Source organism: Paraglaciecola sp. MB-3u-78, from assembly GCF_002835935.1.
Classification (GTDB): domain Bacteria; phylum Pseudomonadota; class Gammaproteobacteria; order Enterobacterales; family Alteromonadaceae; genus Paraglaciecola.
On sequence record NZ_PJCF01000006.1, the window covers coordinates 865071 to 921633 of the forward strand.

General features: G+C 40.9%; 61 protein-coding genes and 5 pseudogenes (2 of these 66 only partly in view). 23 read left to right on the plus strand and 43 right to left on the minus strand.

Going from position 1 to position 56563, the window contains the following annotated elements; all coding sequences use genetic code 11:
* A protein-coding gene (gene pdsO / locus CXF95_RS18335; protein ID WP_101200009.1) for a sortase-associated OmpA-like protein PdsO crosses the window boundary here: on the minus strand, positions 1-369 show its 5' portion. 366 nt of this gene lie to the left of the window's left edge; the window shows 369 of its 735 coding nt (coding positions 1-369); it begins with the start codon at positions 367-369; the stop codon falls past the left edge of the window.
* Between the two features lie 210 nt (positions 370-579).
* Here pdsO and pdsR point away from each other — a divergent pair, with 210 nt between their 5' ends.
* Together pdsR and pdsS are read left to right on the plus strand one after the other, a co-directional pair.
* Positions 580-1272: a proteobacterial dedicated sortase system response regulator gene (gene pdsR, locus CXF95_RS18340; protein ID WP_101200010.1), complete on the plus strand. Its 693-nt coding sequence runs from the start codon at positions 580-582 to the stop codon at positions 1270-1272.
* A 43-nt stretch (positions 1273-1315) separates the two neighbouring features.
* Positions 1316-3493 carry a proteobacterial dedicated sortase system histidine kinase gene (gene pdsS, locus CXF95_RS18345; protein WP_101200117.1) on the plus strand — a complete coding sequence of 726 codons (2178 nt, stop codon included), beginning with the start codon at positions 1316-1318 and terminating at the stop codon, positions 3491-3493.
* Between the two features lie 39 nt (positions 3494-3532).
* Here pdsS and CXF95_RS18350 read toward each other — a convergent pair whose 3' ends face one another.
* Both CXF95_RS18350 and yjjX read right to left on the minus strand, forming a co-directional pair.
* Complete coding sequence (locus tag CXF95_RS18350) at positions 3533-3745, minus strand: hypothetical protein (protein ID WP_101200011.1); 213 nt, start codon at positions 3743-3745, stop codon at positions 3533-3535.
* Positions 3746-3898: 153 nt separating this feature from the next.
* The gene (yjjX, locus tag CXF95_RS18355) at positions 3899-4426 is read right to left on the minus strand and encodes an inosine/xanthosine triphosphatase (RefSeq protein ID WP_101200012.1); all 528 of its coding nucleotides are present in this window, start codon (positions 4424-4426) and stop codon (positions 3899-3901) included.
* A 172-nt stretch (positions 4427-4598) separates the two neighbouring features.
* Here yjjX and CXF95_RS30035 point away from each other — a divergent pair, with 172 nt between their 5' ends.
* Entirely contained in the window at positions 4599-4772 is a 174-nt protein-coding gene (locus tag CXF95_RS30035; RefSeq protein ID WP_198556621.1) for a hypothetical protein, read from the plus strand.
* A 12-nt stretch (positions 4773-4784) separates the two neighbouring features.
* On the plus strand, positions 4785-5540 hold the full coding sequence (locus CXF95_RS18360) for an MBL fold metallo-hydrolase (RefSeq protein ID WP_101200013.1): 756 nt from the start codon (positions 4785-4787) through the stop codon (positions 5538-5540).
* A gap of 42 nt (positions 5541-5582) precedes the next feature.
* On the opposite strand, the pseudogene CXF95_RS18365 reads toward CXF95_RS18360, so the two are convergent.
* Both CXF95_RS18365 and CXF95_RS18370 read right to left on the minus strand, forming a co-directional pair.
* Positions 5583-5744, minus strand: a pseudogene (locus CXF95_RS18365) (MFS transporter); the annotation flags it as partial.
* 11 nt (positions 5745-5755) lie between these two features.
* Positions 5756-6043, minus strand: a pseudogene (locus CXF95_RS18370) (sugar phosphate isomerase/epimerase family protein); the annotation flags it as partial.
* Between the two features lie 57 nt (positions 6044-6100).
* On the opposite strand from CXF95_RS18370, the gene CXF95_RS18375 reads away from it, so the two are divergent.
* Positions 6101-7126 (plus strand): IS630 family transposase, encoded by a 1026-nt coding sequence (locus CXF95_RS18375; RefSeq protein ID WP_198556590.1) that lies wholly within the window; start codon positions 6101-6103, stop codon positions 7124-7126.
* Between the two features lie 12 nt (positions 7127-7138).
* Here the strand turns inward: CXF95_RS18375 and CXF95_RS18380 are convergent.
* Positions 7139-7426 (minus strand): annotated as a pseudogene (locus CXF95_RS18380) (sugar phosphate isomerase/epimerase family protein); the annotation flags it as partial.
* A gap of 92 nt (positions 7427-7518) precedes the next feature.
* A pseudogene (locus CXF95_RS18385) lies at positions 7519-8711 on the minus strand (Gfo/Idh/MocA family protein).
* Positions 8712-8740: 29 nt separating this feature from the next.
* Here CXF95_RS18385 and CXF95_RS18390 point away from each other — a divergent pair.
* Together CXF95_RS18390 and CXF95_RS18400 are read left to right on the plus strand one after the other, a co-directional pair.
* Positions 8741-8983 carry a hypothetical protein gene (locus CXF95_RS18390; protein ID WP_101200014.1) on the plus strand — a complete coding sequence of 81 codons (243 nt, stop codon included), beginning with the start codon at positions 8741-8743 and terminating at the stop codon, positions 8981-8983.
* Positions 8984-9852: 869 nt separating this feature from the next.
* Entirely contained in the window at positions 9853-10119 is a 267-nt protein-coding gene (locus CXF95_RS18400; RefSeq protein WP_101200015.1) for a DUF6356 family protein, read from the plus strand.
* 25 nt (positions 10120-10144) lie between these two features.
* Here CXF95_RS18400 and selD read toward each other — a convergent pair whose 3' ends face one another.
* The 4 genes from selD to CXF95_RS18420 form a co-directional block, all read right to left on the minus strand.
* Complete coding sequence (gene selD / locus CXF95_RS18405; RefSeq protein WP_101200016.1) at positions 10145-12307, minus strand: selenide, water dikinase SelD; 2163 nt, start codon at positions 12305-12307, stop codon at positions 10145-10147.
* A gap of 87 nt (positions 12308-12394) precedes the next feature.
* Positions 12395-13477: a tRNA 2-selenouridine(34) synthase MnmH gene (gene mnmH, locus CXF95_RS18410; protein ID WP_101200017.1), complete on the minus strand. Its 1083-nt coding sequence runs from the start codon at positions 13475-13477 to the stop codon at positions 12395-12397.
* 96 nt (positions 13478-13573) lie between these two features.
* On the minus strand, positions 13574-14692 hold the full coding sequence (gene fic / locus CXF95_RS18415; RefSeq protein WP_101200018.1) for a protein adenylyltransferase Fic: 1119 nt from the start codon (positions 14690-14692) through the stop codon (positions 13574-13576).
* 884 nt (positions 14693-15576) lie between these two features.
* The gene (locus CXF95_RS18420) at positions 15577-16512 is read right to left on the minus strand and encodes an AraC family transcriptional regulator (RefSeq protein ID WP_232787910.1); all 936 of its coding nucleotides are present in this window, start codon (positions 16510-16512) and stop codon (positions 15577-15579) included.
* A gap of 114 nt (positions 16513-16626) precedes the next feature.
* Between CXF95_RS18420 and CXF95_RS18425 the strand changes: the two genes are divergently transcribed.
* Positions 16627-17256, plus strand: a complete 630-nt coding sequence (locus tag CXF95_RS18425; RefSeq protein WP_101200019.1) for a cytochrome P460 family protein — start codon at positions 16627-16629, stop codon at positions 17254-17256.
* A 4-nt stretch (positions 17257-17260) separates the two neighbouring features.
* Positions 17261-17830 carry a cytochrome P460 family protein gene (locus CXF95_RS18430; protein WP_101200020.1) on the plus strand — a complete coding sequence of 190 codons (570 nt, stop codon included), beginning with the start codon at positions 17261-17263 and terminating at the stop codon, positions 17828-17830.
* A 366-nt stretch (positions 17831-18196) separates the two neighbouring features.
* Here the strand turns inward: CXF95_RS18430 and glmS are convergent, their stop codons facing one another.
* The 4 genes from glmS to glmU all read right to left on the minus strand — a co-directional run bounded on the left by glmS (position 18197) and on the right by glmU (position 22780).
* Positions 18197-20029 (minus strand): glutamine--fructose-6-phosphate transaminase (isomerizing), encoded by a 1833-nt coding sequence (gene glmS / locus CXF95_RS18435; protein ID WP_101200021.1) that lies wholly within the window; start codon positions 20027-20029, stop codon positions 18197-18199.
* A 1-nt stretch (position 20030) separates the two neighbouring features.
* Positions 20031-20810: a DeoR/GlpR family DNA-binding transcription regulator gene (locus CXF95_RS18440; protein ID WP_101200022.1), complete on the minus strand. Its 780-nt coding sequence runs from the start codon at positions 20808-20810 to the stop codon at positions 20031-20033.
* 138 nt (positions 20811-20948) lie between these two features.
* On the minus strand, positions 20949-21251 hold the full coding sequence (locus CXF95_RS18445) for a polysaccharide lyase family 7 protein (RefSeq protein ID WP_101200023.1): 303 nt from the start codon (positions 21249-21251) through the stop codon (positions 20949-20951).
* Between the two features lie 170 nt (positions 21252-21421).
* Positions 21422-22780, minus strand: a complete 1359-nt coding sequence (glmU, locus tag CXF95_RS18450) for a bifunctional UDP-N-acetylglucosamine diphosphorylase/glucosamine-1-phosphate N-acetyltransferase GlmU (protein ID WP_101200024.1) — start codon at positions 22778-22780, stop codon at positions 21422-21424.
* Positions 22781-23096: 316 nt separating this feature from the next.
* Here glmU and CXF95_RS18455 point away from each other — a divergent pair, with 316 nt between their 5' ends.
* Complete coding sequence (locus tag CXF95_RS18455) at positions 23097-24521, plus strand: diguanylate cyclase (protein WP_101200118.1); 1425 nt, start codon at positions 23097-23099, stop codon at positions 24519-24521.
* Positions 24522-24539: 18 nt separating this feature from the next.
* Here CXF95_RS18455 and CXF95_RS18460 read toward each other — a convergent pair whose 3' ends face one another.
* Together CXF95_RS18460 and CXF95_RS18465 are read right to left on the minus strand one after the other, a co-directional pair.
* Positions 24540-25049, minus strand: a complete 510-nt coding sequence (locus CXF95_RS18460; RefSeq protein WP_101200025.1) for a methylated-DNA--[protein]-cysteine S-methyltransferase — start codon at positions 25047-25049, stop codon at positions 24540-24542.
* Positions 25007-26350, minus strand: coding sequence for a DNA-3-methyladenine glycosylase 2 family protein (locus CXF95_RS18465; protein ID WP_101200026.1), 1344 nt, complete (start codon positions 26348-26350; stop codon positions 25007-25009). The genes CXF95_RS18460 and CXF95_RS18465 overlap by 43 nt, the downstream gene beginning before the upstream one ends.
* A gap of 277 nt (positions 26351-26627) precedes the next feature.
* Between CXF95_RS18465 and CXF95_RS18470 the strand changes: the two genes are divergently transcribed.
* Positions 26628-27800 carry a serine hydrolase gene (locus tag CXF95_RS18470; protein WP_101200027.1) on the plus strand — a complete coding sequence of 391 codons (1173 nt, stop codon included), beginning with the start codon at positions 26628-26630 and terminating at the stop codon, positions 27798-27800.
* A gap of 31 nt (positions 27801-27831) precedes the next feature.
* Here the strand turns inward: CXF95_RS18470 and speA are convergent, their stop codons facing one another.
* Positions 27832-29751, minus strand: a complete 1920-nt coding sequence (speA, locus tag CXF95_RS18475; protein WP_101200028.1) for a biosynthetic arginine decarboxylase — start codon at positions 29749-29751, stop codon at positions 27832-27834.
* 84 nt (positions 29752-29835) lie between these two features.
* The gene (locus CXF95_RS18480; RefSeq protein ID WP_232787911.1) at positions 29836-31176 is read right to left on the minus strand and encodes a magnesium transporter; all 1341 of its coding nucleotides are present in this window, start codon (positions 31174-31176) and stop codon (positions 29836-29838) included.
* A gap of 179 nt (positions 31177-31355) precedes the next feature.
* Here CXF95_RS18480 and CXF95_RS18485 point away from each other — a divergent pair, with 179 nt between their 5' ends.
* The gene (locus tag CXF95_RS18485) at positions 31356-32918 is read left to right on the plus strand and encodes a bifunctional GNAT family N-acetyltransferase/carbon-nitrogen hydrolase family protein (protein ID WP_101200120.1); all 1563 of its coding nucleotides are present in this window, start codon (positions 31356-31358) and stop codon (positions 32916-32918) included.
* A gap of 124 nt (positions 32919-33042) precedes the next feature.
* Here CXF95_RS18485 and CXF95_RS18490 read toward each other — a convergent pair whose 3' ends face one another.
* From CXF95_RS18490 to CXF95_RS18510, 3 genes are all read right to left on the minus strand, one after another.
* Positions 33043-33258, minus strand: a complete 216-nt coding sequence (locus tag CXF95_RS18490; protein ID WP_007619665.1) for a helix-turn-helix transcriptional regulator — start codon at positions 33256-33258, stop codon at positions 33043-33045.
* A gap of 764 nt (positions 33259-34022) precedes the next feature.
* A complete protein-coding gene (locus CXF95_RS18505; RefSeq protein WP_101200029.1) occupies positions 34023-34460 on the minus strand; it encodes a nucleoside deaminase in 438 nt (145 codons plus the stop codon).
* A 220-nt stretch (positions 34461-34680) separates the two neighbouring features.
* Positions 34681-35016: a PBPRA1643 family SWIM/SEC-C metal-binding motif protein gene (locus CXF95_RS18510; protein ID WP_101200030.1), complete on the minus strand. Its 336-nt coding sequence runs from the start codon at positions 35014-35016 to the stop codon at positions 34681-34683.
* A 169-nt stretch (positions 35017-35185) separates the two neighbouring features.
* Between CXF95_RS18510 and CXF95_RS18515 the strand changes: the two genes are divergently transcribed.
* Positions 35186-35698: a hypothetical protein gene (locus CXF95_RS18515; RefSeq protein ID WP_232787912.1), complete on the plus strand. Its 513-nt coding sequence runs from the start codon at positions 35186-35188 to the stop codon at positions 35696-35698.
* 290 nt (positions 35699-35988) lie between these two features.
* Here the strand turns inward: CXF95_RS18515 and CXF95_RS18520 are convergent, their stop codons facing one another.
* A complete protein-coding gene (locus CXF95_RS18520; RefSeq protein WP_101200031.1) occupies positions 35989-36834 on the minus strand; it encodes an ABC transporter substrate-binding protein in 846 nt (281 codons plus the stop codon).
* Between the two features lie 174 nt (positions 36835-37008).
* On the opposite strand from CXF95_RS18520, the gene zntR reads away from it, so the two are divergent.
* The 5 genes from zntR to CXF95_RS18545 all read left to right on the plus strand — a co-directional run bounded on the left by zntR (position 37009) and on the right by CXF95_RS18545 (position 40729).
* Entirely contained in the window at positions 37009-37407 is a 399-nt protein-coding gene (gene zntR, locus CXF95_RS18525) for a Zn(2+)-responsive transcriptional regulator (protein WP_101200032.1), read from the plus strand.
* A 4-nt stretch (positions 37408-37411) separates the two neighbouring features.
* Entirely contained in the window at positions 37412-38449 is a 1038-nt protein-coding gene (locus CXF95_RS18530) for an SO_0444 family Cu/Zn efflux transporter (RefSeq protein ID WP_101200033.1), read from the plus strand.
* Between the two features lie 152 nt (positions 38450-38601).
* On the plus strand, positions 38602-38964 hold the full coding sequence (locus CXF95_RS18535; protein WP_101200034.1) for a GntR family transcriptional regulator: 363 nt from the start codon (positions 38602-38604) through the stop codon (positions 38962-38964).
* Positions 38964-39824 (plus strand): ABC transporter ATP-binding protein, encoded by an 861-nt coding sequence (locus CXF95_RS18540; protein WP_101200035.1) that lies wholly within the window; start codon positions 38964-38966, stop codon positions 39822-39824. The genes CXF95_RS18535 and CXF95_RS18540 overlap by 1 nt, the downstream gene beginning before the upstream one ends.
* Positions 39821-40729: a hypothetical protein gene (locus CXF95_RS18545; protein WP_101200036.1), complete on the plus strand. Its 909-nt coding sequence runs from the start codon at positions 39821-39823 to the stop codon at positions 40727-40729. The genes CXF95_RS18540 and CXF95_RS18545 overlap by 4 nt, the downstream gene beginning before the upstream one ends.
* Before the next feature lie 422 nt (positions 40730-41151).
* On the opposite strand, the gene CXF95_RS18550 is transcribed toward CXF95_RS18545, so the two are convergent.
* The 6 genes from CXF95_RS18550 to CXF95_RS18575 form a co-directional block, all read right to left on the minus strand.
* Positions 41152-41739 carry a thioredoxin family protein gene (locus CXF95_RS18550; RefSeq protein ID WP_101200037.1) on the minus strand — a complete coding sequence of 196 codons (588 nt, stop codon included), beginning with the start codon at positions 41737-41739 and terminating at the stop codon, positions 41152-41154.
* 214 nt (positions 41740-41953) lie between these two features.
* The gene (locus CXF95_RS18555; protein ID WP_101200038.1) at positions 41954-42151 is read right to left on the minus strand and encodes a DUF4177 domain-containing protein; all 198 of its coding nucleotides are present in this window, start codon (positions 42149-42151) and stop codon (positions 41954-41956) included.
* 327 nt (positions 42152-42478) lie between these two features.
* Entirely contained in the window at positions 42479-42778 is a 300-nt protein-coding gene (locus CXF95_RS18560; RefSeq protein WP_101200039.1) for a type II toxin-antitoxin system RelE/ParE family toxin, read from the minus strand.
* Entirely contained in the window at positions 42766-43023 is a 258-nt protein-coding gene (locus CXF95_RS18565) for a type II toxin-antitoxin system Phd/YefM family antitoxin (RefSeq protein ID WP_101200040.1), read from the minus strand. The genes CXF95_RS18560 and CXF95_RS18565 overlap by 13 nt, the downstream gene beginning before the upstream one ends.
* 465 nt (positions 43024-43488) lie before the next feature.
* Positions 43489-43767 (minus strand): hypothetical protein, encoded by a 279-nt coding sequence (locus tag CXF95_RS18570; protein WP_101200041.1) that lies wholly within the window; start codon positions 43765-43767, stop codon positions 43489-43491.
* A gap of 182 nt (positions 43768-43949) precedes the next feature.
* Positions 43950-44756 carry a group II intron maturase-specific domain-containing protein gene (locus CXF95_RS18575; protein ID WP_232787913.1) on the minus strand — a complete coding sequence of 269 codons (807 nt, stop codon included), beginning with the start codon at positions 44754-44756 and terminating at the stop codon, positions 43950-43952.
* Here CXF95_RS18575 and CXF95_RS31535 point away from each other — a divergent pair.
* Positions 44688-45382 (plus strand): annotated as a pseudogene (locus CXF95_RS31535) (group II intron maturase-specific domain-containing protein); the annotation flags it as partial. The gene CXF95_RS18575 and the pseudogene CXF95_RS31535 overlap by 69 nt on opposite strands.
* Positions 45383-45473: 91 nt before the next feature.
* Here CXF95_RS31535 and CXF95_RS31540 read toward each other — a convergent pair.
* On the minus strand, positions 45474-45761 hold the full coding sequence (locus tag CXF95_RS31540) for a BrnA antitoxin family protein (RefSeq protein ID WP_369809328.1): 288 nt from the start codon (positions 45759-45761) through the stop codon (positions 45474-45476).
* Entirely contained in the window at positions 45676-45972 is a 297-nt protein-coding gene (locus CXF95_RS18590) for a BrnT family toxin (protein WP_101200043.1), read from the minus strand. The genes CXF95_RS31540 and CXF95_RS18590 overlap by 86 nt, the downstream gene beginning before the upstream one ends.
* A 163-nt stretch (positions 45973-46135) precedes the next feature.
* On the opposite strand from CXF95_RS18590, the gene CXF95_RS18595 reads away from it, so the two are divergent.
* Positions 46136-46375: a type II toxin-antitoxin system ParD family antitoxin gene (locus tag CXF95_RS18595; protein WP_101200044.1), complete on the plus strand. Its 240-nt coding sequence runs from the start codon at positions 46136-46138 to the stop codon at positions 46373-46375.
* Complete coding sequence (locus tag CXF95_RS18600) at positions 46375-46677, plus strand: type II toxin-antitoxin system RelE/ParE family toxin (protein WP_101200045.1); 303 nt, start codon at positions 46375-46377, stop codon at positions 46675-46677. The genes CXF95_RS18595 and CXF95_RS18600 overlap by 1 nt, the downstream gene beginning before the upstream one ends.
* 73 nt (positions 46678-46750) lie before the next feature.
* Here the strand turns inward: CXF95_RS18600 and CXF95_RS18605 are convergent, their stop codons facing one another.
* Positions 46751-47176, minus strand: a complete 426-nt coding sequence (locus CXF95_RS18605; RefSeq protein WP_157828177.1) for a hypothetical protein — start codon at positions 47174-47176, stop codon at positions 46751-46753.
* A gap of 779 nt (positions 47177-47955) precedes the next feature.
* Here CXF95_RS18605 and CXF95_RS18615 point away from each other — a divergent pair.
* Positions 47956-49359, plus strand: a complete 1404-nt coding sequence (locus tag CXF95_RS18615) for a Fic family protein (protein ID WP_198556624.1) — start codon at positions 47956-47958, stop codon at positions 49357-49359.
* 111 nt (positions 49360-49470) lie between these two features.
* On the opposite strand, the gene CXF95_RS18620 is transcribed toward CXF95_RS18615, so the two are convergent.
* The 8 genes from CXF95_RS18620 to CXF95_RS29650 form a co-directional block, all read right to left on the minus strand.
* Positions 49471-49962, minus strand: coding sequence for an IS1595 family transposase (locus tag CXF95_RS18620; RefSeq protein WP_255418938.1), 492 nt, complete (start codon positions 49960-49962; stop codon positions 49471-49473).
* 130 nt (positions 49963-50092) lie between these two features.
* Complete coding sequence (locus CXF95_RS18625) at positions 50093-50413, minus strand: hypothetical protein (protein WP_101200048.1); 321 nt, start codon at positions 50411-50413, stop codon at positions 50093-50095.
* Positions 50414-50538: 125 nt separating this feature from the next.
* Positions 50539-51270: a 1-acyl-sn-glycerol-3-phosphate acyltransferase gene (locus tag CXF95_RS18630; RefSeq protein WP_101200049.1), complete on the minus strand. Its 732-nt coding sequence runs from the start codon at positions 51268-51270 to the stop codon at positions 50539-50541.
* A 112-nt stretch (positions 51271-51382) separates the two neighbouring features.
* On the minus strand, positions 51383-51634 hold the full coding sequence (locus CXF95_RS18635) for a hypothetical protein (RefSeq protein ID WP_101200050.1): 252 nt from the start codon (positions 51632-51634) through the stop codon (positions 51383-51385).
* A gap of 211 nt (positions 51635-51845) precedes the next feature.
* Entirely contained in the window at positions 51846-52139 is a 294-nt protein-coding gene (locus tag CXF95_RS18640; RefSeq protein WP_101200051.1) for a HigA family addiction module antitoxin, read from the minus strand.
* Positions 52139-52417 (minus strand): type II toxin-antitoxin system RelE/ParE family toxin, encoded by a 279-nt coding sequence (locus CXF95_RS18645; RefSeq protein WP_101200052.1) that lies wholly within the window; start codon positions 52415-52417, stop codon positions 52139-52141. Before CXF95_RS18645 ends, CXF95_RS18640 begins: the two co-directional genes overlap by 1 nt.
* 267 nt (positions 52418-52684) lie before the next feature.
* Entirely contained in the window at positions 52685-53251 is a 567-nt protein-coding gene (locus tag CXF95_RS31545; protein WP_157828178.1) for a group II intron maturase-specific domain-containing protein, read from the minus strand.
* A gap of 391 nt (positions 53252-53642) precedes the next feature.
* Positions 53643-53792 (minus strand): hypothetical protein, encoded by a 150-nt coding sequence (locus CXF95_RS29650; protein ID WP_157828179.1) that lies wholly within the window; start codon positions 53790-53792, stop codon positions 53643-53645.
* Between the two features lie 458 nt (positions 53793-54250).
* On the opposite strand from CXF95_RS29650, the gene CXF95_RS18655 reads away from it, so the two are divergent.
* Positions 54251-54490 carry a phage integrase N-terminal SAM-like domain-containing protein gene (locus CXF95_RS18655; RefSeq protein ID WP_232787917.1) on the plus strand — a complete coding sequence of 80 codons (240 nt, stop codon included), beginning with the start codon at positions 54251-54253 and terminating at the stop codon, positions 54488-54490.
* A gap of 20 nt (positions 54491-54510) precedes the next feature.
* On the opposite strand, the gene CXF95_RS18660 is transcribed toward CXF95_RS18655, so the two are convergent.
* The 3 genes from CXF95_RS18660 to CXF95_RS18670 form a co-directional block, all read right to left on the minus strand.
* On the minus strand, positions 54511-55869 hold the full coding sequence (locus tag CXF95_RS18660) for an IS66 family transposase (RefSeq protein WP_157828181.1): 1359 nt from the start codon (positions 55867-55869) through the stop codon (positions 54511-54513).
* 404 nt (positions 55870-56273) lie between these two features.
* A complete protein-coding gene (locus CXF95_RS31165; protein WP_255418930.1) occupies positions 56274-56408 on the minus strand; it encodes a hypothetical protein in 135 nt (44 codons plus the stop codon).
* Positions 56409-56466: 58 nt separating this feature from the next.
* Positions 56467-56563, minus strand: partial view of a hypothetical protein gene (locus CXF95_RS18670; protein WP_101200056.1) — the 3' portion only. Its footprint extends 695 nt past the window's final position; only the last 97 of its 792 coding nucleotides appear in the window; its start codon lies beyond the right edge, outside the window; the stop codon is at positions 56467-56469.

Sequence of the window (56563 nt, forward strand, 5' to 3'; positions counted from 1 at the left end):
AGCGCTCTGTTTAAAAGCCGCCAGTTCTAGCGCGTTATCCATGGAAGCCATTTGCACCATTGCACGCTCTTTTGCCTGTTCGAAATTTTGTTGCATCACCAACAGTTGTTGGTCTTTTTGTTCGAGTGAATTGTTCGCAGTTTCTAGCCTTTTATCTGAGTTCAGATCGTCAGCTATCATCACGCCAAATATGCTTGCGATTATCCCACCTAGTGGCCCAGCAATGACGGTGCCGATTATGGCGCCAGAACTGAGGCCAATCACTTCATTGGTTTTTTCTTGTTTATTGGATTGTTCAGCAATAGCGCTGCCAGATAATAAGCAAGAGAATGCGATAGCAGTTGTGATGTTAGTTTTCGTTAGTTTCATTTTTTTCTCCAAGAGAGTGGTTGTTTGATTCCTCTCTAGTAAACAAAGATTGTGTGGCTGATTCAGGGAGAGAAAATGGCAATCTTGAGGTCAATTGTGGCGAAAAAATGGAAATTACATGTTTGGGCTATTTATTGACTCAACCTAAAGAAGTTTTGCGATATAGTTCAGCTATAAATTAAGTAGCCATAAAGTAAACAGGCGTCAGTTATGTCAAAACGTATCGCCTTGGTTGAAGATGACCAAGCACTCAGAGAAAACTATATTGCGGCGCTTAGTAAGCAAGGTTACGAGGTGCAACCTTATGCTAATCGAAGTAGTGCAGAACAAGCATTTGCTGAGCGCCTGCCAGACTTGGCGATCATTGATATTGGTCTAGAAGATGAAATTGATGGTGGTTTTGCTGTATGTCAGCAATTAAGAAGTTTATCCAAAACGTTGCCTATCATCTTTTTTACGGCACGAGATAATGATTACGACACTATCTGTGGTTTGCGTATGGGCGCTGATGATTATCTAACCAAGGACATCAGTTTGCCGCATTTATTAGCCAGAATAGCGGCATTGTTTAGGCGTACAGAGTTACTTGATAGGCCACAAACACACACTGACCTGATTAAAACCGGCGATTTGTTGATGGATAGCAAACGTATGACAGTCAGTTGGAAAGGGCAGGGTATCGAACTTACGGTCACCGAATTTTGGATGTTACACGCTGTTGCTAAATTTTCGGGGCACGTCAAAAGTCGTCAACAGTTGATGGATGAATCAAAAATGGTTGTGGATGACACTACCATCACTTCCCACATCAAACGTATTCGTAAAAAATTCATGCAGGTAGACCAAAATTTTGACTGCGTTGAAACTGTTTACGGTATGGGATATAGATGGAAAAGCATTTAAGCATGATTACATTGCCAAACTTAATGTTGTGGGTAGCAAGTTGATGAGCCGCCTACGTTTTGGTCTGCGCCTTAAATTACTTTTTTTCTCTTCTTTTTTATTGGCTATTCCTTGGCTGGGTTATCAATACGTATGGGAAATGGAAACCTATTTGCGTATCGGCCAAGAGCAAACGATGGTGGGAACCGCTCGCGCTGTAGCCACAGCATTACATGAACGGCCCGCTTTGTTTGATAGTCAATCGGCGTATTTAACTGACGTTAAACCGGGCACTGATTTATACGCCCATAAAATTGCCTACCCTATTCAATTAGATGGCAAGTTAGACGACTGGCAAGACTATCGTCATTTAGCCATTGCCTACGGCCAACAAAACCTGATAGACCCAATCCAAGATTATCAGTTAGATAGCTTGCACTTTAAACATATGGTGGGACAGTACGATAGATTTTTGTATGCCATGTTTGATGTCACTGATAACAAAGTATTACTCAGGCCAAGCAATAGCTTACGTATTGATAAGAATGACCATTTACAAATAGCCATGACCGATAAAAATGGTTTGTTTCAGCGCTATATCATTGCACCATCACAACCCGGTTGGGTGAACGCGTATTTGTTAAAAGATGACTTAAACTCATTACAGCCAGAAAGATTAGAAACTAAAATTCAGGGGCAATGGCGTAATACATCAAATGGTTATCAGCTTGAATTGCGTTTTCCTTTAGCCATGATGTCGAGCAAAATTGCTTTTGCAATTGTGGATGTTGATGATCCACACACTAGGGCCGTTGAACACATAATGGGCACGGCCAACCCATCTCAGTTGGATTCATTGGGCACAGTATTGGTACCTTCACCAGAAATAGAAAAAATCCTTAAGGGGCTTAAATACTCAAACGCAAGAGTATGGGTAGTGGATAAACATATGCGAGTGCTCGCTCGCTCGGGCAATATTCAAAGAGCATCTGGGGTGCAAACTAACTCACACCTTGGCTTTGGGAGTGGCACTAAATTACAGGGCCAAAACAGCTGGTGGAAATATATTGAAAACAACTGGTTGTTACCCCTTTATTATCAAGTATTGACTAAGCCGCCCGCTGATTTTGTAGATGATCTGCGGGATGCATTTGCTTTACAAGGCCAAGATATAAGCCAAGCATTAAATGGCAATCCAAGCTCTTTGTGGCGCTTAAGTTCAGACAATAAAGCGGTGATTATGTCGGCTGCTCATCCAATTTACATTGACAACGCGGTAATGGGGGCCGTTGTGGTTGAACAAACCACTAATGGTATTCGTACCCTTAGAAATAAAGCCCTCGAACAGCAGTTTCATTATATTTTACTGGTGATTTTGATCAGTACATTGGCATTATTTTTAATTGCTTCACGTATTTCTTGGCGTATTCGTAAACTTAGAAATGAAACCGAAAGTGCGATTGATCAACAAGGCAAAATTATTGGGGATATTGTTCCTTCTAATGCTCGGGACGAGATAGGCGACTTATCCCGTACCTTTACTCATGTGTTAAGCAGACTCAGTCAGTACAACACCTATTTAGAAAATATGGCTTCTCGTTTGTCTCATGAATTACGCACCCCTGTGGCGATTGTTAATTCCTCCTTAGACATTCTTTTATTAGAAGAACAAAATTCAGAGAAAAAACAATACGTGGACCGTGCTAAACAAGGTATTACCCGGTTAAGTAAAATATTGTCAAATATGAGCGAAGCCACGCGATTAGAGCAAGCGATTCAAAGCAACGATCGGGAAACATTTGATTTAGAGGAATTATTAAAAGGTTGCGTGGCTGGTTATCGCTTAGCCTACGCCACTAGAAAGTTTGATGTGCAAGTATCTGTGTCTAATTCGAGTTTTCATGGAGCGCCTGAGTTATTCGCCCAGATGTTAGATAAAATCATTGCCAATGCGGTTGAATTTAGTGACCACGATTCTACTATTAACCTACAGATGGTTAATAGCGATCCAGGTTATGTGCTGACTATCGCCAACCAAGGCCACTTGCTACCAGAGAAGATGCAACACCAATTACTTGATTCTATGGTTTCAGTGCGCAAACAACAAAACACCGAACAACCGCACCTGGGCTTAGGTTTATATATCGCTAAAATTATTGCCAAATATCACCAAGGTGATATCAGAATAGATAATCTTAAAGATAAATCTGGCGTAGTGGTGACCTTAGTGTTTAAGAATTAAAAGGCATGTGCAGTTTACCTTACTGTAGCTTAAAGCAGCTTAGCCTCGTTTGTGTTTACGTGCCATTCCCCAACCTATGATACCTGCACCGATGATTGCGCCAATCCAAGCATAAGGCTCAGTTGCGGGTGAAAGCTGTTTGGCAAAGACGATTGTCATCATCGAAAAAATGCACAGTCCCCAACCAAAAATTTCGACTTTACTTAAATACTTGGAGAGAAAAAAACGCGATTCTTTGGGTGTCTTTTGCATGCCTAACCTCTGTGGTTTTAAAACTTAATATACAATGAGTCATATTTGACAATACGATACCAGTTAAATCAAAAAATCCAAGGTTTTCAGTCTAAGTATCACTACCTTTCATTCCCTCAGAAGTTATCTCACTCAATTAAAAGTGAGCGTTTATCATGTATATAAATCTGGATGAATAAACGGAGCCATAGCAAGGAGGATGGCTTGTCTATATACACTTTCTCTTGTGGCCAAACCATTAGTTAAAAGGCCAATTGCACCGCCTTTTTGTTTGATATTGTCAGTATTAAACAACCTGTCCATAACATGACCTAGTTCTTCACCGCTTTTAAGTGCTTGATAAATTACCGGGGGTAAAGGCAGATTACAGCTGCGCCCAATAGACATATGTGTTTTATTTGCGATAGCTACAAAAGCAAACGTTGCTGGACCGTATTCGAATGAGTCGACGCCACCTTCAATGGCAACATAAAAGTCAGCCTGAGTGTGTTGTTGACAATATTCGATCCTGTTGATGGCACCAAGCTTTGTTTCTTCAGTTGTCATCGGTTGTTCAGCTACGCTTGAAGGCGCGTTTATGCCGACACATTCCACCTCTTTTAAAGACAATACGTCACAAATTGCTTTTTGAGCTGCGCTAATCTTCACTGGGTTTTTCGACCCGACTATAATTTTTATCATTCTGATCCTCGACGACTCATGAAATATCAATGGGGTAAATTATCTAAGCTAATCCCTTAAAATTGTAACACTAAGGGGGTTATTTATATTAAAACACTACTCGATTACCTTGATTCAGCACGATACAATGCTAGCAAGGTATTCAATAATAATAAGAGATATGTAGACCGCCATGAAGAATGTGCCTCCAGAGTCTTTGATCCGCACTTGGGTGTGGATGATGTCCGAAAACAACGATCCCGAATTGATGAATAAAGGTCGAAAAAATTTGATTAGTGCTTTTGGCAGTTTACAAAACGCTATTGAATATATTGAACAACAAGTTGATTCTATTGATCAGAAATAAAGCCATTTTCTTTTGAAAATTCATGGCTTGAAAGGGCATGTTCAATCAATTTATTTGGTTGAGTACCCTGAAAAGTTGTTACTACTTGATGGTTGTTGCCGTGCAGATATCAGTATGCTTGAGCAGTTTATTACTGTTGAGTTAAGCAGACCATTTTCTGATCTAAAGTTGATTGTTGTCACTCATATGCACCCAGATCATGCGGGAGCAGCCCACAAATTACGCAAAAAAACCGGTTGTGAAATTGTAAGTGCCAATATGCCTACTCAGTGGTACAAAGGCCTAAATGGGCGATTTATGCATCTAGTGGATATCGCCCTCGCGACCTGGGTGGCAAGTAGAATGGGTAAAACCAGAAAAAACTTATGGTATTCGCCATATCTTAAAATTGATTATGCATTGGCTGACCAAGCTAAATTGCCGGGTTTTGATGAATGGTGTGTGATGCTGACTCCAGGTCATACAGATCGAGATTTATCTGTGTTGCACCTACCTTCAAAACGCATTTATGTAGCAGATTTATTGGTCAAAGTTAAAGACCGCTTTATTCCGCCTATTCCAGTGAATTATCCTAACCAATATCGCGCTTCAATTTTAAAAGTACAGGCTTTGCAACCTGCTTCTATCATGTTAGCCCATGGCGGAGAAGTCACGTTATCTGAGCGAGATTTCGACCATGTGCTGACCGTAGCACCCAGAAAGCCTTTTACCATTTGGACCCCCGCTAAAAATAAATTAAAGCGTTTATTACTCAGAAAAAAAGGCTAAGACTAGCTAGTCTTAGCCTTTTTTAAATTGTTAACTCTGAATCATAATAGCTATCCAACCCAGTTCTTTTCCACTTAAGCCATATTGTTGACCTAAAATACCTGCTCGAATAGCAAAGGTCATCGCTGTAACTATTAGCGCTATACAACTTATACGAAAAACACATTTAGCATTTTTTTCTGAAAAATCAGTTGCTGCATTCATATTGTTTTACCTTATTTAATGCCGAGTATTTTATTGTTCATTTCAACGTCTTTTTCCACACCTGCAAAATCATCAAAGGCTTTGTCAGTGGGTCTTATCAGATGTTCGCTAATAAATTTAGCGCCCTCTGCTGCACCATCTTCGGGGTGTTTAATGCAACATTCCCATTCCATCACGGCCCAACCATCAAAATCGTACTGTGTCATTTTGCTTCAAATGGCTTTGAAGTCGATTTGACCATCACCTAAAGAGTGGAAACGGCCAGGTCTGTCTATCCAATCTTGATAACCGCCATATACCCGTGATCAATGAAAATGCTTGATTTTGTCTGATTTGAGGATCAGGCTGTACCTATGATTGATATTTCCCTTACACCCGACCAAAAAACCGCGCTAGAAGCGAGACATACGAAAGCCCGTGATGGAAGGGAGCGTGACCGTATTAAAGCGGTGTTGTTACGCAGTGAAGGGTGGACCGTCGCTAGAATTGCACAAGCCTTGCGTAAGAGTGAAGCCAGCATTACACGCCATATCGGTGATTACGCCAAACGTCTGAAGCTCAAGCCTGCGGGTGGTGGCTCTGCCAGTCATTTAAATACTGAGCAAACCCAGCAATTGGTTGCACACCTGTCAGATATCACTTACTTACACACCCATCAAATAGTGGCCTACATTCAAAAGACGTGGAAGATTACCTATTCAGTGTCTGGGTTAAATAAATGGCTCCACCAAAACGGCTTTAGTTACAAACAGCCTAAAGGTGTGCCTCATAAATTTGATGAGCAAAAGCAAGCTGCGTTTATCGAAGAATATGAAACGTTACGGGATAGCGTATCGGATGATGAGCCTATTTTATTCATGGATGCAGTGCATCCTACTCAAGCGACCAAGGTGACATCTGGATGGATACGTAAAGGGGTAGATAAACCCATTGAAACCACAGGCAGTCGCACCCGAATGAATGTTGTAGGCGCGATCCGGTTAAATCATTTAGCTGAAGCGGTAGTGCATGATTACGAGACTGTAAATGGCAGCACCATCATGGATTTTATGGAGCACCTAAAGCAGAGGTACTTAGCAAATAATACGCTTCATTTAGTGCTGGATGGGGCGGGTTATCATCGTTCCAAGGAGGTGAAAGACAAAGCGGCTGAATTAGGAATTACACTGCATTATCTGCCCCCATACAGCCCTAATCTGAACCCCATAGAGCGATTATGGAAAGTCATGAATGAATATGCTCGCAATAATCGATATTTCTCTAGCGCAAAGGAATTTCGACAACACATTCGGCATTTTTTTAACGTCACCCTTCCGGATATTGCTGACATATTAAACAGTCGGATAAATGATAACTTTCAGGTACTAAAACCTGCAAGTTGAAGTAACTTGGGTATATACACCGGATCGGCCATTGGGAGTGAATTCTGCATCTTTAACATGGAAGGCTTTAATTCGTTCATGATAAATGTCGATAAAAGCAAGGTAGTCGAGTTGTTGTAAAACAAAATGGCTGGGGTCATACAATATATTAGCTCGTGGATGATTATCGACCGCTTCTAAGAAGCGTTCAAAGGTCACTCCGTCGTGTAAATCTTCCCCTGGGTGAAGTTCGTAACAAACGTCTACACCGGCTTCATCAAAGGCGTTTAAAATAGGTAACCAACGTTTGGCTAATCCTGCTGCCCAATTACAAATCTCAGGAAAAGAATTAAAGGGTGTGTCATCGCTGGCGAACTGCGCAAGAAATATACCTGGGCCTTTAATGTGTTTCATTAAGCTACTCCTGAAACTGTTGAGGGGGATAAATTGAAGTCATGCCATTTCAATTCGGACTGGCTAAACTTCACCGTGATTTCGATAAACGCCATGCCACGAACTGCTTGGTCAATGCCAGGTACGTCGAATATTTCGTTTGAGCATGGAAGACCTTGTTCAAACGCTTGGATCTGTTTAGAAAAATTTTGGTAAATATTGGCAAAGGCTTCTAAATAACCCTCAGGATGCCCCGCGGGAATACGCATGGCTGCCTGAGCTGCGGAGCAAAATTTTCCCACTCCAGTGCGGATCAACTGAGTCGATTTTGTGTTGGATCTAAGCCATAAACTATTAGGCTCCATTTGTGACCAGTCGATACTGCCTTCGTCTCCATATACTCGTAAGCATAAGTTGTTTTCTTCGCCTACTGCTATTTGACTCGACATTAATACCCCACGAGCACCATTATCAAAGCGTAATAATACGGTGCCATCGTCGTCGATCTGACGGCCATCAAGCACAGCGTTTAAATCTGCACACATGGCTGAAATTTTTGTGTTTGTCACATATTCAGCCAAATTAGCAGCATGTACCCTAATGTCACCCATACAGCAACTGACACCTGCTCTTGATGGGTCAACACGCCACTGCGCCTGTTTACTAAGCTCATCATCTTTATTCGCCAACCAATTCTGGCTGTATTCCACAACCACTTTTTTGATTTTGCCCAAAACGCCTGTTGCTACTAAGTGTTTGGCTTGTTTAATCAAAGGATAACCGTTGTAGGAATGAGTGAGTCCGTATAGTTGTCTAGACGTTTTTAATACCTCTGCTAAATCCAATGCTTCTTGAAGTGTGAAAGTAGCGGGCTTATCGCTGAGTACATGAAATCCTGCTTCTAGTGCCGCTTTAGCGACAGGGAAATGCAAATGATTAGGCGTAACAATAGAGACAAACTGCATCCTTTGGTGTACCGGTAACTTCGCTTCTTCAGCGAACATTTGTGCATAATTTGCATAACAACGAGTAGCAGGTAAATACAATTGCTTGCCAGAAGAGATACTTTTTTCTGGGTCTGAACTGAAAGCACCGCATACTAATTCAATATTGCCATCTAGGTTAGCTGCCATCCGATGCACTGCACTGCACCAATAAATGCGTCTTGGCCGCCACCAACCATTCCCATTCTTATTTTTTTAGACTGTTCCATGGTGTTACCCAGTATTCATTGATTAGATTATGTTTAAAAGTGCGACTTTTAATATTGAAAATTTAGATGTGTCGAGCGGTGATTATACACCGACTTTACTTGAACTCATTCCCACCTTAAGGGGGACTTTGGCTCGGCTAGATGCCGATATTCAGTGTTTGCAAGAAGTCAATGGGCAGGAATTGGCAACACATACCGCCAATAATCCAAAACGTGAATTATCAGCTTTAGACACGTTAATTGTTGATACCCAGAGTGTTACTGCCATGTAGTTCTGCCATTGCCGAGTCAATTAAATTTAGTCATCTGCATCACGGAAAAGGTAACTTGTTAGATCATATGTTGATTTCACAGTCTATGTAACCTGATCTCTGGATAAGCCATACCGTCCAGCACCGCTATTATCAGGCCTATCTTCGTTGAACTTGCTCTCAATAGCTCGCTATTCCTTCACAAGCTCGCCTCGATAACTACAGCACTGGATATATTTATTAGCCTAATCAATAAAACTATCTAACATACTGTTTTTGTTATGATTACTTTTAGTGTTGCGGCACGTCTTATCCAGAGTTCAGGGTCATTAGAATTTGCCGAGATAACGGCTGTTTTTTCTACCATTTTTGACAATTGTTCTGCAACTAAATAACTCGAATGCTGCCTTGTTTCCAAACCAAAATAATAGGATAAGGCAGATACAAGCAGCGACACAACCACTGCCACCATTACAATGGCCAGGGCGACTCTGATATATAGTTTTTGACTAATGTTGATCAAATCTAAACAACACTTTTAGGGAATGAGTTACTGCGCTTGGAAAATTCAGGTCGTTTTCTGTCTGAATGCGGTTAATTATTGACTGCTTCTATTAAAGAGTTCACCTCTATAAGAAGTTTAACTCTAATTGAAAACAATAGCTGGAACCAGTATACATTTGCTTCCCTTTCATTTTATTTTAATAAATTTAGTTATGGGCCTCCCATCTGGTTATTATTTTTTCTGAACTAATCCTTGATTTATACGCAAAGAGCATGTAATTAATTGGTAATACGAATTCTTCCACACTTGGCGACCTAATATTCTTTAACTGATATTGAGCCAAGAGGCTCATGGAGTTAGTTAAACTCAGAAATAGGAAACAGACATGCTTAAACAACTCTTTACTGACCATCCAAAGTCCGTCAACGAAACATACATACAACATTTTTTTACCGCAATGAGTTTTTCAATGAAACTTTTTAAGGCAGCAATAGCATGCTTTATGCATGCTTTAGTACCAGGTTTATGTATCAAAACCGGCAGTAAAGCAATTACGGAGTTACATGTAAAAATGGTCACTTTTAGGGTTAAAGGTAGTAGCGAGGTCGCTTCAAATGAAGATCATGAGAGTTCGATAGAGTATATGATCTAGCGAGAGTCTAGATTGATATAGTGAATCAGCTTAACTGCAATATTTTTTTATCCCGTTGAGCCCTATACACCTCGCCAATCTTAACCGCACCAGTTTTAGACATAATGTCTCGACCTACATCAGCTGAAACAGACACCAGTAAACCTCCGTTTGTTTGCGGGTCCAGTAAACATTTAATGACCGCTAAATCTACATTATTGGTATGACATTGATGCAACATCGGCATTAATTGTGGCAGTAATGTGGACTCAAACCCTTGGCGACTTAATTCGAGCGCGCCGTTGATGAGAGGTACACTGTCCGTGGTGATGTTTATACCAAATGGTGTTCCTTTAAGCATTTCTAAAAGGTGTCCAATCAGACCAAAACCGGTTACGTCGGTGGCGGCGTGAACCTTTATATTTTTGAGAGTCAAAAAAAACGCTCTATTTGATTGCAGTAAATGACGCCACAGTGCTTCAATACTCTGAGTTGTTGCCTTACCTTGGGCATCGGCCGCGAGTATCAGTCCCGAACCCAATGGTTTATTTAAAAGTAACCAATCACCTTCTTGAAGGGCATTTTTTTGCCAATACGCGTCACCAGTTGCATTCACCACTAGCGCTAAGTGGGTCTCTATGCCCTCGGTACTATGGCCACCCACTAGTGTGGTTTCATGGTGCAGCAAGGTTTCAGTGACGCCTTGCATTAATCGTTTAAAATCTCGCTTGGTTAATCGCGGATGTGAAAACTTTAAATTGGCCCACACTTGGGCGCTGGTTGGCTGCAAACCCATGGCGTATAAATCGTTGACGGCGTGATGAGTCGCCGCGATACCCAATTTATAATCATCGTCACTAAAGGCGCGAAAACCATCAATGCTTTGTAATAACGATGTGTTGTTAATAACTGCAGCAACGGGCGCATCTTCTGCTTGTGTTAAATCAGTATCAAAGTGTTTATTGGGAAAAACACTGAGTTCTTTAAGGGTATCACTTAATAATTCAGGGCCAATTTTACTGCCACATCCAGCGCAATGCATAGGTTCGTTATTCATTGTAGGCATGGCGGGTAGGTTTTTAGAAAACAAGGCCATAAATTTTTGGTCTATTTGATCTTTCCATCGCCAAACCCATTCGCCATTTAAGCTTAACCAGCTCCGTTGGCCCACTGCATTTTTACCACCTAAAGAAATCAGCGACAAAAAATCGGTTTGTAGCGATACAGGTGTCATCACTTGTTGGCTAAATGCAGCACGTATGTTTTTAGTTAAAAAGGGTGCCGAACGCACCGCGTACACGCCCGCTTTGGGTCGAGGTGATTTAACCATGGTCGCCACATCACCGCAGGCAAAAACATCCTTGTGGGAAGTGCTTTGTAAAAACTGATTCACAGCAATAAACCCACTTTCGTCAGTATCCAGTCCGGCAAGTTTTGGCCATATAGGCGCAGTGGCTGGCGTGCACCAAATAGACCGTTGAATACTCAGTGAGTTGCCTGTGTCTGACTCAATTTCATTTTTAGTGACGCGGGAAACTCGAAACCCAGTAATTAAATCGATGTCGTACTGCTTGAGTGCAATAGTCACCTGTTTTTGTACGTTTTTATGAGAGCCCGGTAGTAATTTAGCGCCAGACTGCACCAGCGATAGCTTTAAAGCCTCGCCTGCCTGCTTAAACCGATAAGCAATAGCCAGCACCATTTCGATACCTGCCGCACCGCCACCAATAACCGCCCAGTGGGCGGTATTTTGTGTGGAACTCTTATCGTTAGTATCTTTGGTTTTTTCGGCAAGTAGTTTTCGCCACGTAGCAGTGAGTTGACTGACGGGTTTTACTCCAACAGCAAATTCACGGGCACCTTCAACATTGACGTTGGGTGTCGAACCGGTATTGATCGATACTTTGTCGTAGCCGATGCTGGCTTGGTTTTCTAATTGAATCGTTTTATTAGCGACATCAATGCCGTTAACGCGACCGTGAATTAACCGAACCTGTGCCGCTTTGCACAGTTTGTTTAAGTCTAAGTGTGTTTCTTCTTCGCTGTAATGCCCAGCAATGTAACCTGGCAGCATACCTGAATAAGGCGTTAACAACGTATCGGTAATGAGGGTTAAGCGCACATTTTTTATTGGCTTCATAGCCAATATTCTCAACACTAAGGAGTGGGAATGCCCACCGCCGATAAACACTAAGTCATGTTCATGCATGGTGATGTTTTCTTATAAAAGTATTGGTAACCGCTTTATTGCCGAGCCAATGTGTACATATGGGAATGATCACATTTTTACATAACATCATGTTGTGGCTAGCCATTGTATAATTTCCCCATGGGAGCCTTTGAAAATAGTTTTTTCGCTCTTTTGCTGGTACTGATATTCGTATATTGGGTCGTAATATTCACTGAGTAGTACGTGAATAATGTCGTCAAAACCAGACCACTGGTTTTGGCTTTTCAGTGCATTAATTGCCGAATCGAGTGTTGCATTAATCAACGTAAACTTAGCCCCTCCCAAGCGTTTTTTAATCCGCAAGACTGCATCTCGAATAAAGGCATCCAGTAAATCATAAGAGGTGTCGGGGTGACTTTTTTCATAATGTTCGAAAGCATCCATAAAATAATCCCGTCGGATGCGGGCAATACGCTCTTCATACGGGGCTTCAAGCAAAATGTTACTGGCGAACTTAGTCGCCGCTAAATACTCTGGAAATACTACAACGCGACCAATTAAACGTGATTCATCTTCAATCAGTACCGGTGAATCGTTAACATGGATGCGTTTTAACCATGCCACCGACCACGCATTTTCGAAATTAATTTGTGTAGGCTGTGGGACAAAGGTTTTACCAAAGGCACTGCCCCTGTGGTTTGCTAAACCCTCTAGGTCAATGGAATGTGGCCAATCGTTGATTACTTCTGTTTTACCGCTGCCGGTTTTACCAGAGAGAACAAGAAACCGACCTTCACTGGCTCGTTGTTGCAATTGCTCGAGCAGATAAGTGCGCATCGCTTTATAGCCACCTTCCACATAAGGTCGGTCTATGCCTAACTCATTCAGCCATTGCTGCGAAATGCGAGATCGTAAACCACCTCTAAAGCAATAAAAAATCCCGTCAGGGTGCTCATTAATGAAATTTTTCCATTGTTGTAAACGTTGCGCTTTTATATCCCCTAAAACTAATTGGTGGCCGAGTTCAAGCGCCGCATCAGAACCGTGCTCTTTATAGCAGGTACCTACTGCTTCGCGCTCGTCATCGTTCATCAATGGCGCATTGATACTAGAAGGAAAAGCCCCTTTAATAAACTCGATGGGCGCGCGTACGTCTATCATCGGCGTATCGGATAAAAACAGCTGTTTGAAGTCGGTGATAGATTGCAAAATGAGGACTCAGATGGTGTGAAAATGTATTATGGCGCGCTACGGGGGGTGAACTCAAATAAGATTCAGTATTTATTGATTTCTATGCCAGATAAATCAGGCGTAAAGTTCAAATTGGTTGTTGTCTAGAGTCATTAACTGCATCAGTTTGGGATGCACAAAGAGTTTTTCTTTGCCTACTTGTTGTTCTTGCAATACACCAATATCTACCAGTTGTTTAAGGTACACAGATGCGGTTTGCCGTTTGGCAATGTCTTTATCTACTAGATTGGCGATACGACAATAAGGTTGCTCGAAAATAACTTGCACTAATTCGAAGCTGTACATTTTTGGCAAGTTTAGCCTGATAAACTCGCTGGTATGTTCAATCAACTCTTTAACCGCGGCTATTTTAGCCGAAGTCCAATTAGCCATCTCGGTAACGCCAGATAACATGTAGATGATCCACGCTTGCCAGTCACCGTTTTTGGTTACTGCATTTAGCAGCGCGTAATATTGCGCTTTGTGCTGCACAATGTAGCGACTTAAATACAAGATTGGCAGGGTTAACAAGTCTTGCTCTATCAAATACAGAATATTCAATATTCGCCCAGTTCGGCCGTTGCCATCATGAAAGGGGTGAATGGCTTCAAACTGGTAATGACTGATGGTCATTTTAATAAGAGGATCCACCCCGTCGTCAGTGTGCAGAAATTGCTCCCAATTACTGAGTAAATCACGGATTTGCTTTTCACCCACGGGCGGTGTGTAAATAATCTCACCGCGACTGTTATTTGCAAAAAAATTAGCAATAACAGTGCCCGGCACTTTACGTACATCCATTTGCGTGCCTTTTAAGGTGCTGCATACCTCAATTGCGGTATTGGTGCACAAAGGGCGCTGTTTTAGCCGCATAAAGCCATCATATAAAGCTGTGCGATAACGCAAAGCTTCTTTAGTGGCAGGGTCGGCTTGGCTGTCTTCCTGCGCATGTTGAAACAACTTATCTGAGGTGGTGATGATGTTCTCAATCTCAGAGCTGTCTTTTGCTTCTAACAAGGGTAATAAATTAATCAGTAGACCTTGATTGGGCAATAATGCCCCGGCCTGCTTAAGTTCTGCCAAGGCGGCGCGAGCCGGAATACAGGCTTTAAGCACAGCAACAGAATCCACTACCTCTGCTGCGGGTGGCAGTGGCGGAAGTTGATTAAATGGAATATCGGGCTGCCAAGTCATGTTTATTTTATCTTATTTTGTCGACATGAAGTGAGTATAGGTTGATGGGATCGACAGGTAAAGTAATTATGTCGACAAATTTCAGTTTTTTCGACACGTATTGTGCTCATGTCGATGTTATCGACATGAGGGCTTAACATGTTTATAAAATTAATTTTTATGTACACGATTGACGCTATGTATATAGGTTATTAGGTTTCTTATACATGTTATGTTTCTTATGTATAGGTAATTGGATTTGCTGTCTTTGCATTTTTTATCCGTCTAGGCCCACATTGCATCACTAAGTTCATCCAAAACGATATCAAGCTGATTGGCCAAGACTTTGTCTAGTTGTTTGGCTAAGCAATACTTTATCCAACTGTTTGGCACCACCGTGTTCGGCAAAACAGCTGTTAATAAACTCGATCAACGTCTACGATCCTTTGCTCTTCTGATACCCTGTCGGGCACTGCCATCCTTGGCAGGTATCTCACAGAATCCCTTTCTGTGCGACTTACTTCTTTTCTAAAGCCAAAAGAAGTAAGCAAGAAAGGCCGCTCGCCAAGTTATGTTCTTCATCCAATTATTTATGAGATTTAGCCGGTTCATCGCAACTAGGTTCAAAACCTTCAAAGTAGTCAATCACACGTCCCTGATGATCGGCACCCAATCTCGACTTCCGTGTCGAGCTGTTCAACTGGGCGAAGCTGTGCTTCTAAAAATTCCAGTTTCACCCTACTAAATCTCATAAATAATTGGCGAACATAGATGCGAGGGGGAGGGGGAAAAGCATCGGTTTTACCGACAGAAATTTAGGTTTATTTGTTATGAATTAACGTGGATGTCCTGTTAATTTTTAGTCATTTACCAGATTAGGGGGAGGAAGCCTTTTGAGTGGTTGGTTATCCCTCAGTGCGCCTCAACTCACTTGGTGTCATGACATATTGTCTTTGAAATGCTTTGCTTAAGGTTCGAGCAGAAGCAAAACCAACTTGTTCGGCGACTTGTTCCAAATTCGCATTTGAGTATTTGATTAAATTATAAGCTTTCATCATCCGCCAGTTCAAAATATACGCCATAGGCGCTAAACCGACTGACGACTGGAAGTGTCTCACCAGAGTGGCACGAGACATGCCTATTCGCTCGCCTAAACTAGTGATAGACCAATTAAAATTGGGCTCTAGATGGATCAAGGTCAAGGCTTTATGTATGCGTTTATCTTGCAAAGCCGCTAAAAATCCAGTGATTTCCTTGTTTTTATGGATATAACGATTAAGTAATTGTAAAAATAGCACTTCGGTTAGGCGATCTACTATGGTGTCACGCTTTCCCCGTGCACGGTGCATTTCCGATTCGATGAGCTTCACAGCCATCCAAATGGGATCGGCTGATGTTAACTCTCGAAAGTGCAATACTTGAGGCAATGAATCAAGGAGCGGATGACTTGACGCTTTGTCATAGTGCACAATCCCACACATTAAACTTTGGGTGATTTCGCCTTGCTGAAAAAGCGGATCCCCTAATTCGCATGCCTCTCCTGCCCGAAGGCTCGATATGAGCGTCCTACCTGGCTGATCGGCTACCCAATGAGAGCGACCGCTGGGTAACATGACAATTTCCATGTGATGAACATTGACGGGTGCTGCGTTGTCGGAGCCCACATAAAAACTCCCCGACATGGCGATATGAAAACGTGGAATATCTACTTCGTGCAAAGACATACCCCACGGAGCCGCCAAATCTGAACGAAAAAATATTGAGCCTTTAAAACGCAATGTTTCAAGCACATCTCCTACTACATTAAACTCAGCTTCGTCATGATTGATTCTTTCAGGCACTTTTAAGCGTCTCCTAGATACCAGCTAATGGGTTCATTTAAATTAAGCTACCTATGTCGCATAAACCAGAGTGAGGTTCACTCACTACCTTACCTATGATTAAAGGAAATAGACATGACAGCGAAAATATACAACTTACTTTATACCTACAGTTTTTTAGTTTTGGCGCTAAATATTAGTATTTTGACTACAGGTAACGTGCAGGCAGAAGAGTTTTTCACTATTCAAAACGATGAATTACAACGTCCAACGGGCTATCGAGAGTGGGTATATGTGGGTACACCGCTGACTCCAAATGAACTGAATAATGGCAAAGCGGCTTTTCCAGAGTTTCATAATGTCTATATCGATCCTAAAAGTTGGTCACATTGGAAGAAAAAAGGTGAATTCAGAAATGGCACTATATTGATGAAAGAGTTAGTTGCCGTAGGCAGTAAAGCTGCTGTGAGTGGACAGGGTTACTTTCAAGGGAATTTCTTAGGCCTAGAAGCCACTATAAAAAGTAAAAAACATTTTCCAAATGAACCGGGAAACTGGGGCTACTATAGCTTTTCAACACTCGACCATAGCAGCCTAAATAAAACCGCCAAGGCCTTTCCAGCAGCGTCGTGTAACGCTTGTCATGCCGCATCGGCGGCAGACGATTTTGTCTTCACCCAATATTATCCGATTTTAAGTGCAGGTAAAGCAAAGGGTAAGGAGGCTACAGGTGGCGTATCTTCTGATCTTACAATGCAGGAATAAAACTATGAATATTACCCTTAAGGCTATTGTAACTAGTACCTTGATGCTCAGTATCTATGGCTCACATGTCCTGGCGAAAGAGTCATTCTCAACTAATGTAGACAATCAAGGTAACATCACATTACCAAATAACGTTAGAAATGAAATGGTGCACTTGGGGTCGTGGTTTGTGCCAGAAGGCGGTGCAAGTGGTTTTCATGACGTTTATACCGAAAAGGCGAGTGTTGAGTATTATAGGATAAACAACAAGTTTCCTGACGGGGCAACTATTGTCAAAGAGCTCCGCGCTTCGCACGCTGGCACCTATACTACGGGTGAAAATGTCAACTATGCCAACAATGTTCTAAAGCAATGGTTTGTAATGGTCAAAGATAGTGAAGGGCGTTTTGCTAATAACCCGCTTTGGGGGGACGGTTGGGGTTGGGCACTTTATAAGCCTGATATAAAAGAAGGAGGCAAATTCAAGAATGTAGCGACTGATTACAAAACTGATTGTTTAGGCTGCCATATACCAGCCAAACAGAATGATTGGATATATACAGAGGCTTATCCAATCCTGAATACGGAGAGATAAGTATGGCAATTTCTAAATTAAGGAAGCTGGGTTGTTGATTTAACTTATCGACATGACCGCATGTTGTGTCGATAAAATTGAACTTTATAAACACAATTTCTATACATTATTCAGCGCTTACGTATAGTTAATACCGTTTTCTTAACCATTTGCATTAGACCTTTATTTACGGCCACAACGCAGCACGGCGTATATGGCCAATCATACAATCAAACTGATCCACTGTGGGAAGATCACCCATTGTGAACATTATTCTTAGTGTTCCTTAAAAAAACAAAACCCGCTTTAAAAGCGGGTTCCAAAAACTTATGTCCAGTTTCAAACTTTAATATGCTCACACAACAACAGGTAACCTAAAGTAAACAGTTATTCAACAGTTACACTTTTTGCTAAGTTTCTAGGTTGATCCACATCAGTGCCTTTTATGACTGCTACATAATATGACAACAGTTGAAGTGGTAGGGTGTAGATAATCGGAGCGATAGCCGCTTCACAATGTGGAACATTGATCACGCGCATAGTATCGTCACTTTTGAAATTGGCTTTTTTGTCAGCGAAGACATACATAATGCCACCGCGTGCGCGGACTTCTTCTACATTTGATTTAAGTTTTTCTAGTAGTTCATTATTTGGTGCGACCACTATGACGGGCATTTCGTCGTCGATTAATGCTAATGGCCCATGTTTAAGTTCACCTGATGCGTAGGCTTCAGCATGAATGTACGAAATTTCTTTGAGTTTAAGGGCTCCTTCCATCGCTATGGGGTATTGATCGCCTCTACCTAAAAACAAGCTGTGATGTTTATCAGCAAATTCTTTGGCCAGTTCTTTTATTGCATCGGTTAACGTCAGTGTTTCTTCTAACTTAGCGGGTAGGCTATGTAGCGCTTTCACTATGTGGTCATGGTCTGTTTGACGCATGTCGTTGTGTTGGCCAATGGCTAGGGTCAACATTAAAAAACCGGTAAGTTGAGTCGTAAATGCCTTGGTGGAGGCAACCCCAATTTCTGCCCCAGCTAGGGTCATAAAGGCCAAGTCTGATTCTCTTACTAGTGATGAGCCGGGCACGTTACAGATAGTTAAACTTGCTGAGTAACCTTGTTGTTTGGCAAGCCTAAGTGCAGCGAGTGTGTCTGCTGTTTCACCGGATTGTGAGATAGTGATAATTAAACTATTGGGATGCACAAAGGATTTTCGGTAGCGAAATTCTGAGGCAATTTCGACATTACAGGATACATTGGCATATTGTTCTAACCAGTAACGTGCTGTCATGCCTGAATGATAACTAGTACCGCATGCGATAATTTGCACATGTTTGATACCGGCTAGTATTTTGTCGGCACCATGGCCAAATATATTTGGGCTGATGCCGGTTTCATTTAACCGACCATGAAGAGTATTACGAATAACACTTGGCTGTTCGTGGATTTCTTTTAGCATATAGTGGCGATAACCACCTTTATCACCTGCATCGTGTTCTACATCTGACTCAACAACTTCACGTTCTACTGGTGCGCCTGTTTGGTCGTAAACCTTAATGCTAGTGCGGGAAATTTCGGCAACATCCCCTTCTTCTAAAAACATAAAACGGCGAGTAACAGGCAATAATGCCATTTGGTCTGAGGCGATAAAGTTTTCGCCTATGCCTAAGCCAATGACTAATGGGCTGCCAGATCGGGCGACAATGATCCGCTCTGGATCCTGTTTATCCATAATCACCGTACCGTATGCACCGTGAAACTTAGTGACAGAGTTTTGTACCGCTTTGAGTAAATTACCACATCTATCAAGTTCTAAATGAACCTGATGAGCAATGGTTTCAGTGTCTGTGTCTGAACTAAAGCCGTAACCTGCTTGGGTGAGTTCTTCACGCAATGTTTGGTAGTTTTCGATGATACCGTTGTGAACAACAGCTATACGTTCAGATGAAAAATGTGGATGGGCGTTGGCTTCGGTTACTCCACCATGGGTCGCCCATCGTGTATGAGCTATACCGGTTGCACCTTTAACAGGTTGCTCTTTTAACGCTTGTGCCAGCTCTTTTACTTTACCTATGCGTCTGGTACGGGTGAGATTGCCTTGGCTATCTAATAGAGCAACGCCGGCCGAGTCGTATCCTCGATATTCTAGGCGTCGTAAACCTTCTAATAATATTTCAACTACATTACGTTCGGCAATCGCCCCTACAATCCCACACATATTAAGCTCCAATCTCTGTTGACTTGGCACAGATAACGTCTACGCCCTGTTGTTCAATTTGTTGTTTTACATCAGCTGATATTTTATCGTCAGTTACTAGAACCGAAATTGCACTCCATGGCAACTCTACATTCGGTATTTTTCTTTGGAATTTTTCAGACTCGGCCATAACAATCACTTGATTGCATACCTTGGCCATTGTTTGGCTTAGTTGTGTTAATTCGTTAAACGTGGTGGTGCCTTTTTGCGGGTCCAAGCCAGCCGCGCCAATAAAAGCTTGATCAAAGTTATATTCATTCAGCACCAGTTCTGCCATTTTACCTTGGAAAGAATGGGATTGAGTGTCCCATGTACCCCCGGTCATTAATACTTTGGGTTCGTTTTCCCGCTCTAATAAATAGCTGGCCACTTGCAGTGAGTTAGTCATCACCAACAAACCTGTCTTATGTTTTAATTCAGGTAACAATGCTGCAGTAGTGCTGCCACTGTCTATAATGATTCGATTGTGATCTTTGATTAAAGAAGCTGCGGCGGCAGCGATAGCTTTTTTGTGGGGGGATACCTTTTCATCTGACAGTTCAGAGGCACTGGTTGGCAGCAAAATAGCCCCACCAAACTTTCTTAGCAGCAGCCCATTGCTTTCAAGTTCGACAAAATCTTTACGAATGGTGACTTCTGAAGTTGAGAACAGCTTAGCTAATTCATCAACCGCTACTTCACCGGTAAGATTGAGTTGCTCGATGATTCCACGTCTTCTTTGTTGGGTATTACGTTTTTGCATGAATTAGAATAAGTTTCGATTTGAAATTTATTCTAATTCTAATCTTACGAAATACAAGTTATTTTTGTTTTTAAAAATATAAACGAAGATTTAAGGCAGCAATTAGGTGTTAAAACATGCATAGATACTATATGTAAGTTAGTGATTGTAAACCTTGTGTGTATTGACTAAACGGTAAAACGTTGCCTGAGCGTAATCTTCAGGCAGGCCAGTACTATTTTGATTGTAGACACCGGCTTTGAAATGCATGTATTGATTTCTTTTGTTGTAACCACTGTCTTGCATATCCACTATATGAGTCATGTCGTCTTTTCCCTCTCGACTTAAGGTGACGGTCAAAATATCGCCTTTTACATCAATGATGTAACTGAATTTTTCATTAAGAGCGATACCATCCTCTGGATCTTTTGCGTTACTGGCGCCTGTTATTATTGCAATTATTTTAAGGGAAGCGGCACGTCTTAACCAGAGTTCAAGTTAGTTAACAGTAAACGCTAAAATACCAACTAGCTGTAGCTAGGATTATTTAAAAATTGGATTACCGACTTTCTTAGGCGCTCCTGCATCTGAAGTAACGCCTAAGTGTCATTGAAGTGAAATTTTGGTTGAGATTACTTCTTCACTGGCCTTTGCCAGCCATCTACATTCCGTTGTTTGGCTCTAGCAATGGCTAACTCATTATCTGCGACTTCTTTAGTGATAATTGAACCTGCACCCACAGTGGCATTTTTACCAATACTGGCGGGAGCAACTAATGCGCTATTTGAACCTATAAATGCTCCATCGCCTATGATGGTTTTGAATTTATTTACACCATCGTAATTACACGTAATGGTACCAGCGCCAATGTTGGCACCTTCGCCTACTACTGTATCGCCAAGGTAGGTAAGATGATTCGCTTTAGAGCCCTTACCTAAGATGGTTTTTTTCATTTCAACAAAGTTGCCTACACGGGATTGTTCCTTTAATACTGTTCCCTGGCGCAGCCTAGCATAGGGGCCTACACTACAATGCTGGCCAACTATGGCTTGCTCTAATATTGAATTGGCATGAATAATCGCGTTATCTTCGATGATGCAGTCTATTAAGATACAGTTGGCACCGATGGAGACGTTTGAACCAATTTTCACTTTACCCTCGACGATGACATTGACATCTATTGTGATATCTTGGCCAACCTCTATTTCACCTCTTAAGTCAAAGCGTAATGGATCTAATAATGACACGCCTTGCAGCATTAGCGCTTCAGCTTTTTCGGCTTGGTAGGCTCGTTCGATTGACGCAAGTTGCACTCTATTATTTATCCCTTCTACTTCAATGGCACAAGAGGGCTGTGAAGCATGAATAGATTTGCCTTCTTTGGCGGCCATTTCAATCACGTCAGTTAAATAAAATTCGCCCTGAGCATTATTATTGTTTAGAGCGGACAACCAACGCTTTAGGTCTTTGCCTCCCATAATCATCATGCCAGTGTTGGTTTCTTTGATTTGACGCTGTTGTTGTGACGCATCTTTGTGTTCAACAATGGCGATGACTTGTTCTCCTTGTCTGATGATCCGCCCCATTCCAGTGGGATCTTCTAGCTCTACGGTAAGCAAAGCGAGGTCGGCATCTTTTTTCACGGCTATTAATTGCTGCAATGTTGATTCTTTTATCAACGGTGCATCACCTACCAATATCAGCACGTCTTCATTATCTTGAATATGAGGAGCGGCTTGTTGCACTGCGTGGCCGGTACCTAATTGTTGCTCTTGTAGACACCAAGATAAATCATTGTGACTGAGCTTATTTTGCAACTGTTCACGTCCGTGGCCATACACTAAGTGGATATTGTTGGCACCCAATTTTTTTACTGTATCAATGATATGTTGAACCATGGGTTTGCCACCAATGGGGTGCAATACCTTAGGCAAAGAAGATTTCATTCTAGTGCCTTTGCCTGCTGCTAAAACTACTACTGAAAAAGTCATTCAATTTCCTTTAAAAGTGAGATGCCTGTTGTCCAATGATGCGACATCTTAGACATTAGCCCATTCTACTTATTTGCTAATGTACTGTCAGTAATAACAATTGGGTTAACGAATATTCTAAAAATGCTGTGTAGACATAAAAAAGTATCAGAATAGTCATTCTAATATTAAAACTTCTGATGGTTTTTAATCATTATTAAAAATAAAGTGCATGGTTGATTACTCTAAAGACCATTCTCCGTTATGATATAAAACATTGCCTATGTGGCATTTGTTGTCGGAAAACAGATTTGATAAATTAAGAGCAGGGCTGCCCGTGAATATTTTTCGTACATTACATCGAAGTATCTTAATGCTGTTTGCGGTGGTTGTGGTATCTATTGTCACCTTAGTTCATATCAGTGTCTCGAAAATAGTGGCCGAGCAAAGTAGAGCGCAACAAAAATCTCATTCTCCGGCATTACAATTGATTGTTGAACAGCTCATGCAGCCTCTACATATTTCACAGACACTGGCTAAAGCAAAAGAGCTCAAAGATTTAATGACCAGCCCTAAGGATAATGAGGAGCAAATATTTGCGACTCTGAAACGCCTGAATCAGGAATTTTCATTAAACTTCTTCATTGCTAGTGAGATCAGCCGTACCCAATATGATTCACAAGGAACAAAAATTGATCTGATTGAAGGGAAAGTTGATTGGTATTTCAGATACAAAGCCCAGCCTGAAGATGCTATGGCCGATATTGGACAATGGCAAAACCCTCAATTTTATATCGATTTAAAAATTTACGATGATGAAAATAATTTTCTTGGGGTATTCGGTGTAGGTAAAAGCCTCAATGCATTTACCCAGGTATTTAATGAATACAAACAGTCCTACGGATATGATTTTATCTTTGTTGATCAGAATAAGGATATTACCCTGACATCTGATCCTGAGTTATTAATCAAAGGTGTAACCTTTAAAAACCTAGCCGACCTACCGTGGTTTCAAACCTTAAATCCAGAACAACAACAAGGCTCATTAAATAATTTATTATTAAAAATTAACGGTCAAGAAGCACTTATAGCAGAACTTAATATTCAGCCATTTGACTGGACCTTGTACATTATTACTCCCCTTCAATCTCGACAAACTGAGATAAGTCGTGGTTTTATCATTAGCATAGTGACCTTGCTAGCAGTGATATTTGGTTTGTTTTTATTGATATACAACTTGTTGTACTACTTCAAAAAAGACATTCAAAAAATCAAACAAATTGACATCCTAACCGAACTGGCAAATCGAAGTAACACTACCTTAAAGTTTGAAGAACTGATGTTTGAGAAGCAATCGATTAGCTTGGTGTTAATTGATTTAGATAATTTTATGTCTATTAATGAAACTCACGGTAGGAAAGCAGGCGATATCGTTCTGCGACAAGTTGCGCATATGTTGCAACATGATATTCGTGAAAAAGATATTTTAGGTCGCTGGGGTGGGTCAGAATTTATCTTATTGATGCCTGATACTGGTCCCCACGAAGCGGTCGAAGTCTGTCAGGAGTTATGTAAAAAGTTGGCTGCTATGACCATCACCACTGGCACGACATCTATCCAAATAACAGGTAGCTTCGGAGTGTCTTTTACCGCCACGCCGCGGACTATGTCAGAAGTTATTTCGGCGGCAGATGACGCCTTATTTTCCGCCAAGCGTGATGGTAGAAACATGGTCAGGATGCAGTTAATTGATTCTGAATAACTCACACTGAGTGTTTGATTAGATGCCACTTTTTTCCAACTCTAAGAGACCTGCTTTGATTGATGTACCCCATGCATAGCCCGTTAACTTGCCATTACTACCGATAACACGGTGACAAGGAACAACAATGGTCAGGGGGTTACGTCCATTGGCTGCACCTACAGCCCTCACTGCCTTTGGGTTGTCTATCGCTTTTGCAATATCTGCATAACTGCAGGTTTGCCCATATTCGATAGTGGTCAGTTGTCTCCAAACTTGATGCTGAAAATCAGTGCCTTTCGCGTTTAAGTTTAAATTAAACTGAGTCCTGTTACCTGCAAAATATTCTTTTAATTGTTTAATAGCTTGTTGAGTATGTAAACACTTACTTATGGCCTTACACTTCTGTTGTACAAAACCTATTGAGCTAATACCATCTTGGTCGGCACAAACCTCTAAAATGCCAAACTGGGTATCCAAATACTCGATAAAATGATTATTGTCAGTCACGCCATACTCCAAAGTTGAAATGTTAGGTAACTTCGCCATGGACGCGCTAACTCCGCATCTATTTTTAATTTCGCCAGTTGTTTTTTAACAATCAAGTCAGTATTGAGCCATATGTCGGGAGAAGATTGTCCACGCATTTTGGCATAGTCTACAGTCCAAGGTCCTATGCCTTTTATATTTAACCAATCATCTACTGATGAATCTGATGAATGAACATTATGTTGCGCTAATAGCCGCAAGGTTTGTTTGCGGCTATGAGGGATTTTGAGAAAACTAAGCTCACTATTTGCAATCGCTTCAGGTGTCGGAAAATACACCTTGTCACCTTCTGTTACGCCTAATTCCTTTGTTAATTGGGATAATAGGCTAATGGCCGCTTTGACGGATATTTGTTGACCAAGAATGGCACGACAGCCAGCTTCAAATGTATCCCAAACACCAGGTATTCTTAATCCCGTCACCATAGTGTCTTCTGGGACTCCGCATCTTATTAATTGAGTTTGGATAGTGTTGGTATCTGCGTTGAGATCAAACACTCGTTCAATATTCGTTAAAACAGTCGTCAGTTTTTCGATATTAAGTAGGCTTATTTCCACCTTTAAATAATGTGTATTCTGAACAGCTGAGACCCTAAACCAGCCTTTATCTTTTCCAATAACAAAGGTTCTCGAATAACAATTTGCTGTGACATTTTCGACGCCTTGAATCACCCTTAAAGCCAGGAACGATTGCATATGTTGCCAATTAAAAGGTGGCCGAAAGGCTAACTTAAGACTAATAAGCTCGCCTTGTTTGTTGTTACTCTGCTTTATTTGTTGGGGTGTTAAGCCCGTCACTTTTTTAAAATTATGTTGTAAACGTCTAGCACTAGAAAAACCACTGGCATGGGCAATATGTTCAATGGGTAAGTTGCTTTCGTGAAGTAGTTTTTTAGCAAATAAAACCTTATCAAATAACTGGTATTGTTTTGGACTTAAGCCTAAATGCTGCTGAAAAAGCTGACGAAAATAGCGAGTGGTTATACCTAATTTAGTGGCGATTTCTTGAATTTTTAATTCTTTATTTTGTCTCAGTAAACGCATTGCCCTCTGAACAGTGGTATTCACGCCTTGCCATGCGTAAGAGTGAGGGGCGCTGTCAGGCCTGCAACGTAAACAAGGTCGATAGCCAGCTAACATGGCTTGTTGTGCTAACTGAAAGTATTCGACATTTTTTTCAAGAGGGGTATTAGCAGGGCAAATTGGTCGACAAAAAATATGGGTGGTTTTAACCGCTATAAAAAATGAGCCATCAAAACGTGGGTCTCTTGATAGCCTAGCTTGTTGATAGTCAGGGTTCATTATTTTGTGCTTTGCTGCCTGTGATATACTCATTCTAACGATTTATATGAAGTGGGTGCGACAAAAACGGCAGTCAATCGTTATTCTGCTGTGTGTTGCATGAACAATTCATAATGATGGTTGATCCTAAGTACCTTCAAAGAGGATAATAGTCAGTGTTGGCTAAACGTCGCTTAGTCGACTCAATCTAATAATAGGAATAATGTGGCTTCTTTTGTTTATATAATGACGGTTTTTTTGGACATGCTGACCAAACCTATGCAACTTCACCTGTTCCATGTTTAAGTCTTTTATAGGATTTCTACTATTTTTAAGCTTATGCAGCCAGCAGAGTATTGCTGCAGATAAATGGTTGAAAGAATTTGCACAAGATATTCAACAAAAAGCGCAAAAAAAGAACTTACCTGGATATACCTTTGCTTATATAGAAAAAGGTAAACCTGCTTCGGTGGTGGTGTATGGCAAAGAAAGCAAGTCAGGCAATCCTATTGCTATAGATACTGTATTTAGATTGGCCTCAGTATCAAAAACATTTACTTCTATGTTAATGGCTAAATATGTAGCACAAAATCAGTTGGACTGGCAAATTCCGGTGGCGCAATTGGTGCCAGAATTCTCTCACACAAAAGGGAAAGCCGGCGAGTTGGTATTACAACATGTTATTGGTCAATCTAGTGGTTATACACCTAATGCTTATGACAATTTAATTGAAGCGAATTATTCAGTTAAGCGAGTGCTCACTATGCTTTCAACGCTTAAGCCATTGTGTCAGCCAGGGCAATGTTATACTTATCAAAACACCTTGTTTGCAGTGGTAGATGGATATTTTGAGCAACATCATTCTTCTTATGGGCAGGCCTTAACTCAGACTTTAATTAAGCCATTAAACATGCCTCATGCCAGTGTGGGTAAAGCGGGTCTAGAGTCATCTGCCAAGTGGGCAAGACCTCATGTAGCCATTTCAAAAAATCGCTGGCGCTCGACTAAAGTACGAGATGACTATTACAGATATTCTCCTGCCGCTGGGGTAAATGCGAGTATGCGGGATATGGTTATTTGGATGCACGCACTTTTGGGTGAGGCGCCAAGAGTCGTCTCTGCTGAGTTGATTTCACAGGTGACCACTCCGCTGACGAAAAGTAAAAAAGAAGTGTACCGACGTCAATGGCGTAAATTTTTGTCGGATGCTCACTATGGATTAGGCTGGCGTATCTATGATTTTGCAGGGCATACCCTTAATTATCACGGTGGTTGGGTACAGGGTTACCGCGCAGATATCGCATTTTCTCCTGAATATGGGGTGGGTTATGTGATGTTAATGAATGCAGAGTCCAACTTAATCAATGAGTTTACCCCTGATTTTTGGGCCCGCTGTTTTAAGCATTTAGAGCAAATTAGCTTAGTTGCTGGCGCAATCAAACCAGCACCTAACACTATCCAACAAAAATAAGTGCTAGGTGTTAGATGCTGGGAGTTCAGTGCTAGGTTTTTAAGTAGGTATAACCCTTAAGACAATCTTCATAGAAGTCTGTCCATTTTACTCCTTCTCTGGGTTTCATTTGCCCTTTGGCAACATGTACGTCAATCATTTTTTTCATGCTTTTGGCCATCGCACTTGGGTGGTATTGCATGATTGATAACACATCTTCAACCGAGGAACCCTTGACCATTTCTTCAATGTAAAAGCCTTGGGGATCCTCGTCATCACTAAATATATGCACTTCATTTAAGCGACCAAACAAGTTATGCATGTCGCCCATTACATCTTGATAAGCACCGGTTAAAAATAATCCCAAATGATAATCTTCACCCGGATTTAGGTTATGCATGGGAACTACATTTGAAATACCTTGTTCGCTAATAAATTGATCTAATTTCCCATCGCTATCACAAGTAATATCTACTAAAGAGCAATTGATGGTGGGTTTTTCGTTCATTCTGGTGAGTGGCACCACGGGTAGTATTTGATCTATTGCCCATGTGTCGGCAGCGGATTGAAATACTGAAAAGTTACATAGATATTGAGATGACAACGTATAGTCAATCTCCTGCATTTCTTCTGGAACAAATTCGGCGTCTTTGATACGAAACTGTACTTTTCCCATAATTTGCCAGTATAACGTTTCAATTTTGGCGAGTTCTTCTAGTGATATTACCCGCAACTTAAATGCTTGTAACGCTTGCTCTTTAAACTGCGAGGCGTCATTAAATATTTCTTGTAGGTTGTCTTGGGTATCAATAATTTCTGTTAGTTCTCGCATATCGCTAACTAAGAAATGTTCACCATCCACTGAGAGTGTGGCGACGCCGGATCCATGTGCTTTTATCTCACCCACCACCTCGGTGACTACGCAACTATGATGGGCAGTGATGGCTCTGCCACTTTCGCTCACTAATGTTGGGTGGGGCACATTTTCTAAATCGCACACTTGTTTCATGCCATATACAATATCAGCCACATATTCTTGCATACTGTAGTTGCGCGATGAGTCATTTGTCGACTGGCTGCCATCATAATCAATGCCTAGTCCGCCCCCAACGTCAACGTATTCTAATTTAAAGCCCATTCTGTGAAGCTCAGAGTAGATCATTGCGCCTTCTGTGATGGATTCTTTTACCGCACGAATGTCGGTTAGCTGGCTGCCAATATGAAAATGCAATAGTTTTAAACAATCCGCCATACCGTGTTGGTCAAGGTAGCGGGCTGCATTGATTATTTCACTGATGGTTAAGCCAAATTTAGCTCGATCACCACCAGAGCTTTCCCATTTTCCTCGACCTTTTACTGTCATCTTGGAACGGACGCCAACTATTGGCATTATATCCAGCTCTTTAGCCGTTTTTACCAGCAGGATAAGTTCTGAATACTTCTCAATGACCACAATTGTTTTTCGACCTAACTTGCGACTTAACAGAGCTAACTGCATAAACTCTTGGTCTTTGTATCCATTGAGTATGGTGAGTGACTCTGTATTAGTATTCAGCGCCATCACTGTCAAAAGTTCAGCCTTTGACCCAGCTTCGAGACCATAATTAAAGGCCGCGCCGGCGTCGACTATTTCTTCTACTACTTCCCGCATCTGGTTTACTTTTATAGGGTATACACCCATATATTCGCCTTGGTACTCAGCATCTTTAACCGTCTGTTGAAACGTTTGATTCAGCAATGCCACCTGCGATCGAAGAATGTCATGAAACCTCACCACCACTGGAAATTGAATGCCTTCTTGTTTGATTTCTTCTACAACTGCTTTGAAATCAATTCGCCTATCTGTATTTGATGGATCGGGCGTAACCTGTAGATTGCCATTTTGACCAATTTCAAAATAGCCTGCGCCCCAACGTTTTACCCGGTAGATATTTTCCGAGTCATCAATGGTCCACTTTTTAGTTCTTGGCATAATATATTTCTGTCTATCAAAAGGGTTTAAACGCGCGCGGATTATAATGAACAACAATTGTGCTGGCTAGCATCATTGTTGTTATTAAACTAAAAGTAATGATGCGGATCCTAAAAACACAAAAAAGCCAACCACATCAGTCACTGTCGTTAGTATTACGGAGCCCGCAAGGGCAGGATCAATACCCATTTTATCGAGTAATACGGGGATCACTATGCCTGCAATGGCAGCAATAAGCATATTGATAATTAAAGCCACCGCAATAATGGCAGACAGCCATGGGTTATCAAACCACAGGGAAGTAATTGCCGAAACAACTAAAGCCCAAAGTAGGCCATTGAAAAAGGCAACTAAGACTTCTTTGTTCCCAAGAGCCCTTAGATTAGATGTAGCCAATTGTCCTGTGGCTAACCCCCTAATGGTTAAGGTGAGTGTTTGACTCCCAGTAATGCCACCCATGCTTGCCACAATGGGCATAAGCACTGCTAATGCGACGACTTGTGCAACCACTTCATCGAATATGCCAATGACAATGGAAGCGGCAAAAGCGGTTAATAGATTAATCCCCAACCATACTGCCCGGCGTCTTGAACTTGTAAACACAGGTGCAAATAAGTCTTCGTCACTTACGCGGCCCATATGTGACAATTGCGCTTCATAATATTCTTGGTATACGTCAATCGCATCTTTAACAGAAAAACGTCCCAGTAATCGTCCTTCCTTAGTGATAACAGGCAACATTGAGCGACCACTGCTTTTGACTGCTTCAGAAGCTTCAAATAGTTCTAAGTCTGCCGCTAATACGTTATCTGAAAACTCAGCCACCTGAATAAGTGGGGTGCTGGCTTTACACGTAAATAACTGATTAATATCAACTTGCCCTAAATAGTGGCCTGTGTCGTCTACGACTAAAATACTATCGGTATAGGCCGGTAGGGCCTCCATTTTTAATTCTTCTAGTAATTCACCTACAGACACGCTTTTATTGGCTGTGTACACATCATAGTTAACGTAACGACCGAGTTGTTCATCGGAGTAGTTTAGTGCCTCTTCGATTAGGCCTGACTCTTGAGGGTTAAGCTTCTTAATTAATCCTTTAGCTACTCGATTGGGGAGTGCATCAAGTATTTCGACTAAGTGTTCTGTGGTACTGGCAAGGGCAAGGTCTTCAATATTTTGATTCGATAGCAACGACATAAGTTGCTCACGAGAATCGTCGCGCATGGCAGCCAGTATTGGTGACTTTTTATCTTCACTGAGTGTTTGCCACAACTCAAATCGTAGATCTTTAGGCAGCCCTTCAAATACAAAAGCCCAATCTTCAGAGGAGAAATCTCTGGCACTAATAGGCACCGCCACTTGACCTTCATTAAGTCGGTCAAGTAACCATAAAAATGCACTTTCCCGTTGTTCTTGACTGACCATTTTAATCTCCTTAATCACTAACCCATATGGTATCGATAAAAGATAAGTTCGCCATAGTGATTTATTAGATTATTGGTGTATCTTATATGCAGCATACAATGCCAAAGCAAATATCAATTCCTTGTAGCCTTAATCCCACTCAAGAAAATGCTTTTAAACTAATCACCAGAGAAGTAGATATGCAAGACAGAGAAACCAATCCAACCCCAAGCACTGAAGACACAACACATAAATTAGAGTTGAGATATCTTACCCTCGACGATTATGCTGATGTGAAGGAATTAATGGACGTCGTTTATCTTCAAGTAGGAGGAGCATGGCCACTAAAAAACTATCAGGCACAACTTAATACTTTTCCAGAAGGACAGATTTGTATTGAGGACAAAGGTAAAGTAGTTGCAGCAGCTATTTCGGTCATCGTTGATTATGAGAAATTTGGTGACAAACATACTTATGATGAAATTACTGGCGATGCTTATTTAGGTACGCATGATCCAAAAGGTGATGTGTTATATGGCGTGGATATTTTTGTATCGCCAGAATATAGGGGCCTTAGATTGGGCCGTCGTTTGTACGAAGCGAGAAAAGAACTGTGTAAAAACCTTAACTTAAAGTCAATTATGGCTGGTGGGCGAATACCCAATTATGCTAAACACGCCGCTACAATGACACCCTATGAATATATCGAGGCAGTGAAGTCTAAAGATTTATTCGACCCTATCCTAACGTTTCAGATATCAAACGGTTTTGAGGTTAAACAAATACTCAAAGCATATCTACCAGAAGACAAAGCCTCGATGGGTTACGCCACACTATTGCAATGGCATAACATTTATTATAACGCTGAATCTCCTAAGCTTTTTGGTGGACACAGAAATACTGCGCGAATTGGTTGTATACAATGGCAAATGCGGTATTTTCATGATGTCGCAGAATTGTTGCAACAAGCTGAATATTTCATTGATGCTCTTTCAGATTACAAATGTGATGTAGCACTTTTCCCTGAGTTTTTTAATGCGCCGCTTATGGGCATCAAACCCGCTGAAACATCAATCGATGCAATATGGAACTTAGCGACTTATAGCGATGAGATCTTAACTGAAATGTCTCGGTTGGCGGTGTCATATAATATCAACGTGATAGTGGGGTCAATGCCTGTTGTTAAGGATGATGAGTTATATAACATCAGTTATCTATGTCATCGTGATGGTCAAATTGATTGCCAATATAAGTTGCATCCAACACCTCATGAGAAGAAGGATTGGATCATGCAGGGTGGCGACAAACTTCAAGCCTTCGATACTGACTTTGGTAAAATTGGTATTCTGATTTGTTACGATGTTGAGTTCCCAGAATTAGGTAGAATTTTAGCCGATCAAGAAATCCAAATACTCTTTATACCTTTCTGGACTGACACTAAAAATGGCTACCTGAGAGTGAGAATATGTGCACAGGCAAGGGCTATCGAAAATGAATGTTATGTGGCTATTGCTGGTAGTGTGGGTAATCTTCCCAAGGTAGATAATGTGGATATTCAGTATGGACAATCCGCTGTTTTCTCACCTTCTGACTTTGCTTTTCCACATGATGCCATAGTGTCAGAAACCACACCCAACACAGAAATGACGTTAATTGTTGACTTGGATTTGGATAGGTTGACACAACTTCGCAATGAAGGCTCAGTCAGAAATTATCTCGATAGAAGACGTGACTTGTACAAAGTAAATTGGACTGGGCAGTAAGTGGGCGCTCACACCAATAAATAATGTGTTAAAAATGCCGTATTTAGTACGGCATTTTTTTATCAAAAAATTGATATTTAAATGGTTACCATTCAGTTGTTCTAAAAGTATTCGAGTTAATGTTTTAAACCGACTGGTATTGAAAAACTTCATCGATGGACTGGCCAAATACTTCAGCAATTTTAAAGGCCACCTCAAGAGTTGGTGAGTACTTACATTTTTCGATGGCCATGATCGTTTGCCGTGTTACTCCAACCAATTCTGCAAGCTCCTGTTGCGTCATTTCTTCAGCAAAAAAACGCAACTCGCGGATTTTATTTTTGATAGGAAGGGTAGCCAAGTTAGTCACACCTTCTGTAATAATAAAGTTGTGCATAAAATCTAACTACTTCAGAAAAGATGAAACTGAATAACAAAATATGCGCAGTCAAAAGTGGAAATTTTAGTACCTTAGAGTGTGCAATAAACTCTGAGTTTATTTCCAGTAAAACGATCCACCCTAATGAAATAAATACGCCTATAGCCAATTCTGTATAACCAAAATTGTTACCTTTATATGCGAATAATGTATCTTTCATCAGCTCCAAACTCTGCTGCTTTAGCGACATCTTCAGGCAGCCCGCCTAAAGATATTACATTTAAAAAATAGTCACCAAAAATTAGTAATGTACTAGGGGCTGTTGACCTTTCATATATCACCGAGATTTTCCTCAAAATGTGCTTAATCAAGGCGAAATCTGTTAAGTTTGGCCATCCAAATAAACAGGTTTCAATGCAGAGTAAGTGCGTTTTGAGGAAAACCCTTCGGGTCGGTAACCGAGTTATGGGCCATTTATTCGCCTACCTTCGTTGTTCATCTTTCGTTTAGAGTGGCTAAACTTCAAGACGAACGCCTGGGTATGCAAATAAATTACCTCAGTCTCGGCTGACATATGAAAGGTCAACAGTCCCTAATGAAATCCAAATACTTTTCTCTCTAAAAGACATATTCATAAAACCCCCTCTTTGTTAATAACAATGAGAGTATTGTAAAGCTAACTCTATGTAAAATATTTTTAACATAAAGTTTGTAATTATATACACCATGTCTATTTTAATTATCTTTCATTCACCAATGTCTTCATTCCAAAGCTGTGGTTTGGTGTTGATGAAGTTTTTCATTAAGTTGATACATTGCTGGTTTTGCAGTACCTCGATAGAAATACCTCTAGACTTGAGTAAGACTTCTTCACCCATGAAAGTGTAATTTTCACCAATGACTACATGGCTTATGCCATATAAAATTATTGCCCCCGAACACATTGCGCAAGGTGACAATGTTGTGTAAATAATTGACTCTCGATAGGTCTGTGCAGATTGACGACCCGCATTTTCAAATGCGTCCATTTCACCATGCAAAATGGGGCTACCGCTTTGGACTCTTCGATTGTGACCACGACCGATAATTTTGTTGTTATGCACGATCACTGACCCGATAGGGATCCCACCTTCGGCTAAACCTTTTTGAGCTTCTTCGATTGCAGCTTCCATAAATTTGTCCATGACATTCCTTAAATATTGGTTCAGTGTTGGTTAATAGACTGGGAAGTAAATAATCTGAGCCTAACTCTTTAAGTGCTTTTTGGGTCTTCGATGTTTAAGTTAAGCATAAATTCAGATCATTAGAATTGTGTTGTTAAAAAGAAACACTTTGTTTTCATTGTCAGTACTTTTACAAAAACCATGCACAATCATTATATAAAAAAGCAATCCTAGAGCTACCTTATACCCCACAACACTTTTTGAATTTTTTGCCACTACCACAATTACAGGTATCATTTCGATTAAGTTTAGGGACAGTGGATTGAGTAATAGGTTTATTTAAAATAGTGTCTAGCTCAATAGTATTTTCTTGTTCATTTGCATTAACTTTGATATTTGCAACAAGTGAATTTTCTAATAAAATCTGCTCAATTTCTTTTTCCCGCTGCACTGAATTGACTCGTAACGTTAGCGGAAAATTTGCGCTACCTAATTTCACATGTCTGTTGGTGTTATAACCAAATCGTTGATATTTTTCTCGCACTTCAATGCGACCTTTGAAAAAAACATTATGCATTATTTGATCCTAATATAGTGAGGGCTAGATCATAGCGGGATAAGTGTAAGACACTACTTAAAGCTGTCATTTGCGTACCTTCATTTTATTGAAAGGCTGTAATTCATATTTGATTAAGGTTAACTCTAATAGGATACTTGTCATTCTTGTATCTTATTGATAAATGATCATGTTTAGAGTTATTTTTTTAGGAATTATATTTTTCAGTTCATTCAGTTATGCAAACCATCCTTTCAACGTTTTCATAAAACGAGAGTTTAATGAGACCGATTCTATTATTGGTTTTGGAGCAACGGCGTCAATTGGCTCTCCAAACAGTTTGCTTAAAGGTGAGCTTATTTCATCCTTTAATTATGCCGAAATCTTAGATGACACTGGTGAAATGCAAGATTTTTTGTCTCTAGATACCGGTGTAAGACTGGGCGTTTACGGTAAAGCCTTTATCTATATTGAGGCTGGTTTTGATACCTTAGAGTTGTTTTTGGATGATGTGCGAGATGATGACAATTTCTACGATCCCCAAGAAAACAACCAGATAGATGGTTATGCTGGTTTAGGCGCAGGGATAAATGCAGAAAATGTCCGGATAGAAGGCTTTGTCAAGGCTCGTCAAATTGATGGTGATTATTGGGACAGCGATAAACAAATTTTTTACGGACTACAATTTTCTTTGTTTTTTTAACCTACCTCATGTACCCAAACCACTTTAGTAACCCGCACAAAAGGAACGGCTGGGCAGTCCACTACTGGTAGACGCCGATTCAGAAGGTGGTCGACATTCAGTCATTGATGCGCTCAAGTCGTTCTGAAACGCACGTTTTGTGATGGCTTGGACATTTTTGCATAAAATAATGATTGTTCTTCTTATAATTTAGCCAACTACATCTGGTAAATAAACAGCTAGAACACTCATTTAAAATAATGTGGGATATTCAGATTGTTAGACAATGTAAATATCCCCGTCATCAACCTTTAATAAGAATATTTATCTAAGATATTTTGGTAGATTTCACTATTCTTCACTTCTGCTAATTGTGTATTAAAGTCACTAAGTTGTTCTTGTGTCACACTCTTTTGACTGAACATCACATAAGCATTTCCGGTTTGTATGGTGATACCATGAGCAACGATGTAATTAGATAATGCTTTACGCCGCAGTAATGCAGCACCAACGAAACTATCCTCAAAATATCCGTCTATATCTTCATCCAGAAGTCTAGCAACATTGAGTTCGCCCATAATAGCACTGACGAAATATTTAGATGTTTCAGCACTATCTAACAACATTGATACATCTGGGCCATAAAAATAATCCTCAACTATGCCTATTCGACTGCCTTTTTGAATAAACTCAGACAGAGTCTTATAGCCCGCCCGCACTTTATCGCCTTTACGAATGTAAAGAGAAAATTCCTCCATTCGATATGCATCACTAAAAAGCGCAAACTCTTCCCTTGCCTCGGTTTTTGACGCGCCAAGCAGTATATCTACGTCACCCTGTTTTAAAGCCATCAACAATTCAACCCAAGTGCCTTGTTGATAGGTCAGTTGGCATCCCATGCCTTTCACCACAGCCGCAACTAACTCGATATCTAAACCTGCGACTCGCTCGCCAACATCTACATATTGATAAGGTTCCCATGCATCAAATCCAAGAACGAATTGGCAGGTTTTGTCGGGTATCTGTTCCTCCGTTGGGATGATTGTTTCGGCAACAGCAACTGGCGTTGATTTGGTTTGTTCAATGGGTGGTTGAGGGTTACATGCACTCACAATAAAAGATAAAAGTAGTAGTAAAAACAAATAGTTAATTTTCATGGTTTCTGCTCCTTAAATTTCTTACTAAGTGTAATTTAGTATTTGAATTTTGCGAGCCGATTAACCTTTTATTAATATCACGCTTTTTTTGATTCAGATGCTGCAACTTATCTCTTGACCTTAGATGATACTCTAAGCCTTATGCTAGTATTGTTATAAATAGAAGGAGGGTGCATGAAAATAAGTGATTTGGCAGAGCGTTCTGGTATTAGCGCGCATACATTGCGTTATTACGAAAAAACAGGGCTGTTTAGTGCCTCCCAACGCAGTGCAAGTAACTACCGTATTTATTCACAAGATGATTTAACCACGGCTAAGTTTATTAAACGTAGCAAAGCATGCGGCTTTAGTTTGGCTGAAACCGCCACTTTATTGGCAATAAAACATGACAAAAGCCAGCATGTTTGTGCTGAAGCCAAGGTCATCACTAGCACCAAAATCACCGATATCAACCAACAAATTTCACAGCTACAGCAGATGCAAAAAACATTACAACAGCTAGAACGTTTTTGCTGTGGTGGTCAAGAAAGCACAGAGTTTTGCTCAATCATTGCTAGCTTAGAACAGGAATAAGTATATGGATCTTTTCTCAAATTTTGTCTTGCTCTTCACTGAATCAGCCCCTTTTTTACTATTAGGTATGTTTATCGCTGGAGTAATCAATCATTGGATCCCTCGCGCCTGGGTACAAAAAACATTAGGGGGTAACAGTTCAATAGTAACTGCAGCGCTTATTGGTGCGCCGCTTCCATTGTGTTCATGCTCTGTTATTCCCGTTGCAATCGGAATAAGGCGAAGCGGCGCGAGTAAAGCCAGCACCGCTAGCTTTTTGGTTGCCACACCTGAAACGGGTGTTGACTCGATAGGTATCACGTATGCATTAATGGGCCCAATTATGGCAATCGCTCGGCCCATTGCAGCAATCGCTTCTGCCCTAGTTGCAGGCTTCTTTGTTCTTTGGTTTGGTCGGCAAGATAATGTGCTTGAAAATGAACCCCAGGCCAAACCGACAAGCAGTTGCTGCCAAAAGACGAGTGTTGCACCGTCTACTATTTTTGAAAAAACAAAAGCTGTCTTTATATTTGGTTATGGCCAGTTATTACGAGATTTTATGCTGTGGTTTTTGGTGGGGATTTTCTTTGCTGCCCTTGTCACCACCTTAGTGCCTGAAGGATTTTTAACTCAGTATGCTCAAGGAATATGGGCTATGTTAGTTGTGGTTTTGATATCTATTCCTATGTACGTGTGCGCAACAGCTTCGACCCCCATTGCGGTTGGTTTATTGTTATCGGGCATTACGCCAGGTGCAGCGTTAGTGTTTATGTTGACGGGGCCAGCTACTAACATAGCCACTTTGATGGTGATTAAAAACGAATTGGGTAAACGGGAACTCGGTCTTTATTTATTTGCCATCATAAGCAGCGCATTAATTGCTGGGCTGATTTTGGATGTACTTTTTGAGCAGTTTGACTGGCAAATGCAAATATCCCAAGGTGAACATTCGGATATGGTGGGAGTGTTGTATCAAGGATGTGCCTTAGTGTTGGCTGGATTGATTGTTTATCAGCTTCAAAAAATGCTGATCCCTAAATTTTTTAAAACCAGTTCGGTATGATTTTTATCTTCCTGTCCGCACCATTCATTAAGTCTAATGATTAACAAAAGTAATGATTACTTACAAATAACATTCTGAATATCATTGTTGATAGTGTGTTGGTGATGTATAACACTGGTAACGCTATTGATGTATTTTTTTTGGGGTAATTAATGACAATTCATTGGAATGGGGATATCCCTATCTATATTCAGTTATACCAGCAGGTAATACAGCGCATTCTGGACGGCAACATTCAAGAAGGTGAAGCTTTACCCTCAGTTAGAAAAGTAGCCGTAGAATATCAACTCAATCCCGTCACTATTTCTAAGGCTTATCAGATGTTACAAGATGAACAATATGTTGAGAAACAGCGAGGCAAAGGGTTGTTTGTTAAGTCAGGTGCATCTCACAGCATATTAGAAAAAGAGCGAGCATCTTTTCTGTCCATTGAATGGCCACAGATTTTGCAGAAAATTTCACGGTTAAAGCTTTCTATTGAAGAGTTGCCGCGCACTACTAAGGAGCATCAATAATGTCAGCCATGATCTCGATTTCAGGATTACATAAGTCTTACAAAAATAAGCAGGTATTGAATGACGTTAATTTAACCCTAAGTGCCGGACAAATTTTAGGTTTAGTAGGGCCAAATGGTGCGGGTAAAACGACCTGCTTACAGGCGTTATTAGGTTTAACCACTTATGACGGTGACATAGATGTTTTAGGATACAATCCCAGTAAAAGCAGGGAGAAAATGCTGGTTGATGTAGCATATATCGCCGACGTTGCTGTTTTGCCAAAGTGGATACAAGTCGATCAAGCACTGACTTATATGCAAGGGGTACACCCCAACTTTGATCGACAAAAAGCCGCAGCGTTTTTAGCTAAAACCAATATACCTGCAACAGCTAAAGTAAAAACCTTATCCAAAGGTATGGTGACACAATTGCACTTAGCTTTAATTTTAGCCGTTGATGCAAAAATACTGATTTTGGATGAACCCACACTTGGCTTAGATATTTTGACCCGTCGTCAATTCTATGCACATTTATTGGAAGATTTTTATGACGCAGATAAATGCATCATAGTCACCACTCACCAAATTGAAGAAATAGAACATATTCTGACCGACGCCGCATTTATACGAGACGGTAGGATTGTATTAGACCAGAGCGTGGACGATATTCGTATTCGGTTTAAATTGGTCGCAGTTGACAATGCACATCTCGAACAAGCCAAAACTCATAATCCACTCTATACCAATAGCATGATGGGGATCACTAGCATGTTATTTGATAATGTTGACCCAGCGATCCTCGCCACTTTAGGCAAGGTGAGTGCTCCCACATTGGCTGATATTTTTGTCGGAATGATGACGAAGGAGACTATCCTATGAACAGTTCACAAATCATCACTAGTTTTAGAAAAGAAATATGGGAATTTAAAAAAACGTTATTTTGGGTGCCACTCATCATCGCCGTTTTTATCATAGTTGCGCCATTGCTAAAGTTGATATTGATGGAAGATTACCAATCGGCTAAATGGTTAGATATTGTTACCAATGTAGATAATTTAGCGAATGTTGAGGGTTTCACACGTATATTCCTAACAGCCATTATGGGGATGTTTGTGCCATTTATTATGGTGTCGCTGATTATCCAGCTCTATTATTTTACGACTTGTTTGTTCGACGAAAGACGTGATTTATCCATTTATTTTTGGCGATCACTGCCTGTTTCAGATGTATTAAGTGTTGGCGTTAAGCTGATCACTGGGGCGTTAGTGGTACCAACAATATTTATGCTGGCAGCCACCTGTGTGGTGTTTGTTTTTCTATTATTTGCACTCATTGCTTGCTCGGTGTTGTCCCTAGGGTATGACGTATCTTTGTGGGGTCTATGGGGCAGTGCCGATATCATCAGCAACTTAACTGCTATATGGTTAAACTTGCTACCCTATGCATTGTGGATGTTTCCTGTCTTTGCATGGTTAATGTTAGCCTCGATGTTTGCCAACAAGGCTCCTTTTTTATGGGCCATATTACCCATAGCCGCCATATTGCTTATTGAGTCTTTTGTCGTGGAATATTTGCACCTTGATGGGGGCTTTTTCTTGAATACATTACGTGAATATTTTGCATTCGGCCAAGGTTTGTTCTCCAATAACAGTGGGAATATGGATTCACCTAGGTTCATGGTATTTTCGGCCTTGTCCTCAAAAATCAGTATAGTGGCAACACTAATAGGAGTGGGGTTGATGTATATTACTTACTGGTTAAGAGTAAACAGAAGTCACGTTTAACCTAGATTCCGCAGTTGAACTCGTGGGAAGAGTGGTAGCAAATGGTGTGACTGGCGTAGGGAAAAAATTCGTAGTCACCTTATTGGTGATGAGAACTTTTTTCCCATAGCCAGGCGCATCAGTGGATGCCGCTATTTCTCGTGGTTTAACTGCGGGATCTAGGTTTAACAAAGATACAATTCAAGCCGCTGCCACGTTCAGTACAATGGGTTTATGTGCTGAACGTGAATTAAATTTATACAGATGCTAACTTATCCCGAGCTCAAGTTAACTTAGTCCTCCCCGTCGGGGGAAATCCTTTAGGTCTGTCGGCACCAGTAGTCGCTGCAAACTTGAAGGGGGTCATCAGTGCTTATGGCTTGAAGGTTGGGATGAGAATATCAGCGTAAAACCCCACTGAACTTTTAAGATGATGATACCAATCAATTATCAGCCTTCCATTTGATATTGCAGCCCATAGAGGGTGTCTGAGTTGTGTCAATATGACGACCATCAAGTAGTGCATCCATAGCCTGAATTAAATCGTGACCTGTCGCCTGGTGTGCAGATGAATCGTAGTTTCCAGAAGATATTCGGGTCGGTCTTGAACCATCGAATTGACCTCGATAAACCAACTTTTGTTCGCCATTAAATAGATATAAATCAGGTGTGCATGCTGCAGAATAAGCTTTAGCGACCTCCTGTTTTTCATCCAGTAGGTATGCAAAAGGGTATTGACGGGTGCGTTTTTCCTCAATCATATGTGCCATATCGTCATCGGGATATTGTTCGATGTCGTTGCTATTGATGGCGACAAAAGCGATACCCTTTTTTTGATACTGTTGCGCAATCTTTGCCAGCTGTGGTGCAATGTGGATAACGTAAGGGCAATGGTTACAAATAAAAGCTACCACCAGACCTTGACTGCCCTCGTAGTCGGACAAACTTACTGTATTGCCGTCTGTATCGGGTAAACTAAAACTTGCTGCTTTGTGGCCTAGCGGCAACATATTGGAGGGGGTCATTGCCATGTTTGTTTCCTTAAATTAGGATGAAATGATATTCCCTAACAGTTTACCTGCTCTATTCATTACAAGGTATAATTTCACTCATGCTGGGTTTCGAAAAGTAAATATGCAACAAGAATTAGAAATCTTTGAAATTCAATTATTAGATGTGTTAACCAGAGATTAAAGAGTGATCTAAAGGATGTACATTTTGTTTAGACACGTGAAATCACGTACCTTAGTTCACTTCTCTTTTCATCACACCAGCAAACTCCGAACCACCCTCAAGTTCACGAAAATCTACGTTGACTAGATCCCATCCTTCAAAGCCAAGAGAGTTAAGGTATGCCTCAATATCCTCGCGTTTCCTACCTTTGAATAATCCTGCACTTTCAACATCTTTAGTATCTACGATTTTATACTCATATCTTTTCATGGATGCACTAATACCTTTTCACGATAATGCCAAGAATTTATGTATGGCTTGGTTAATTTCTTCATCAAACTGCGAGCTGATGAAGACCGGGCGTCCCTCAAGACAACATATGAAACGTAGGCTGGAGATGATTTGACAGGGCCGCCCCCGTTATGCTCTTATCTGTGTGGGACCGACCTTGAAGAGAGGTGCATCACTGCACCCTACATGCCCTTAGTCATCAACCGATATATCTACTATATAAGTAGACACCTTCCACATCGGGCTTGTCCAACAATAGGATTAAGTCACGGAAAAAGCTCACGACCTATCCTTATTTAGCCGTATTTAACTCTGTAGAAGAAATCTACGCAGCTCTCGTTCTTGCCGCATGACATGTAAAATATAAACTTTGTCGTTATCCACTTTATAGAAAATACGGCAAGGATTAACATTCACTTCACGGTAATTTAAGTTAATTAACTCAAGTGGTCTTTTACCCGATTCGGAGTGATTTTCTAACCTGGATATTTTATCAAATACTTTTTGAGTCAATATTTTAGCCGCTGGAATATTACTTAAAGCGATATATTCAGCTATATCATTTAAATCATCGAGAGCTGGTGACGTCCATATTACTTCAGCCATTTGCTCATTTTCTCTTTTGCTTCTTGATTTGAGAAAGTATTACCATTTCTAATTGCTTGCTCACCGCGTGCTACACCTTCAAGAATAGCCATTCGCTGTTGCATGAATTCATAATCTTCCACGTCAACTAAATAAGCAGATGGTTGACCATGCTCAGTAATTAATATGGGTTCTTTAGAAATGTGGAGATCCGCTAAAATTTTGGTAGCTTGACGTTTAAGTGTCGTAACAAGTTCAACTCTCATAATAACTCCTTTATTTAATTTAATAATGTATCACAATAGTATTACATAAATTCGAGGTTACAACTATACGGCTAACGCTTCAAAGCACTGGCGCGCGATTTTTTTGTGTTTGATGCTTTTGTTTGTGTACGCCCAGAATCTCTAATTTAGTTGTTTTGCTATTTTTTAAAAATAAGTCTTTATTTCCGAAACGGAAAATACGAAGCGTTTTGGGTGAAGCCCAGCGAGTAATTTTCCGATTGAGATTTTTTTATATCTGGTTGAATTACTATTAAGTTGATAAAACAATCCATGTCTCCTTGCGTTAATCATTTCGGTAAAAATAATATTCGTTTAACGCTCAAACAACAACTGATGCTGATAAGCGGGAATCAAACATTATGCGCTCGCGAACCCGAAAATAAGCACAATAAAAACAGATGAGGGCAACTCGTAAAAGAACGAGCTTACATTGCATCTTCTATACTAGGCCTCTGTTTCACATCCTAAGTTCTTCTTGGAAAAATCTAGTGTGTCCTCGCAGGTTTCAAATACATAATAATAGTCATTACCCTCATATAAGTCTGGTGCGCCATCACTTGTGCTGCACCAAACTCTATATTCTAGTACTGTATCCCAAACATATCCTCCGCCAGCTTTGGCTCTGGCTTCAAATGTTCCTACTAGGCTGGTATTGTCAACCGGCGGATAATTACCAACGCCCCAATAAGAGGCTAAAAATTGTTGGCTAAAATAGTGAGGCACGAACGGCAGCCAACTTTTTTTAGTCCTTTTGATTGCCTTGTGTAATCGGGTAACCAGGGGCTCTTTCGAGCCCCAAGTCCCCTAAGAACCGTGCATGCGACTTTCACCGCACACGGCTCAAGCCCCTTTAAGGCTATAAGCTATGAAGCAGACCCAGCATGCTAGAAACAAAGATACCTGACTCAATACTGGTATTGCAACGAATAAAACTTGCGCTGATTCCAATATAGATCATAGTCCGGATTGAAGGGGGTGGCCTTAGCTTTAACCTTGATGTGCCTCCTAATAGAAACATTTCCAATGTCAAAGATTCTAAGTACGATTGGCCCTTCCTTGTTAAAGGCTACACAGGAAAAGACCCAGTTATCGCGACCGATGGATTTGAAATACTTTCGTCGAATCCAGCGTTTGCCTTTATGTGGGTGTCTCCTAATAGCCCAGCGCCATAGAAACTTAAAAATGCGATGCCTAATGTAAGAGAAGGTGGCTTTGGAAACCACATGTCGATGATAATATGCCCAACCTCGAATAACGGGATTAAGTTTTCTGATCAGAACATCGGTCGCCAAACCACGATGAATGTTGATTATTGACTTCACCTTAAGAAGAAGGCTTCTAGAGGACTCCCAGGAAGGAGTGATTAGAAGTTTGCCCTGATACTTCCTAATGTTTTGGCCTAAAAAATCAAAACCATCGTCGATATGCGTGATGGCAGTTTTCTCCTCAGATAGAGTAAGCCCCCTACTAAAGAGAAATTTCTCGATAGCCGGTTTAACCTGATAGCGGAGAATTTCGTCGGACTGACAGGTCACTATAAAGTCATCTGCGTACCTGACAAAATTTACTTTGTAGTTAGGTGGCGCTGCGGATTTAACAATCGCCTCCAATCCGTCCAGTGCTATGTTGGCTAGACAAGGAGACCATTGTCTCTTTTGTTGGCTAACATCATGCTTGATCCCCTGGACAAAGAGCTTGAGAAACGAGGGCACCAGTTTGCCCGCTATGCGGACGACTTTACCATTTTGGTAAAGTCGTCCGCATAGCGGGTGAGCGTGTGCTTGGTAGTATCAGCAGATTCCTGAGTCACCGCTTGAAATTGGCCGTTAACACGACTAAAAGCCACGTCGTTAAAACCAGTGAAAGCAAATTCCTTGGATCCGCGTTCAAGAGAGGACGCATTCAATGGCATTCGAAGACTTTGCTCAAGTTTAAACAGCAAGTTCGGCGGTTAACGAACCGTAACTGGGGCGTGTCGATGCGTTACCAACTCTTTAAAATCAGCCAGTATTTACGTGGCTGGATAAATTACTTTGGGATCGCTAATTGTTATCAACGCTGTGTCGTTCTGGATCAATGGATCAGGCGCAGAGTGAGAATGGCGTATTGGCGGCAGTGGCGTAAGCCCCGCACCAAAGTGAGAAATCTAATGAGATTAGGACGGTCCGACGCTCGGGTGCATGTACAAGCTGCGGTTGCGTGTGGTATCACCAGTAAAGGACCATGGCGTAGTGCTAAAACCCCGGGGATCAATCAAGCTCTGTCGCTTGATTACTTAAAATCCGAAGGGCTTTATTCATTACGTGATGGTTGGATTGCGCTTCACTATCCTAAGTGAAACGCCCTGTGCGGAGTCGCCCGGGCCGACGTTTCGGTGCAGGGTGTTGTGGGGGCTGGAGGTTAGAGACCTCCGGCTACCCGATTATCCTTCACTGCCAATCTACCTTCGGCTCTTTTTGTGAATCTGCGCAATCTTTTAAATATAGATTGATGAGATTTTGATAAGGTATACCGTTCTTTTCCGATAGCTTTTTAAAGTAGCCAATTACGTCTTTGTCTAATCGAATAGTTATTTGTTTCTTCGTTTTTTTTACGTAGGGATTCTCTATGGAATCCTTAAAGTCATAGTGTTCACGCATTATGGAAATCCTTATAGATTTTACGCTCTCGTTTATCTGCCTTACGTGCCGAAATGATTCGGATAACATCACCATCATCGCGATAACAATGACAAACAATCAGCAAGCAACTAGTTGTACTTTGACCTAAAATAATAAATCGCTCTTCTCCGTATGAGCTGTCGGGATCGGGTATCAACCGGGCTAGAGCATCAGAAAACACAGTCTTAGCTTCATCGAAACTTACACCGTGCTTCTTAGAATTAGCAGCAGCTTTTACTATGTCCCACTGAAAATTAAAATCATCCATAATTAAAGTGTAGTTACATTGTAAGTTAAAATCAACCTCGTGTAGGATAACGCTTGAGTAAGTGGTTAATTAGAAGTGCGAAGCAGCGAAAATTAATCCACTTGACACACTTGTTATGGGTACATACCATTAAGTACCCATTATTGATATTTAAAGCGTCTTTATGCCAAAAAATACTAGTATGACCCTCGGTAAGCACTTTGATGGCTTTATAGCTCATCAAATCGGTGAAGGTAGGTTTGCGTCTGCGAGTGAGGTGGTGCGTGCCGCCCTTAGAATGTTTGAAGACAATGAACGGAAAATTGCAACTCTGCGACACCTGATTGAAGAAGGTGAACAAAGTGGCACCGCTGAGTATAGTTACGAGAGCCTTATGAATGAACTCGATAACGAACTTGGTTAATGAGGGCATTTACACTTACCAATAAAGCCAAAGCTGATTTGAAGTCGATTGCTGTCTACACTCAAAGAAAATGGGGTAAAGAGCAACGAAAGATTTATTTGCGACAATTTGACGATGCTTTCCATATGCTATCAAAAACTCCAGTTGTAGGTAGTAAATGTGATTTTATTAAGGAGGGATATAGGAAGTTTCCTGCTGCCAGCCATTTAGTTTTCTATCACAGTGTAAATCAATCTGAAATTGAAATTGTTCGTTTATTACATAAACGGATGGACGCCGAAGCACAACTCAAGAACCCATAACGCTTAATATATGGGGATTTTGGGAGCGCTTTACAGCGAGTAAAATTCCCACATAATGTTTTTGTTATGTTTACTATTGCCAAGCCTTTAAAGTTTTCAGCTTGTTAATAGCCTCTGATTCTTCGAGCAATACCCAACCTAAATGATAGTCAAGTAGCATATTGTAATGACTTTCTACTGCTCTTTTTGATTCAGCTTTACTTTTGAAATGCTGATACTCAAAATAATAGACCTTGTTTGATTCAAAGTCGTAATCATAAGATAAGTTTGCAATTTTGATTAGTGCATTGGGAGTAAATGATATTTTGCGAGATCCTGGTTCAATTTCGACTTTTGCAAAGCCTGGGTAACCAATACAACCTTTATGAACATCATCAACACCAACCAATAAGCATCCCCATACACCCGCCATATCAGGCTGGAAGAAGTAAGCTAAGGCTTGACCATTTGATGGTTTTTCATTCATTTCAAATCTAGCACCTTCAGATTCCTTGTCCATACTTACACAGCCTTGAATCAGTAAGGCTATAACTATTGCTAGAATTCTCATCATTATCCTTTTTATAAATCTACAGCCAAAATTTCGGTGAACATAATATTAATAAATAGCAAGCCCCCGTGTTTAAGTACGGGTCGTTGCGTTTGATTTATAATCATTATTTTTAACATTGAGGATAACTTATTGCAAATGCGAAGGTTTTTTATTCGTCTATTTCTTGCTCTACGGAAATACGGGGATTACATAATATCTTGCATATATACGGGGGGCGAGACTATAACTGTATAAACATGGCTGTATTCGCGTTAAGTAGTGGTATTCACCACAATCAAACTCCCTCAAACTTAAGTATTTGATAAATAGATGTGACTATATCTATATTGACGTTTGACATTTAAATATCAACTATTATCTAAGTAAAGTTGTTGCTAGGTGTAAATTTTTACTGGCTGCAATGAGCGAACATCAGGCATTCAGAAATATCTACACGATCCCCCTTCTAATGGACATAAATATTAAAATATGTCCAATAAACTTGTATCTAATGGACATAAATATTGAAGTGTGTCCAATAAACTTGTATCTAATGGACATAAATATTGAAGTGTGTCCAATAAACTTGTATCTAATGGACACGAATATTGAAATATGTCCAATAAACCTGTATCTAATGGACATAAATATTGAAATATGTCCAATAAACCCATATCTTATGGACATAAATGTTGAAATAGCGCAGCAATGCTTCCTAGGGTGGATGCATACAATCTAGGAATGTAATGAAACAGATCGAAATAAAACAAGAATTGGATACCATCATAAGTTGTTTGCGGAACATGGGAAAGTCAGCTTCTGTTGGTGCTATAGATGATTATCTAGACGGAATGTTAAACAAGAAAACTATTCAGCGAAGATTAAAGTCATTGATGGACAATGGCTATGTTAATTGCGTTGGCGAAAAGAAGTTTCGAACTTATCGGCTTGCTGATAATTCGTTGAGCAGTTCAACTACTAAACCAGATAATGTTGCTAACTATGCGCCTGAAAAACAATCTAGCGAATTCAATCACCCTATATTTTCTGCTAAGTCTTTAGAGGCACTCTCATATTTAGATACACCTCAATTTGGACGTACTAAAACCTCTTATAACTTCGACCTGCTTAATGATTATATTCCGAATGAGACTACGTATATGCCTGCTGAAGCGCGGGAACGTATGCTTTCTATTGGTAAGCGATTTGATAATGCCTTGGCTGCGGGTACTTATGCAAAACAAATAGCACAAAGATTGCTAATAGATTTATCATACAACTCTAGTCGCCTAGAAGGTAATACATATACAAAGTTGGATACTAAACAGCTTATCGAGCAAGGTATGTTAGCTAAAGATAAGGTTGAGGAAGAGACTGTAATGATAATGAACCACAAAGAAGCAATTCAGTTCATAATTGAAAGTGCAGAACATATTACACTTAGCCCATTTATAATAAGAAATATTCACTCTCTGTTATCACAGGACTTACTAGCTAATGTGAATGCATGCGGTGCTGAACGTGAAATAGAAGTATTTATTGGAAAGTCTGCGTACACACCATTAAATAATCCTCATCAAATTAAAGAATATTTTTCCTTGCTGCTATTGAAAGCTGAGAAAATTATAGACCCTTTTGAACAAAGCTTTTTCTTATTAATCCAATTGTCGTATTTGCAGGCATTTGAAGATGTAAATAAAAGAACTGCTAGGTTGACCTGTAACATACCTTTTATTAAAACAAATTTATGTCCTTTAAGTTTTGTTGATGTTCCTCAGGAAGACTATTTCAAGGCGCTGTTGTATTTTTACGAGACTAATAAATTATTGCCTGCCATAGAGTTATTCGAGTGGGCATATATGAGATCTTGCGAGCAATATAGTGTAGTTAAAGAGTCCTTGGGTGAGATCGATTCATATCGAATTCAATTTAGAGTTGCCCGTAAAGATGCCATGGGTCTCGCCATAAGAAATGGCTATAAAGGTGATAGAATCAAAAGCTTTTTGTTTGAATACTGTAATGAAAATCAAATTGAATCACCTGAAAAGTTTGTTGCAATGACAAGTAATGACTTAGAGTGCTTGCATGTAGGGGCTATTGTAGGGTTAGGTATTACCGAAGCATTGTTCAAAAAGTGGTCTAATGAATGAAAAGTATTAAATCATGTTTTAAAAACTAAATTAGGATTATGTGCTACTTTGATCTGAGTAAGCAGCAACCTCGAACGTCTCTAATCGCAACTTAGGTGGCACATAACGCTTTTAGAATGGTACTTCTAAGCCAGCATTATCCGTGCTCTTTTTATTGTTTATTGCTAAGTATTCATGCTTGAATGCGGCATTGAAGAGCATTTCAAGCGTAAAATCACCGGAAGCTGGAGCGTGTTCAAGTGCTCGCATCCATCCTAAATATTGGTGCAGATAAGCGGTTCCTACACCGTGAAATTTTGCCATCCATGTCTTTAATCGACTCATATAATTGTTCACATTTTGAATGTGATAAACCCGCTTAATCACACGAGTTCCTTGGGATGTTATATTGCGATAATGTTTAATCCCATGATCTTTAGCAAACGACTTGTAAACCTGATTGCTGTCTGTACATAATATAGATTGATCTGTGATAATTGGCTCTAAAGCCCCGTGAATTTCTTTATTGTTTGGAGCATCAAGTACAAAGTCAGTAAGCCCTCCGTTTCGGTCACGCACTATTAGAGCAGGAACTTGATCGCCTTTAAGTTTTTTATTCCCAATACCACCGCGCTTTAAGAGCTATAACGCTTTGCCAAGGGGCAAATGCGAACGTTGTTGGGCTTTGCCCAGTGAGTATTTGTCCCAGCCGCGTTGTTTGCGGCGATTTTAGGCAACTTGTTATATTTGTATTTCAAAGCTCTAATTTCTCTATATCCCAAGGTTGAGTTACATCTTCTCTGTAAGCATCCCAACCCAGAGGCAAACTAGCTAATTCAGCAATTTCTGGAAATTTTTGAAAAAAGCAGCCCATACAAACAACCATGCCATCATCTGGATCATCTGTTGTATTGCACATGAACTGCCATTCACCATCTTCATAGTGAGTGGTGTTTACAAGTGCCTGAACAATTGGCTCACTCTTATCATAAACAAATTTAGTTGTTACAACGCAGGTGTTTATAGCGCAATCAAAAGGCCAGTCATTTACAGAAAATGTATGATTGTGTGACATGCTTCCCTTCAAATATAAAACGCTTCGCATAACGGGCAAATACTTGCTGGCTATACTTGGCGAAGAATGAGCCGCAGCTAGCGAGTAGTTGTCCTAGCGAGCTTGCGAGCGTGTTTATGCGTTTGTTAGGTGACAGACTCATGATCGTTGACCGATCGTGAATGCTCATTCTCACCCACTATCCGTAGGTGCTCAAGCAGTGAATGTCGATCCGCGTATGTCATGCCAGTGGTTGGTATCGGGGCTAAATACCTCATGATGATTTTCCCCGGGCGGATTTTCCAGGCTCCGGGCGGCATACATTGTCGGCTACCCGCTATATAAACTGGGCATAACGGGACCTGGGCACTGATTGCCATGACAACGGGCCCTTTCTTGTAGGGGCTCAGGCTGCCGTCGACACTGCGTTTTCCTTCAGCAGACAAGTAGACCAGGCCACCATTTGCAGCGTACTTCGCCGCCTTCTCAATCTGGCGTTTTGATTGAGAAGGATTCTGGCGGATAATGACCCAGCCGAGAATAAACGAGACCCAGCCGAAAAATGGAATTAGCGCGTACTCGATGTTCCAGATTGCCTTGACCGGCTTGTCCCAAGCCGCGAACCCTACCGTGGGGTCAATAATGCTCTGTTGTGTCAGCCCGACGATTATCCCGCCCTGCTGAAGTTGCTCGGGCCCGATATCGTACTGCACTTCGAACGATATGCCAAATATGGACAGAAAGGCTTGGTTCCAAGCCCGCACCATTCGCCTGCCTAAGCGGTCGGAAAAAGGGGCAATAACCAATGCGCCTCCCAAAAGAGGCGCCATCAGCGCAAGAGCCAGTGCGTACCGAGCAATTTGTGAGGTCGTACCCATGATTGTCACCTAACGCCCAAATAACAGGCAAAAAATAGTGGGCTAAAATAGGAACGAAGTGACAAAAAGCCCGCTATTTTTTGTCCTTGTTGAATTTCTTGTATGTGTACGGTTACGCTAACTTTGATACTTTTTGATCTAAATCGAATTTAGAGTCAGTTACGATGCGTTCTAATACCTCTGTACGATCTCTAAGCAACTCGACTTCTTTTTGTAACTCAACGGTATTTTTACCGTCAATTTCTTTGCGAAGTTGCTGAAGCTGATCATTAAGCTCAGATTTATATTTAAAGTATTTTGAGATAAATATACCAATTAATATTGGCGAACTAAAAGTCAGGATAACTAATAACAAATTGAACATTCTTCATTTCTTTAAAGTTAAAACGTGTATTAAGCAATCATCGCACCAATAAATATTCACAAAATATCAGTAACTTACGGTGAATTAAATTTGTTTTATAAATAATTTACACCAAACATTGATGAATCAAACCAATTTGTAGTACACATAACGCTTCGAATAGGAGGCGCGCGCTTTTTACGCGTCGACCCTAATTTGTTTGTTATATTTTTTATGCTGCTGCAAAATTTACTGAGTGAACATTAGTCAGGTTAATTTTCTGTTTAGCATGCCAAAGATCATAATTATCTTGCATTGCTAACCAACTCTCAGGAGTTCTGCCAATCGCTTTTGACAAGCGAAGTGCCATTTCTGGAGAGATAGCACTTTGACCTTTTAGCACTCTGTTTAAAGTGGAAGATGCGACATCCAATTGTTTTGCTAAATAGCGACAACTAAAACCAGAAGGCTCCAAATAAACATCGTAAATGAACTCCCCTGGGTGCGGTGGATTATGCATACTCATTAGTGGTAGTCCTCATAGTCGAGAATAAAAGCATTGCCGTCAATATACTTGAAAGTAATGCGCCAATTACCGTTTACTGTAATAGACCAAATCCCATCCCTATTGCCTTTCAAAGGATGTAATTTAAAACCGGGTAAATTGATATCTTCAATTTCCTGAGCGGTATCAATAGCAGTTAGTTGCATACGTAATTTACGCTGATGCTTTGCCTGAATACCGAACACGCTGCCAGTTTTGAAGTACTTTTTAAGACCTTTGTGTTTAAAAGATTTAATCATAAATCAATTGTAGCGTGATGCGCATCACCTGTCGATAAAAATATAACGCTTTTTATAAATGGCGCGCGTTTTTTACGCGTCCAGTGAAGGCCGTTTTTTGGCCGTAACGATATTTAATAAACTTGTGTAATCGGGTAACCGGGGGCTCTTTCGAGCCCCAAGTCCCCTAAGAACCGTGCATGCGACTTTCACCGCACACGGCTCAAGCCCCTTTAAGGCTATAAGCTGTGAAGCAGACCCGGCATGTTAGAAACAAAGATAGCGGAATTAACACAGGTATTGCAACGAATAAAGCTTACGTTGATTCCAATACCTATCATAGTCTGGATCGAAGGGGGTAGCTTTAGCATTGATCTTAATATGTCTCCGGATAGAAACACTGCCAATGTCAAATACTTTGAGAACGAGTGGCCCTTCCTTGTTAAGGGCTAAACAGGAGAAGACCCAATTGTCGCCACCGATGGATTTGAAGTATTTACGTCGAATCCAACGTTTGCCTTTATGTGGATGCCTCCTGATAGCCCAGCGCCACAAGAATTTGAAGATACGATGCCTAATGTAAGAGAAGGTCGCTTTGGCAACTACATGTCGATGAAAATATGCCCAACCTCGAATAACGGGGTTAAGTTTTCGAATCAGGACATCGGTTGCCAAACCTCGATGAGTGTTGATTATTGCCTTAACCTTAAGAAGAAGGCTTCTAGTAGACTCCCTGGAAGGAGTGATTAGAAGTTTGTTCTGGTACTTCCTAATGTTTTGGCCTAGAAAATCAAAACCATCGTCGATATGCGTGATGGTAGTTTTCTCCTCAGATAGAGTCAGCCCTCTGTCCAAGAGGAATTTCTCGATAGCTGGTTTAATGAACTTAACTAGACACCCAAAGTAATAAAGTACCCAATCATAACGTATTCAACAAGCAAAAATTGTTGGATATCAGCTCACTATTTATGTTTTAAAGTGACAAGTTCGACTTATTTGGAATTAAAGTAGATGAATGCTGTGAAATGTGTCGCTCAATTCAAATTACAGACAGCAGGAATTGACACATTTTGTGTTAGTGACTTTGACCATATATGGGGTTGTAATTCAAGCAGATTGAAGTAAAGCTCTGGCCTTTGCCATCCCTCGTATACGTTGATGGTTTGTATGATGTTTGAATTGTTGCAGCATATGTTCACTGCCCACTGAACTTAACTAGACACCCAATGAACTTAACTAAACTTAACTAGACATATATACCTGTGCCCACCAAAATACCAGTGGCCCCAGTGACATCACCTGTACCGACACGTATCCCATCTGTTACATTAATTATTGACGCATTCGCCTGAAAACCAGTAAATAAAAACAAAATGGGTAGTAACTTCTTAAACATTAATAATTCCTTTGATTTCTTTGTCTCTAGCGCATTATGCGCGACAGACTTTTATAGAGTGGGTTGATGGTATTAAACTTAAAATATGTAAAAGCAATTTACATGCCGAATAATAAAAAATCATATAAAACAAGGTGATAAATTATTATGCCTGTTGCCAATATATGTAAATGTAAAAAATACCGACATATCCATTTGAATTAAAGAGTCAGGTCTGTGGTGCCTGCCATTCACGAGCTATGCCATCGCTTGATTTGCCGTGGTTTGCTAATAAGACGGTGAAAGGGTCGCGTTTGATGGGATGTCAGTCATGATGTTGACTGTCCGGTATGAGCGAAAGGACTAAACCGCTCTCGCGGTAGGGTTGTCCCCTTTGATCACGCAAAACATCTCACCATTACTGTTCCGCTTCTAAGCTGAGTAAAGGGTAATTCGCCCTGAACTTACTTAGGAATATAATGATGACTCAACTGATTAAAACCATTAGTCCCCTTCGTCAGCGCATGATAGATGATATGAACATGCGTAAACTCAGCCCTAAAACCCAGATTGGCTACATTCGTGCGGTGGCAAAGCTGTCCGAGTACCTTAAACACTCGCCAGCACATGCCACATCACAGGAGTTACGGCAATGTCAGATAGCATTAGCCGAACAAGGTACATCGAATATCACCATCAATGCCACGTTATCAGGGTAAGCGGCTAATCAACCCACGTATCAAACAGTCGTAATACTGCGCTTATAGTTCCACGGCAATAACGCTTCAAAATCTTCCACCGTTTTCGCATAGGGTATCGCTTTGAATATAGTATTGAGATATGCGTATGGCTCAATGCCATGTAACCGAGCGGTTTCAATCAAGCTGTAATGTGCGGCACTGGCGTTTGCGCCAGCAGGTGTGTCGGCGAATAACCATGCACGCCTCCCAACGGCAAAAGGGCGAATGGCGTTTTCAGCCATAATGTTACTGATGCGAAGCTGCCCATCTGTGCAATACACAGTGAGTTTATCCCACTGATTATGCAAGTAGGTCATGGCCTTGCCAGTTAAACTGTCGGTGGCCACGCGCGGTTTGTTTGCCGTGAGCCATGCCTGCAGTGTGTTTAATATCGGCATGCTCTTAGCTTGGCGAACGGCCAGTCTTTTCTCATTGCTAGCATGTTTGATGGTGCGCTCAATCCCATAGAGCTTGTTAATCAGGCTCAAGGCCATGTCGGCTTTGCTGGCTTTTATTTTTTTCCCTTTAGGTTGTGATTGCTGTGCCTCGATGAATTTGCGGCGAGCGTGATCCATACAGCCTAATTGAATGAGCTGGTTTTTGCGGCACACTTCGTTGTAACCTGCATAACCGTCGGTTTGCAGGTAGCCATGAGTAAATCCATGTAGCAAGCGCATAGGCACATGGCGAGCACGCGATGGGTCATAGTCAAACAGCACGCTTTGTTGGTCGGCTTTACCGCCGAGTGTCACCCACATAAATTTATCGCCCGTGGGCGCAAGCCCTGGCTCTTTTAATACCTGAATGCGGGTTTCATCCGCCATAATGAGTGAGCCGGCATGCTGAGTCTCCCTTAATAAGTTAATTAAGGGTTGGATTTGTTTGCCTAGCGCAATGACATAGTTGGCGAGTGTTGTTCTTGATATGCTGCCCCCGTATCGTTCGATAATCCCCTCTAATCGATAAAGCGGCATGCCATCGGCGTATTTAGCAATAATGATGTAGGTCATTAAGTTGATACTGCCCATGGCTTTGGGTACAGGGTGTTTAATGACCTCAGCCGCTTTCATGGTGGTTGTGCCTTGTTCGTCTTTAAACACCGCCTTTTCCTGCATGTACTCTAGTACCTGTACTTTGGCAGGGATAATATCTAGCTCTTCTCTGACTTTCACAAAGAAGGTATTGATTGCGCCTTCTTTTTCAGTATCTGACAAATACGCAAACACTTGGGTGCGTGGTAGGTTTTTAGCAAAGGGTTTGCGACCGGTTTTGGCTTTAGGCTCGCTTGTGGTCGGTAACTCAGGCTCAGTTTGTTCTGGCTCACTGGTCGCTTCGGCTTCGTTAACCTGCGGGGTCAGGTTCGCTGAAACGTATCATTTGTTACCAAGTTTACCGTTCAACCCGTTAAGTTGTTTAGTCCGCTTTGGGCGTATAGCCGAAGTAACAATCAAAGGTGCCCAATGACCGGAGTTGGCACAAACTTCACCCTCAGGCTTATCGCTCGACTGTCCGGTATTAGGCTCAGAGCTCCCAGTCAGTAACTAGCTAGAAAAACATCGAAAGTGTGATTATTGATGTTTCATGAACACAAGGAGGATTCTGAGCTATTTAACATAACATGTATTATAGGAACTCTTTGGTGAACCAAGAAAGGTGAAGATTGGCATCAATAATCGCATGTGTTATGTTAATTTGACTTTTTAAAGGCGTAAAAAAACGCCTATCTAGGTTCGCTATGACAGACGTTTTAGACATTCTTCGCTTAAGCCGTTGCTAATTTTTTCTCATTGCCAGAATTCAAAAGCATTCTGCGAGTATCAACAACTAGCTTCTTTGCTTGAGCTAACGCAGCACCTGCCTCAGCTTTCTTTAATATCATTAATTCTTGTTCTGACATGCGATATCCTCTTTAAATATACAACTATAGAATACATTTCTTAATTAGAAAAATCCATTTAAACCGTTGGAACTACTTTCTTTATATTTAGTTTATTTTTTTGTAGAAGGATCAACGTGCCTAGGTGAGCTTCACTCATTCTGCCCATGATGAGA

Bases quoted from the DNA above. Each gene is read 5' to 3' on its own strand.
- pdsS (WP_101200117.1), top strand. From the start codon at position 1,316: ATGAGCCGCCTACGTTTTGGTCTGCGCCTTAAATTACTTTTTTTCTCT.
- CXF95_RS18535 (WP_101200034.1), top strand. From the start codon at position 38,602: ATGACAATTCATTGGAATGGGGATATCCCTATCTATATTCAGTTATAC.
- CXF95_RS18545 (WP_101200036.1), top strand. From the start codon at position 39,821: ATGAACAGTTCACAAATCATCACTAGTTTTAGAAAAGAAATATGGGAA.
- CXF95_RS18510 (WP_101200030.1), bottom strand. From the start codon at position 35,016: ATGCATAATGTTTTTTTCAAAGGTCGCATTGAAGTGCGAGAAAAATAT.
- zntR (WP_101200032.1), top strand. From the start codon at position 37,009: ATGAAAATAAGTGATTTGGCAGAGCGTTCTGGTATTAGCGCGCATACA.
- CXF95_RS18540 (WP_101200035.1), top strand. From the start codon at position 38,964: ATGTCAGCCATGATCTCGATTTCAGGATTACATAAGTCTTACAAAAAT.
- CXF95_RS31540 (WP_369809328.1), bottom strand. From the start codon at position 45,761: ATGATGGTGATGTTATCCGAATCATTTCGGCACGTAAGGCAGATAAAC.
- pdsR (WP_101200010.1), top strand. From the start codon at position 580: ATGTCAAAACGTATCGCCTTGGTTGAAGATGACCAAGCACTCAGAGAA.
- CXF95_RS18595 (WP_101200044.1), top strand. From the start codon at position 46,136: ATGCCAAAAAATACTAGTATGACCCTCGGTAAGCACTTTGATGGCTTT.
- CXF95_RS18505 (WP_101200029.1), bottom strand. From the start codon at position 34,460: ATGGACAAATTTATGGAAGCTGCAATCGAAGAAGCTCAAAAAGGTTTA.
- CXF95_RS18400 (WP_101200015.1), top strand. From the start codon at position 9,853: ATGCTTAAACAACTCTTTACTGACCATCCAAAGTCCGTCAACGAAACA.
- CXF95_RS18425 (WP_101200019.1), top strand. From the start codon at position 16,627: ATGACAGCGAAAATATACAACTTACTTTATACCTACAGTTTTTTAGTT.
- CXF95_RS18520 (WP_101200031.1), bottom strand. From the start codon at position 36,834: ATGAAAATTAACTATTTGTTTTTACTACTACTTTTATCTTTTATTGTG.
- glmU (WP_101200024.1), bottom strand. From the start codon at position 22,780: ATGACTTTTTCAGTAGTAGTTTTAGCAGCAGGCAAAGGCACTAGAATG.
- CXF95_RS31165 (WP_255418930.1), bottom strand. From the start codon at position 56,408: ATGTCAGAACAAGAATTAATGATATTAAAGAAAGCTGAGGCAGGTGCT.
- CXF95_RS18480 (WP_232787911.1), bottom strand. From the start codon at position 31,176: ATGGTCAGTCAAGAACAACGGGAAAGTGCATTTTTATGGTTACTTGAC.
- CXF95_RS30035 (WP_198556621.1), top strand. From the start codon at position 4,599: ATGAAGAATGTGCCTCCAGAGTCTTTGATCCGCACTTGGGTGTGGATG.
- CXF95_RS18625 (WP_101200048.1), bottom strand. From the start codon at position 50,413: ATGTCACACAATCATACATTTTCTGTAAATGACTGGCCTTTTGATTGC.
- CXF95_RS18600 (WP_101200045.1), top strand. From the start codon at position 46,375: ATGAGGGCATTTACACTTACCAATAAAGCCAAAGCTGATTTGAAGTCG.
- CXF95_RS18640 (WP_101200051.1), bottom strand. From the start codon at position 52,139: ATGAGTATGCATAATCCACCGCACCCAGGGGAGTTCATTTACGATGTT.
- CXF95_RS18635 (WP_101200050.1), bottom strand. From the start codon at position 51,634: ATGTTCAATTTGTTATTAGTTATCCTGACTTTTAGTTCGCCAATATTA.
- CXF95_RS18350 (WP_101200011.1), bottom strand. From the start codon at position 3,745: ATGCAAAAGACACCCAAAGAATCGCGTTTTTTTCTCTCCAAGTATTTA.
- CXF95_RS18590 (WP_101200043.1), bottom strand. From the start codon at position 45,972: ATGGATGATTTTAATTTTCAGTGGGACATAGTAAAAGCTGCTGCTAAT.
- CXF95_RS18470 (WP_101200027.1), top strand. From the start codon at position 26,628: ATGTTTAAGTCTTTTATAGGATTTCTACTATTTTTAAGCTTATGCAGC.
- CXF95_RS18390 (WP_101200014.1), top strand. From the start codon at position 8,741: ATGTTTAAAAGTGCGACTTTTAATATTGAAAATTTAGATGTGTCGAGC.
- CXF95_RS18530 (WP_101200033.1), top strand. From the start codon at position 37,412: ATGGATCTTTTCTCAAATTTTGTCTTGCTCTTCACTGAATCAGCCCCT.
- CXF95_RS18645 (WP_101200052.1), bottom strand. From the start codon at position 52,417: ATGATTAAATCTTTTAAACACAAAGGTCTTAAAAAGTACTTCAAAACT.
- yjjX (WP_101200012.1), bottom strand. From the start codon at position 4,426: ATGATAAAAATTATAGTCGGGTCGAAAAACCCAGTGAAGATTAGCGCA.
- CXF95_RS18555 (WP_101200038.1), bottom strand. From the start codon at position 42,151: ATGAAAAGATATGAGTATAAAATCGTAGATACTAAAGATGTTGAAAGT.
- CXF95_RS18465 (WP_101200026.1), bottom strand. From the start codon at position 26,350: ATGAACCCTGACTATCAACAAGCTAGGCTATCAAGAGACCCACGTTTT.
- CXF95_RS18485 (WP_101200120.1), top strand. From the start codon at position 31,356: ATGCAAGACAGAGAAACCAATCCAACCCCAAGCACTGAAGACACAACA.
- CXF95_RS18615 (WP_198556624.1), top strand. From the start codon at position 47,956: ATGAAACAGATCGAAATAAAACAAGAATTGGATACCATCATAAGTTGT.
- selD (WP_101200016.1), bottom strand. From the start codon at position 12,307: ATGCATGAACATGACTTAGTGTTTATCGGCGGTGGGCATTCCCACTCC.
- CXF95_RS18460 (WP_101200025.1), bottom strand. From the start codon at position 25,049: ATGGCGAAGTTACCTAACATTTCAACTTTGGAGTATGGCGTGACTGAC.
- CXF95_RS18605 (WP_157828177.1), bottom strand. From the start codon at position 47,176: ATGGACAAGGAATCTGAAGGTGCTAGATTTGAAATGAATGAAAAACCA.
- CXF95_RS18560 (WP_101200039.1), bottom strand. From the start codon at position 42,778: ATGGCTGAAGTAATATGGACGTCACCAGCTCTCGATGATTTAAATGAT.
- CXF95_RS18515 (WP_232787912.1), top strand. From the start codon at position 35,186: ATGTTTAGAGTTATTTTTTTAGGAATTATATTTTTCAGTTCATTCAGT.
- fic (WP_101200018.1), bottom strand. From the start codon at position 14,692: ATGACTTGGCAGCCCGATATTCCATTTAATCAACTTCCGCCACTGCCA.
- glmS (WP_101200021.1), bottom strand. From the start codon at position 20,029: ATGTGTGGGATTGTAGGGGCGATTGCCGAACGTAATGTAGTTGAAATA.
- CXF95_RS29650 (WP_157828179.1), bottom strand. From the start codon at position 53,792: ATGTTTAAGAAGTTACTACCCATTTTGTTTTTATTTACTGGTTTTCAG.
- CXF95_RS18550 (WP_101200037.1), bottom strand. From the start codon at position 41,739: ATGGCAATGACCCCCTCCAATATGTTGCCGCTAGGCCACAAAGCAGCA.
- speA (WP_101200028.1), bottom strand. From the start codon at position 29,751: ATGCCAAGAACTAAAAAGTGGACCATTGATGACTCGGAAAATATCTAC.
- CXF95_RS18440 (WP_101200022.1), bottom strand. From the start codon at position 20,810: ATGCAAAAACGTAATACCCAACAAAGAAGACGTGGAATCATCGAGCAA.
- CXF95_RS18430 (WP_101200020.1), top strand. From the start codon at position 17,261: ATGAATATTACCCTTAAGGCTATTGTAACTAGTACCTTGATGCTCAGT.
- CXF95_RS18630 (WP_101200049.1), bottom strand. From the start codon at position 51,270: ATGGGTACGACCTCACAAATTGCTCGGTACGCACTGGCTCTTGCGCTG.
- CXF95_RS18655 (WP_232787917.1), top strand. From the start codon at position 54,251: ATGATGACTCAACTGATTAAAACCATTAGTCCCCTTCGTCAGCGCATG.
- CXF95_RS18565 (WP_101200040.1), bottom strand. From the start codon at position 43,023: ATGAGAGTTGAACTTGTTACGACACTTAAACGTCAAGCTACCAAAATT.